Origin of the sequence: Serratia sp. NPDC078593, assembly GCF_050268245.1 — a bacterium.
Lineage (GTDB): Bacteria > Pseudomonadota > Gammaproteobacteria > Enterobacterales > Enterobacteriaceae > JBNNGK01.
In genome coordinates this window covers 1-57,671 of record NZ_JBNNGK010000002.1, presented here as the reverse complement: position 1 = coordinate 57,671, position 57,671 = coordinate 1, and the positions used below count along the sequence as shown (strand labels likewise).

The following is a 57,671-nucleotide window of genomic DNA, read 5'->3' as shown; positions in this document are numbered from 1 at the left end:
GCCTGCTTTCCCCTGAGAGTTACGCCTACCCGGCGCAAGACATCACGCTGCCCGGCGATCGTCATCTCCACTTAGTCGGTAGCATTCACATGGGCACGGTTGATATGGCCCCCTTACCCGCCAAACTGCTCAGCCGATTAAAACAGGCCGACGCGCTCATTGTGGAAGCCGATATCACCGATTCGGCATCACCGTTTGATCATGCCGACGAACAACCATTGCTGGCCGAGCGGCTAAGCGCTGAGGAACATCGCCAACTCCAGACGTTGTGCCAAGAACTGGGGGCAGATGCCGCGCTGTTTGATTCCCTGCCCGGTTGGCAGATTGCCCTGATGATGCAGGCGCGCCAAGCCCAACGGCTTGGCCTGCGCGCTGAATATGGCATTGATTACCAACTGTTGCAGGCGGCGAAACAGCAGCAAACAACGGTGATTGAGCTGGAAGGCGCGGCAGAACAGCTCAGCATGCTGAAAAAACTACCGGAAGGCGGCATGGCGCTCCTGCGCGATACGCTGGAACATTGGCATACCAACGCGCGCCTATTGCAAACCATGATCGGTTGGTGGCTGGATGCCAAGCCCACTCAGACGCTAGCAACGCTGCCGGCCACCTTTAGCGCCGATTTATATGATGTCTTGATGCAGCAACGTAACCGCAACTGGCGACAAACACTGCTGGCGTTACCCGCAGGAAAATACGTTGTTGCCGTGGGGGCGCTGCATTTGTATGGGGAAGATAACCTGCCCGACATGCTGAAAATAGCCTAAAAAAATGGCCAATATCACTATTGGCCAGTCAAAGAGGAATTTCTAATTTTCTAGTTATACGCATAGCAACCATGTTAGCGGTTACAACTGACAGAGTAGCAACCCGGCGAATATATTGGCAACCTGCTTTCTTTATTGGTGACGCAGGTTGCTGCATTTAGCGTATTTTTGTAATTTTAGTGATGTGTATTACATTCCCGCACGCGCTCAGCTTAGGACACAGATTATGACGCCGGCAGTGGTTTTGCTTGAAAAACAAAAGATCGCTTTTACCCTCCATCCTTACCAGCACGACAGCGACGAAACCCATTTTGGTGATGAAGCGGTGAAAAAACTGGGGCTAAACGCCGATCAGGTCTACAAAACACTGTTGGTGGCGCTGAATGGCGATGCGAAACACCTGGCAGTGGCCGTCACACCGGTCGCCAGTCAGTTAGATTTGAAAAAAATTGCCAAAGCGTTGGGGGCAAAAAAAGCCGAAATGGCCGATCCTGTGCTGGCACAGCGCGTAACCGGCTATTTAGTGGGCGGCATAAGCCCACTCGGACAGAAAAAACGCTTACCGACGGTGATCGATACGCTATCGCAACAGTTCGACACGATTTTCGTTTCCGGTGGCAAGCGTGGATTGGATATTGAACTGTCGGCAACCGATTTATGCCGTTTACTCTCCGGTACGTTTGCCGATATTGCCAAGCGAGACTGATTGGCACGCCCCCGGGTTCTTCGTTAGACAGGATAATGTGAAGATTGACCGGACTCGTCGGGCGAGCCTATTAAAACGGATGTTAGCGGGCGCAGCATGCTACGCCCCTACGCAGATTGCAGATTGCAGATTGCAGATTGCAGATTTTAACGATGCACAATCTCCCCCTTCGGCTCAAATGCAGCCGCATCTAACGGCGAGTGGGTTTCAATAAACTGCTTTAGTACTTCGGCGTCGATAAAACCGGTATTCACATAGCTTGGCAGGCCGTCGATCTTCGGATAGCCGTCACCGCCCAACGCATTGAAATTCAACGTCGCCATACGGTAAGTTTTATCTTGTTGTAGCGGTTCACCATTGATTTTTACCTCACTGACACCGTTGCCGTCAGCGACCAGACTGACATTGGCAAACTGCGCATAGGCACCGGAATCAGGCTTCATATTTGCCACGACCGCCAGATAGTTCTCCACTTCGCTGCCCTTCATGTCGGCATAAACCAATGTGTTACCAAACGGCTGCACTTTCAACACGCTTTTGTAGGTAATATCACCGGCCTCGATCGAATCCCGTACGCCACCGCCGCTCATCACAGCGAAATCTGCGTTAGCACGCTCCATTTGCGCCGCCAGCAGCACCCGCGCCAAATTCGTCTGCACGAAACGCACTTTACTGCGATCGCCTTCCAGTTTGCCGTTAACACTGCCAATTTTGATCCCCAGTTGCGCTTTTCCCTTCTCTTGGAACGGCGTCAGTAACTTCATCATGCCGGGATCTTCCTGAATCTGCTGAGTGTAGTAAACCCGTTCGCTGCTGCCGTCGGCCTTCTCCAGCTTTTTCTTCAGATTCACCGGGATCAGTTGGTAGTGTTTCAATGTCAGTTCGCCATTACGAAACTGAAAATCGGCACGCCCGACATATTTACCCCACTCATGTGCCTGTACGATCCACGTACCGTTCTGACGATCGGGGGAACATGGCGTGCCCGGCACATAATCCACTTGTTTATGATTCTCATTAGCCATGCACACCGGATCCTGCGAGTGGCCGCCAACAATCATGTCGAGATAGCCAGCGGGTAGGCTACGCGCCATTTCTACATCGCCCGGGGCGTTTGAACCATGATTACCGTCATCGTAGTGCCCCATATGGGTAGCCGCAATGATAACGTCTGGCTGCGCCTGTTCGCGCAACTGCTCTACCACCTGTTTGGCTTCTTGCGCCGGTACGCGAAATTCAATATCGGTGAAAAACTCCGGGTTACCGATCTTGGCGGTATCGTCCGTTGTCAGGCCAATAACCGCAATTTTGATGCCTTGCTTATCAAACAACGCATAAGGCTTGAACAACCGTTGCTGGGTACTTTTTTGATAGATATTGGCGGAGAGCAGTGGAAAGGTCGCCCACTTTTCCTGCTGGCGCAGCACGCTTAGCGGATTATCGAACTCATGGTTGCCGATAGCCATCGCGTCATAACCGATCAGATTCATTCCTCGAAAATCTGGCTCCGCATCCTGTAAGTCTGATTCCGGCACGCCGGTATTAATATCGCCCCCCGATAACAGCAGCACGCTACCGCCCTGCGCGGCCACTTCTTGACGGATACTGTCCACCAGCGTTTTTTGCGCCCCAAGACCATATTCACCGTGATCGTTCTGCCAGAAATGGCCGTGATGATCGTTGGTATGCAAAATGGTGATCTCATAGGTTTTATCCTTTTCCCAGCCGCTGGCTAACCCCGGCAACAGACTCAGGGAAACGGCCAACGCACTGGCGGTGGCTTTTAACAAAAAACGCATGGCGAATCTCCATATGATAAGCAGTGCTATCCCCAACGCCCTAGCCAAGTGAAGCCCGATCAGGTGACCGGAAGCGCAGCCGCTGCATCATCAATGACGGGCAGGTATAGTGACGAGTTCGAAATTGTAACGTAAATCAATCACATCTGATTTCAAATTTTTGCGATATGCGTCAGATTATGTCGCTTATGGCAAAAAAACCATAATCTGCCTAAGATGTGAGCTTGTCTCTCGATAACTTATCAGGCTAACCATCTTATGACGGACCGTAGCGATACCGCTATGCCAGCGGCTCAGGGCCGCGCGGTGAAAGGAACGACCTTTTCGATTCTGGGTGCCATCAGCGTTTCACATCTGCTTAATGACATGATCCAATCGCTCATTCTGGCGATTTACCCGATTCTGCAATCAGACTTTAACCTCAGCTTCGTGCAGATCGGCATGATCACCCTGACCTATCAACTGACCGCCTCGTTACTGCAACCGCTGATCGGCTATTACACCGATAAACATCCGCAGCCTTATTCGTTGCCTATCGGCATGGGGTTTACGCTGTGTGGTTTGCTGTTGCTCTCGGTGGCCAATACCTTCCCATTGGTGCTGATCGCGGCAGCGCTGGTGGGCACCGGCTCCTCAGTATTCCACCCGGAATCCTCTCGGGTCGCGCGCATGGCCTCCGGCGGACGACATGGATTAGCACAATCGTTATTCCAGGTTGGCGGTAACTTTGGCAGCTCGCTTGGCCCTTTGCTGGCTGCACTGATTATCGCCCCTTATGGTAAAGGCAACGTCGCGTGGTTTACCTTGGCGGCATTACTGGCGATAGTGGTGTTATTACAGGTCAGCAAGTGGTATCAGCAGCAACAGCGTGTGGCACAGGGCAAGCCCAAAGTCCATTCCACGCTGAAACCGCTGCCAACACGCACCGTGGCGTTGTCGTTAACCATTCTGTTGCTACTGATCTTCAGCAAATATTTTTATCTCGCCAGCATCAGCAGCTATTACACCTTTTATCTGATCCATAAGTTTGGCGTGTCGATACAAAATGCCCAGCTTCATCTGTTTGCGTTCTTGTTCGCCGTCGCCGCAGGCACCCTCATTGGCGGCCCACTCGGTGACAGATTTGGCCGTAAATATGTGATTTGGGCATCTATTCTGGGAGCCGCGCCCTTTACCTTGGCGTTACCCTACGTTTCACTGGCGTGGACCGGCATTCTCACGGTGATAATTGGCGTTATTCTGGCATCGGCGTTTTCGGCCATTCTGGTCTACGCTCAGGAGTTAATTCCCGGTAAAGTCGGGACGGTTTCAGGATTATTCTTCGGATTTGCGTTTGGGATGGGCGGATTAGGTGCGGCAGTATTGGGCTATGTCGCCGATGTCACCAGTATCGAGCTGGTTTATAAAATCTGTGCTTTCCTGCCGCTGCTCGGCATCATTACCGCCTTACTGCCCAATATGGACAGTAAGCAGCGGTAATAGTCATTTAACCCCGGCTGAAGCCGTCATGTCTGCCGGGGTTGGTTTGGCGAGCCGCTGCGCTGGCCGACGCCCGGCCATCAATGCACGCTTAACGCTCCCAGTAAGACTCTTCCAAGCTGTCTTCCCGCTCAGGTAAACCGCGCGTCAGGCGTGGAGAGTGCTGATTGAGCACTTGGTAGCTGACACGGTTAGCGTATTTACACACCTGAGCCAATGAAGAGTAGGTCAGATAGCTGCGTACATGCTTGCTGGAGTTCGGCACGTTATTGCGGTGATAACCATTGGCGGCAATATCATGCAACAACGCCGACAGCGCGCCATCACCCGCGCCATTGGTGTTCATGATTTTCTCTGGCCCACCCATGTAAGGCGCGATATGGGAAAAAATGCGGAATGGGTTATCGCACTCTTTACGTCGCATTGCGCGGCTGAATTCGTAAAGGTTGAACTCGGGAATATGGCCCGGTAGCAACGGATGCTGCGTCTGCCGCTTGTTAGCGTCTTCGGTGTATCCTGCCATATACAAGCCATTCGGCCCAGCGGTACACAGCACCAGATCCACCCACTCCAGCGCCATATCGGATGCGGTCAACGGATCGCTTAAGCCGGTCAGCTCTAACGCTTCATCTTCGTTCATCGCCAAGATCGTCACGTTATCGCGCAAGAAATCGCGCCACCACTGCGGGTTATCGGCAATCACATATTTAGTGCCGAGCGTTAGTACCACCGGCACATCATACTTTTTGGCAAACTCAATCGCCTGCATCGTGGCAGCCGGCATCGGTTCCCCCGGTTTACAACGTACCAGATACGATGTCAGCACCAGCGCAGAAGCGCCAGCAATCACCTCTTCCGGGATGCTTTCCGGTTGCAATTGATTCATCTGGCCGGGGCTGATGGCAAAGGTGCGTTCACCACTTTCACCGATCAGCGTGAAACAACGGCCAATCGCGCCGTCAACCGCCTGTAAATAGTTGAGATCGGTTCGGCTTGAGGTATTACACAGATAGCGGTAGGCGTAGCTACCAATTTTGATGTTGCTGCACATCACGCCCAGTAAGATGGAGCGATCGTCCGCCAGCACCGAGTAATTGTGTAACGTATTGCCGATGGTGCCACCAGCGAACTGGTGGGTAATCAGATTTTTATCGTTTAATTCCTGATACAGCGCCTCAGCGATGTCATCTTCAATCACCAGAGAGTGACCCAGGCTCAGGCCATAGCGTTCAACAAACGCATCATCCACTTTGGCTTCAATATCGACCAGCGTTTGATCGATACCGACGATATAAGAGGTGCTAATTTCATTTTCGGGTTGCGCCTGCTGTAACAGCGGGTCGCGCGCATTCACCGGAAAATAGTGTTTGGACTTACGTTTACCAGGAAATTTCATGTATTTTGGCGGTCGTGGCGGTTAACAGGCGAAGAATGTTAACACATTCCCGCCCGATAAATGACATTCCCCTGCGGCGCAATGTGCCCTCTATTCGGGCTGTGTCACCAGTTCCCGCATCATATCGATGTGCGCCGGATCGTCGTTGAGCGCTGAAATATATTCAAATTTCTCACCGCCAGCATGCAGGAATATCTCACGGTTTTGCTCTTTAATTTCCTCCAGCGTTTCCAGACAATCCGCCGAAAAACCGGGGCAAAGAACCTGAAGATGCTTAACGCCCTGTGCGGGTAATGCCTTGAGCGTTTCATCGGTATAAGGCATTAACCACGGCTCTCGGCCGAAGCGCGACTGATAGGTCATCATGATGCGCTCTGACGGCAGTGACAAACTGGCCGCGAGTGCACGAAACGTATCCTCACAACGTTGCGGATAATCATCGCCTAAACGCGCGTAACGCTGCGGGATGCCATGGAATGACAGCAAGAGACGGTCCGGCTGGCCGTGCTCGGCAAAAGCGCGTTCAACGCTGTGGCGTAGCGCCGCAATATACGCCGGATGCTCGGCATAATCGCGGATAAAGCGAACCGACGGCAAACGACGATGACCTTTTAGAATACGCGCGACACCATCCCACACGGCCGCACTGGTCGAGCACGAATATTGCGGGTAGAGCGGCAACACCACCAACTGCGTTACACCTTGCGACAGCAGTTTATCGATAGCCTCGGCCAGACTCGGCGAACCGTAGCTCATGCCCAATTCCACTGGCGTATCCGGCAACTGTGCCGCCAACGCTCGTTGCTGACGGCGGCTGTAAACCAGCAGCGGTGATCCCTCATCCATCCAAACCGATTGGTACAGTTTGGCTACGCGCGGCGAACGGATCGGCAAGATCACGCCATTCAGAATCGGCCACCAAATCAACGGTGAGGTGTCCACCACGCGGCCATCACTGAGGAACTCCTTCAAATAGCGTTTGACCGCCGTCGAAGTCGGGGCATCTGGCGTACCTAGGTTTACCAGTAACACCCCGTGTTTCTCTTGCTTCATCTCTATTCCCCTCGTTTCCGTGACGCCCAGCGCATTGCTCTGGGTATAACCATTAACTCACGCCATTGTAACGGAAAAGAAGTTTCACGGAACCGATATCAGCGACAGGGATTACCGTTGTGCTAACTGCCATAATGCGGCCACATTACGCGCCGTCACCTCTAAATTGTGTGCCGCGTCGGCCAGCGCTTCATCGAGGGTGACAATACGGTCAATCACCGAAAACGCCGCATCGATGCCATGCTGGTGCACCACCTGATAATCCGCAGCCAGGCTGCCAGCAATGCCTACAACCGGCAGTTGATAGCGCTTGGCGACGCGTGCCACGCCTATCGGCGTTTTACCGTAGATTGTCTGGCTATCGAGCCGCCCTTCGCCAGTGATCACCAAATCCGCATCTCTGATCGCCTCCTCCAGTTTTAAGGTTTCGATCACAATCTCGATGCCCGGCCGCAGCGTTGCGTTAAGCATAGCGATCAAAGACGCGCCCATGCCGCCGGCCGCACCGGCACCAGGCACATCGCACACCTGACGCCCCGTGACCTGCTCAAGCAAACGGCCGTAATGTTGCAACGCACGGTCCAACTGTTCGACCATAGCCGGCGTCGCCCCTTTTTGCGGGCCGAAGACCACGCTAGCACCGCGCTTACCGCACAATGGATTATCCACATCACACGCCACGGTGACGTTCACCTGTTGCAAACGGGCGTCCAAGGCAGAAAGATCGATTTCGGCCAGTTTGGCCAGCGCCGCGCCACCGGCCGCCAGCGGCTGCCGGTGATCATCTAGCAGTTTCGCCCCCAGCGCTTGCATCATCCCGGCACCACCGTCATTGGTCGCACTGCCGCCAATGCCCAAAATTATCGACGCGACACCACGATTAAGCGCCGCCATAATCAGTTCACCGGTACCGTAACTGGTGGCGATCAGGGGGTTGCGCTGGTCAGTCTGAGCCAAATGCAGGCCAGAGGCCGCAGCCATTTCAATCACTGCCGTTTCACCTTCGCCCAGCAGGCCATAAAACGCCTCAACCGGTTTACCAAGCGGCCCGGTCACCGTCACCGCGACCCTTTCACCGTTGCTGGCAGCGATCATCGACTCGACGGTGCCCTCACCGCCATCGGCCATCGGCAGTTTGACGTATTCTATATCGGGATAAACGTGACGAAATCCTCGCTCTATCGCTGCCGCAACCTCCAGCGCGCTCAGGCTTTCTTTAAATGAATCCGGAGCGATAACCACTTTTTTCAGCATTTTCATCCTACTTCCCTTAGCCTGCCAGATTGAATACGCCAAACATCAGCGCGGAGACTGCCGCAATAGTGAAACCCACCAGCGTTTCATAGGGTAATAATTTCAGCCGCTCATGCACCGCCATATTGACGCTACCGCCAGTGGCATGAAAGAAGCTGCCGTGCGGCAAGTGATCGAGCACCGTGGCACCGGCGTGTATCATCGCCGCCCCCGCCAGACCGCTGACGCCAAGCTCTAGCAATGTGCTACTAAAGACACCGGAAGCAACGGCAGTACCGGCGGTGGTTGAGGCAGTCGCCATTGACATCAAGGCCCCGGAAAGCGGCGCTAATAGCCAGGCAGGGAGCCCCGTGTGGGTCAAACCGTTAATCAAGGCATCTTTTAACTGCGAATTGGCGATAATCCCTGCCAGCGTGCCGGTGCCTAAAAGCATAATCGCTACCGGTGCCATACGGCTGAGGCCGGAGATCATAAATTGATTACATTGGCGAATACGCCCCATCAGCAATGCCCCGGCTAAACCGCCAACCGGCAATGCGATCAGCGGATCGATAGCAATACCGGCGATCGGCCGTAACGACAGCAACAAAATAGCAATCAATGGGGCGCTCATTGCCGCCAGAAAACCGGGGCGAGCCCCATCCGACTGCACCATCAACTCTTCGGCGCTGACCATACTGCCTTTATTGCTCAGGCGCTTAGCCAGCAGATACGCCACCACCAGCCCGCACAGCCCGGGCACAATGCCCGCCGCCATGACCGAGGTCAGAGGAACGTGAAAGTTATCCGCCGCCGCGATAGTATTCGGGTTCGGCGACATAACGTTACCGGCTTTGCCCCCACCGACCATCGCCAGCAGGATTGCCACCCGTGAGATCCCGGCTTTCTGGGCGATCGACAAAGCAATCGGTGCCACCGTGATCACCGCAACATCGACAAACACGCCGACGGCCGTCAGGATCAGTGTCGCCACGGCCAACGCCAGAAGTGCACGGGCTTCCCCAACCTTGCGCACGATCGTTTCAGCGATCGTATGCGCCGCGCCGGATTCGATCAGTACACCAGCCAACACACCGGCAGCCAAAATGCGCATCACTGCATTGGTGATGCCCTGTGCACCAGTGATCATCAGCGTGACGGTTTGTACCAAATCGGCACCGCCGCACAATCCCCCGGCTAACGCCCCGGCAATCATGCCGTATGCTGGCGGAACTTTTCGTAATATCAGAACAATGGCGACAATCAACGCCACCAATGCCCCCAGTGTGGATACCGTAGTCATTGTTGTTATTCTCTTGTTGTTGGTGTCCAGCCAACATATGCCTATCCGATGGCGTTAACTTGGGGCGAAACAACAAAAACCATCGCGCTTGTCGGCAATAAAATTGTGGTTTAACACAAATCATTCATTCATCAACATGCCGATGTACAGCTGTAACATCCCGCTTAATGTATTGATTTTAAATCCAGTAATGGCTTCAATCCGTTGCAGACGATAACGCAAGGTATTGACGTGAATATGAAGCTGAGCAGCGGTCTGCGTCTGATCACAATTTCGATAAAAATAGTGCCGTAGCGTTTGCCGCAGCACGCCCTTTTCATCGTGACGGCTCAATACCTGCCACGGGCGAGTTAACTCCTGCGCACGCCAGTCATCACGCATATCACACAGTAAAGAAGGCAGTGGATAGTCATGATAAAACAATGATTTGTGACGTAACTTAAGCCGCCTTGCCATAACTTGAGTCGCTCTCGCCGTTAGGTTTGAACGAAAAACACCGTCGTCGCCGCTGAAAAACCCGCCGACAATCAAACGGATATTGAAACGTTGCTGAAACTGCGTCTGGAACTGCTGCGCCTGGTTGCGCTCCTGCTTCAGATGCCAATTCCCCTGCGATAAACAGGCTGGGCGCAGCAATACCAGTTCATTAAAACCGGTCATGGCGATCAGCGCCTCACGCTGGGTCGCCTCCAATTCGCTCAGAAGTTCACGTAACAAATGCGGCTGCCGATCGTGGAGCTCGATAATCCAAACGATGCGTGGCTGCTGTAGATTAAGCCCGAGGTAAGCCGCCATCGATTCTACAGTGCCTGACTCACCCGTACCTTGTAGCAGTTGATTGGCCAGTTCTTCACGATAACGTTTTTCCCATTGGTGCTGGCCGAGCAAGGCCGCCTGTTCCACCATCAGTTCGGCCGCCATTTTCACCAGTTCGGCGTAATTGCGCACGTCGGCAGGATCGCCGGAAATGCCAATCACCCCGACACGTTGATTACGAAAGCAGAACGGCAGATTGATGCCCGGCTGAACCCCCTTTAAATGCGCGGCGGTCGCCATATCAATCTCTACCACTCGGTTTTCAGTCAGCGCAAGCACCGCACCTTCATGCCGTTGAAACAGGCGCTTCGGATCCCCAGAAGCAATAATGACGCCGTTGTGATCCATGACATTGACAGAATGTGTAATGATGCCCATGGCGCGCTGGACAATTTGGCGGGCGGTCGATTCTTCCAGAAAGGTGGTCTGTCTGAGCATACGCGGCTTCCTGATGGTTAAACGGGAGGCCTGTTATACGCTATTCCGTTCACCAAATTAAACAGCGGCGATGGAACAAGCTAAGGCTATCACACTTCAAGGAGAAAGGGGGATGGGTGCAGATGTTAGGGCGAGTCGTCTAAATGGTTTGCCAACATGGGCTCTTCCCACGACGCTTTAAGGCTCGAAACAATCGCTGTATTCGCGCCATGTTGCAACATATTGGAGGCTATAAACGAAAAACGCCGGGCAAATGCCCGACGTTATTGGAGAACAACAACGATCAGCCGAGGATCTTCGCCAGCTCAGCGCTGATTTCATCCACTTTACGGGTACCATCAATTTTGTGGTATTGCGTGTTGCCCGTTTCGGCTTCTTGACGGTAGTAAGACACCAGCGGTGCCGTCAGCTGATGATATTCCACCAGGCGCTTACGCACGGTTTCTTCCTGATCGTCTTTACGCGTAGTCAGCTCTTCGCCGGTCACGTCGTCTTTGCCTTCCGCTTTTGGCGGATTGTATTTAACGTGATACACGCGGCCCGATGGCGCATGCACACGGCGGCCAACGATACGATCCACGATCAGTTCGTCTGGCACGTCGAATTCCAGCACGTAATCCACTTTGATGCCCGCTTCTTTCATGGCATCAGCCTGCGGGATAGTGCGTGGGAAGCCGTCCAGCAAGAAACCGTTGCGGCAATCTTCCTGGGTAATGCGTTCTTTCACCAGTGCAATAACCAATTCATCGGTAACCAGCTTGCCGGCATCCATGATTTCTTTCGCCTGTTTGCCCAGTTCTGTGCCGGCCTTCACGGCTGCGCGCAACATATCACCGGTAGAGATCTGCGGAATACCGTATTTCTCCATGATGAATTGAGCCTGAGTACCTTTACCAGCGCCCGGAGCGCCCAGCAGAATGATACGCATTGCGTAAATCCTCTTATATTTTTATAAAAATTGCGAAAACGCTCAACCATACCATTTTAGCAGGGGGTGCCTCAAGGCACGCGAAAGGAAATCGATTGCGTATGGGCTCGGTAAAAATCGGCGAAAAAGCCGAATTATGGAGGAGTTGAGAGCAAGAACGCCCAAAACCAGACGGCTTTGGGCGTGATAAATCAGAATTAGGCGCTAAGTAAGCTATTCATACGACGAATAAACTGGTTTGGATCCTCCAGCGTGCCGCGTTCTGCCAGCAGCGCTTGATCCAACAGCAGATCGATCCACGCGGCGAATTGTTCGTTATCGCCCACATCGGATGCGCGTTTGACCAAAGCATGATCCGGGTTCAGTTCGAAAATGTATTTCACTTCCGGTGCTTGCTGGCCAGCAGCCGCGAACAATTTCGCCATCTGGGTGCTCATTTCATCCGCATCGGTAGTCACGATCGCCGGAGTATCGGTCAGACGATGCGTCAGACGCACATCCTTCACGCGATCGCCCAGCAAGGTTTTAACCCGATCGATGAACGGCTCCAGCTGCTTCTCTGCTTCTTTCTGCTCTTCGGTTTCATCCGCCAGTTTGTCCAGCGCTTCATCCGCTTTGCTAACCGATTGGAATGGCTTACCGTCAAATTCGGTCAGGTAGCTCATCATCCACTCATCGATACGGTCAGACAGCAGCAGGACTTCAATCCCTTTCTTGCGGAACAGCTCCAAGTGCGGGCTGCTGTTCGCTGCGGCAAAGCTGTCGGCGGTGATGTAATAAATCTTCTCCTGCCCTTCGCTCATGCGGCTGACATACTCTTCCAACGATACCGTTTGTGCCGAGCTGTCGCCGTGGGTAGAAGCAAAGCGCAACAGTTTGGCAATGCTGTCTTTGTTGGTCGCGTCTTCTGCCGGGCCCTCTTTCAGCACCAAGCCAAACTGCTGCCAGAATTTCTGATAGGCTTCCGCATCATCTTTCGCCAGTTTTTCCAGCATTTGCAGCACACGCTTGGTCAACGCACTACGCAGATTTTGAGTGACGCGGCTATCTTGCAGAATTTCACGCGAAACGTTGAGCGGCAGATCGTTGGAATCAATCAGACCACGAACAAAACGCAGGTAATTCGGCATAAACTGTTCGGCATCGTCCATGATAAACACACGTTGCACATACAGCTTCAAGCCATGTTTGTGATCGCGATTCCACATATCCCACGGCGCCTGTGCCGGAATGTACAGCAAGCTGGTGTATTCTTGCTTACCTTCCACACGGTTGTGGCTCCAGCTCAGCGGATCGGTAAAGTCGTGCGCGATATGTTTGTAGAATTCTTTATATTCGTCATCGCTCACCTCGGATTTGCTACGGGTCCACAAGGCCTGGGCTTTGTTGATTTTCTCCCAAGTGGTTGCGCCGTCTTCATCTTCTTCGTTTTTGCTTTCGATCTCTACCGGCAGCGCGATGTGATCGGAGTATTTGCTAATGACCGAACGCAAACGCCACGCATCGAGGTACTCATCTTCGCCTTCGCGCAAATGTAAGGTGATCTCACTACCACGGTCTTCTTTGGTGATGTCGGCAATCGTGTAGTCGCCTTCGCCGACCGACTCCCAAAATACGCCTTCATCGGCAGCAGCCCCGGCAGCACGGGTACGTACGGTGACTTTATCCGCCACGATGAAAGCGGAATAGAAGCCGACACCAAACTGGCCGATCAGTTGGCTGTCTTTCGCCTGATCGGAACCGATTGATTCAAGGAACGCTTTGGTACCGGATTTCGCGATGGTACCGAGGTTTTCGATCACTTCATCGCGGCTCATACCAATGCCGTTGTCGGCAATCGTCAGCGTGCGTTTTTCTTTATCGAAAGACAGACGTACGCGCAGATCGCCGTCGCCTTCATACAGCTCAGGGGCAGACAACGCGCGGAAACGCAGTTTATCTGCCGCATCGGAGGCGTTAGAGATCAATTCACGCAGGAAAATTTCTTTATTGGAGTACAGCGAATGAATCATCAAATGAAGCAGTTGTTTTACTTCAGACTGGAATCCACGGGTTTCTTGGCCTTTCATACTCATTGCTTACCTCAAAGATAATTATCTAGGATATACACCAAACTCGGGCAATGAGGATCAAGTGGGGATGTGTGTCTGGTTTTTCAAGCGAATGGCGAGGAATTTTAGCAGAAAATTAACGGGGCGAACTCTCGCCCCGTTAGTGAAAAGCATCAGAATTTGATGGCATGACGACCGGCCAAGGAGTGTGACAGCGTGGTGCCATCGACCATTTCCAGTTCCCCGCCAACCGGCACACCATGCGCGATACGGCTGGCAAGCACCCCGTACTGGCCGCACATTTCAGCGATGTAGTTCGCCGTTGCCTCACCTTCCACTGTGGGATTGGTGGCAAGAATCACTTCAGTGATGCTTTCCTTCTCCAGCCGTTGCTCCAGCCGATCGAGGCCAATATCACCAGGGCCAATACCATCGAGCGGCGACAGATGCCCCATCAGCACAAAGTAGCGCCCTGCGAACTGGCCTGTTTGTTCGACCGCGTGAATATCTGCCGGGCTTTCCACCACACAAATCTGGCCATTTTGTTGTCGACGCGGATTCGCGCAGATGGTGCAAATATCCTGTTCGGTAAAGGTGCGGCAATCGGCACAGTGGCCAATTTCCGACATCGCGCGCGTTAACGCTTGCGCCAGGCGCATCCCGCCACTGCGATCGCGCTGCAGCAGTTGAAACGCCATGCGCTGCGCTGATTTCGGGCCGACGCCCGGCAAACAGCGCAGTGCTTCCATCAATGTTTCAAGCAACGGGCTGGTTTGCATCAGAATGGCATCTTAAAGCCAGGTGGCAGTTGCATGCCATTGGACACTGAGGCCATTTTTTCTTTCTGCGTTTCTTCGATACGACGCGCGGCATCATTGAACGCCGCAGCGATCAGATCTTCCAGCATGTCTTTATCATCTTCCATCAGGCTTGGATCGATTTCCACACGGCGGCAGTTATGCGCACCGTTGATGGTCACTTTCACCAGGCCAGCGCCAGACTCGCCAGTCACTTCCAATTTGGCAACTTCTTCCTGCATTTGCTGCATTTTTTCTTGCATTTGCTGGGCTTGCTTCATCAGGTTGCCCAGACCGCCTTTACCAAACATAGTCGTCTCTCGTAGCAATGGCCGCGCACGGTGCGCAGCGGTTAAACAGGGCGAATACTGTCCTCATCCAACTCTGCGTCAAAAAACCGACACAGCGTTTGAATATGCGTATCCGCAACGATGGACTGACGCGCCTGCGCCAGCTTTTCTTCATAAATGGCTTGCCGCCACTCCAGCGGAGTCCGCTCCGCTGGGTTTTCATCTTCCACTACAGTTAGCTCAATCGGGCTGCCATGCAACTCGCTGAGCGCATCACACAACGTCTTCTGCGCCGAAGGCGAATTCAAATGACGCTGACTGGGCCGTAGGTGGAGACAAATTTTGCCCGGTGCCAACGGCTGTTTAAAGGCATTCAATGCCAGTTGCTGCACCAGTTTAGGAATATTCAGTTTATCGATTTCCGCCGCCCACGGATCGCGCACGATCGACTCTGTAATCAGTTTAGCCGACAGTTCGGGCGTTTTTTCGTGCTCCAACGCGGTACGTAACGCTTTAGGCGTCGCCAGTGGCTCAGGCGCCGCTTCTGGCGCGGTTTGCGCGCGCCAACGATACGCTTCCGGTTTGGCGGTTTTTTCTTTCACGATCTTTTCCGCCTGACGCTGCTGGCTGCGCTCAGTCACGGAAGCTAATCGCTCCAGCGCTGAGTTTGCCGGCCGCGCTCTTCCTGGCGCCGCCGGCTCACTCTTTTTTGGTGTCGTTCCCCCCTGCTGCCGTTGTAATTGGGTACGCGCTTTCAATAACTGCGCGGTGGCATCAGGTAAATTGACGGGGTGTTGCGGCGAGGGTGCGTCCTGCCCTAGCGGCGGGGGCACATTCTGAGACGAAGGTGACGGCGTTGGCTGCCCTTGCGCCTGGCTAGTCGCTGGCATATTCTGCACCGACGGTGCCAAGGCTGCCGGTTCAGGAATGATCGCCTTAGGGTGAAACGCCAGCGCACGCAGCAGCGTCATCTCGACGCCCATACGGCGATCCGGCGCATAGGCCAGCTCTTTACGCCCCACCAGCAACGTTTGGTAATACAGTTGTACATCAGTAGGCGGTAGCGTTCGTGCCAGCTCACGCAACCGCTGTTCAATCGCGGCATAGTGATTATCCAACGCGGATGGCAATAACTGCACCATCGCAATGCGATGCAGTAACCCGAGCGTCTCCACCAGCAGGTTTTCCCAATCGACGCCGCGCGATGCCGCCTGTGCGACCTGCGCCATCACTTTTTCGCCTTCCGCGCTCACTAACGCTTCAAGGATCGCCAGCGGTTGTTCATCGTCCAAGGTACCCAGCATCTGGCTGACGGTGGGCGTCGTGACCTGCCCCTGCCCCATCGCTATCGCTTGATCGGCTAAGCTCAGCGCATCACGCATGCTGCCGTCGGCGGCGCGCGCCAATAGCTGCAACGCACGGGCGTCACTGGTAATCTGCTCAGCCTGCAACACCGTTTCCAGTTGAAGGCGAATTTGCTCTACGTCTAACGCTTTCAGATGAAATTGCAGACAGCGAGACAGAATGGTGACGGGCAGTTTTTGCGGATCGGTGGTCGCTAACAAGAATTTTACGTGCGCAGGCGGCTCTTCCAACGTTTTCAACAGGGCGTTGAAACTATGGCGCGACAACATGTGCACTTCATCGATCAAATAGACCTTGAAACGACCACGCGCTGGCGCGTACTGCACGTTGTCGAGCAGTTCGCGGGTATCTTCTACTTTGGTTCGGGAAGCGGCATCGATCTCGATCAAATCGACAAAGCGGCCTTGTTCAATCTCACGGCAGTTATCGCATTGGCCACAAGGCGTGGCGGTGATGCCCGCCTCGCAATTCAGACCTTTGGCTAACAAACGGGCGATAGTTGTCTTCCCCACGCCGCGTGTACCAGAGAACAGATAGGCGTGATGAATCCGCCCCAATGAGAGGCCGTTAGCCAGTGCGGTCAGGACATGTTCTTGTCCGACAACATCTGCAAACATTTGAGGGCGCCACTTACGGGCAAGAACCTGATAGCTCATTAATACCGGAGAAGTCGAATAATCTAGGCGGTCATGCTAACACAGCACGGTGGCGATCCGCGATATCCCCTTTATCTTTCGAGTCACCGCGTGATGGATGCCCCAGGCACTGGCTGAGTGAGCACCTGGGATGATGGGGCTTCGCGCCAGCCTAGGCTGCACCACAAAACCGCTCGAGGAATAAATTTTAGATCAATGACCCGCGAAATCGACCAAGCTGTAGCATTCAATATTAAGCTGGTTCAGACGCGCCTCCCCGCCGAGATCCGGCAGGTTAATGATGAACGCGGCATCTTTCACCTGACCACCTAGACGGCGAATCAATTTGGCCGTGGCTTCAATCGTCCCGCCGGTCGCTAACAGATCGTCTACCACCAGCACGATGTCACCCTCAGAAATGGCATCGCGGTGAATTTCAAGCGTGTCGGTGCCATATTCCAGCTCGTAGCTTTCACTTAGCGTCGCTCGCGGCAGTTTGCCCGGCTTGCGTACTGGTACAAAACCAACGCCTAATGCCAACGCCACTGGCGCGCCAAACAGGAAACCACGCGCTTCGGTACCCACCACTTTAGTGACACCTGCATCGCGGTAACGCGCCACTAGCAATTCGATGCTGGAAGCATAAGCCAGTGGATTTTCCAACAGGCTGGTTACATCACGGAACAGTATGCCCGGCTTAGGATAATCCGGGATGGTTTTGATACTGTCTTTAATAAACTGAAGCTGCTGCGCAGTAGCGGTCATAATTATTGCCTGATAAAACTGCTTGAAACTGGAACGCGAACCACCTGAAATCCCGGCTTGCCCGATAAGGCGACGCCATCAATAAGCTCGTTCAGGAAGGGTGTCCGCGCACGAAAACGCTCAAATCTATGCAAACTGACGGATAATTGCAACTCTACCCTTCATCTTTCCTGCCGCGGCGATGTCGTCTATGGCACGATGAAGCCGCAAAAAAACCTACGGTAGAGTAAAACACCCTCAACGCGTTTTTTGTTGCGACAGGTCAATAACCGGTAAGCGAAGCATAAAAATCAGTAATATCGTCAGTATCACGAGCAGCAAAACACGCACCCACGCGATATTCACCAGCCACAGAGAGACAGAGAAGGTCAAAACGATCACTAAGATCGCTTTCCATTTTGCCCCAGGCGGTAATGCACGATGCTGCTGCCAATGGCGAAGATAAGAACCGAACCATGAGCGATACAATAACCAATGATGAAAGCGGGGAGACGATCGGGCAAAGCACCAAGCCGCCAGCAATAAAAATGGCGTAGTCGGTAACAGCGGCAGCACAACCCCCAGCGTCGCCAGCGCTACCGCCAGCCAACCAACGATAATCAATAACCAACGCACTTTATCCGCCTTTTCGTGGTAGTGACACCGCTACTGTAACACCGGCCAACGTTGCCCGGCTACCTGTGCAACTTCCCCATCTCAGCGTGGTTTCAGGTACACTGCTCTGTCGATAAATCTAAGCCGTCATCACCGAGGAATGTCACCTTGAGTACACACCGCCTGATCACCGTTCTCGAACAACAAATCGCCGCACTTGCCAGCGAAGTGACGCCGCGTGGTGATGTGCCGATCTCGCAAGCGCGCTTTGACAGCGCGCTGTTCGCCAACCACGGAACGCGGCTGCGGGATTATCTGGCGCAGGTACAAAAGAATTTTTCACAGCTACAGGCCGCAGTCCATGACAATCGCACCGCACACGTCGCATTTCTGGCGGAAAAACTGGTCGCCCAAATCGGTGCTCTACAGCGTGAGTTGGCAACCCAAACTCTGCGGCGTCAGAATCAACCCAAGGTGGCCACACAGGTCGATTTGTACCATAAGCTGGCCGAGCATCAGGATTATGAACGGCGGTTAATCGCCATGATTCAAGATCGTGAAAGTCTGTTGGGTAAGCAAACCACCTTAGCGGGGCAAAAGAAATTACAGCAAGAACTGGCAGCCATCGAAGGCCGGCTCATGCGTTGCCGCCAGGCATTAGTGCGTATCGAACGCAGCATTGAACGCAAAGAAAACGGTTTTTGAAGATTTATCACAATATTTGAAGGAATCTGCCCCACTAGGGCTCGCGTTCACTATACTCAGTCAGTAGCCATTCACTTATCAAAACCTAACGTTGGATTTATGTCCCTAGATAATGCTTCACCAGAATTACAACTGGCAGTCGACCTCATATACCTGCTGGAATGTAACGAGATCGATCCAGCCACCGCGCTGGCGGCGCTGGATATTGTGAAACGGGACTATCAGGAAAAACTGCAGCGTACCGGCGCAGCCGCCCCATATCTTGCCAGCAATCAGTAACGGGCCATTCAACCGACGGGGGGAGCAGAATCAGGATTTAACGGACGTTTCACTTCCTGCACCTCGTTCCCCTGTTGATTATGCAAATACACCTCTAATTGATTAAAGGCGATGTTAATGTCGTTTTCGCGGCACAAACGATCAATTGCGCGGTTTAGTTCATCGACGGTGTAACTGCGATCGCTCAGCTCACGCACATACAGACGTAATTCATGATCAAGCGTGCTGGCACCAAAATTAAGGAAGAATACCTGCGGTTCCGGGTCAGCCATCACCCGCGGGTTATCATGCGCCGCTTTCAGCAATACCGACTTCACTTTATCCAGATCGGAGCCGTAGGCTACCCCCACCTTAATTAATATTCGGGTGACCGTGTCAGACAGCGACCAGTTAATCAGCCGCTCGGTCACAAAGGCTTTATTCGGGATAATCACTTCTTTACGGTCAAAATCCGTAATCGTCGTGGCACGAATGCGAATCTTACTCACTGAACCGGAAAAATTACCGATAGTAATGGTATCGCCAATGCGTACAGGGCGTTCAAACAGAATGATCAGGCCAGAGACAAAGTTGGCGAAAATCTCCTGTAGACCAAAACCTAACCCAACGGAGAGCGCTGCCACCAACCATTGCAGTTTATCCCAAGACACGCCGAGCGATCCCAATGCGGTGACGGTCCCCACGGCGGTGATCAAATAGGTCAAAATCGTCGTGATGGCATAGGATGCCCCCTGTCGCAGCTGCAAGCGCGACAACACCGAGACTTCCAATAGCCCCGGTAGGTTTCTCGTCATCACGTAAGCAACGATCACGGCCAACACGGCCACCATCAGGTTACCAAGCGTGACCGCCTGAGACACGCTACTGCCCGCGACCACACTGGTGTAATGCCACAATGAGATGCTGTCCAGATAGCCAAACACCGTTATCAAATCTGACCAAATAGCATAGAATGCGCTGGCAAACACGAAGAACAACACCATGTTGGTCATACGCAGTGATTGCTGGTTAATTTGATCCAACGCCAGCGGAGGCTCTTCCACCGGCTCACCGCCCTCCGCCCCTTCTTTCATCTGACTTTGGCGTCGCGCGATCGCCCGGCGATAAGCCAAACGCCGAGCCGCAACGCTCAGCCCTCGAATGGCCGTCAGATAAACGATATTCCACAAAATGAAGAGGTACAGGCTATCAATCCAGCGCCCGGCTAAACGTAGCGTGGTATAGAAATAGCCGGCGAACATCAACCCGATCAGTATCAGCGGCGTAGCGGCAAGTGCAGTCACGATCATCAGCCGTATTGCATGTGATCCCTTGTTGCGCCAACTGTCGCGGCACAGTGGAAATACCAGCACCGCCAGTAATATTAACGTCAACAGCACTACCACTTGGCCGATCACGTCTTCTACCAGCCGTAACGGCGCTTTTTCACCTAATTTCGACCAAAAGATCAGTGGCAACAGCACCACGCCCAGACGAACGGTTTGCCGACGATAGTGCGCACACCGGTTTGCCGAGAGGGTAAAGTGGCGCTCGGCAATCCCCCCCGGTGCCATCAACCGGAAAGTAAAACCTAACACCAACCAAAACAGGGCTAATTGTTGCGATAACGCCCATAAAAACTCACTGATATCCAACTCGGCGCGGTAACACCAAAACCCTACGCCTAACATCAATGCTGACCCCGGCAACACCTTCAACAAGGTCAGTAATAATGCTTTCGGCGTATGCAGTTGGCTATCGCGCTTAAGCTGGCCCACATCATTGCTGAGTTTCTGTAGGTGATTATCGATCAACGTATAACGCCAGCGCAGTAAACCGATGACGATCAGCATCGGGATTAAAAACACCAGCGCGCTCAGACCGCCTTGCAAAACCTGCTCAATATTAAGCTTGAAATCCAACGACGCTAACTGGTTGTCAATCGCTTCCGGCAAGGTTTTCAGCCAGAGCCAATCGATCGGTTTATTACTGTTTACCCAAAAAATTTGTTGAGTCAGCGTCTCCTGTACCGACTGATAAACGCTGGTCAGTTGCTGCTGATTAATTTGCAGATTGATCGCTAATGACAGTTGATTGCTAAGTTGCCGATTCAACTGGTCCAGTAATTCGCGGCGCATATCGATAACTTCATGCAGCGCATCGATCACATCGTCACTGGCCTTTTCCTGACTATTCACCAGCAGGGTGTTGAGGTAATCATTTCCCTTAAATAACGCATCACGTTGCTGATTGACATCAAACTGCTCCAAACGCACATCGGCAATCTGGGTTTGGATATTCGTCACCAGCAAGCCCTGCGGCAGAGTTTGCTGTTGTTGATACAAAATACGCGATAGCACTAACGTGCCTTTGAGCATCTGGATTTGTTCTTTCAGGTTATGTTCTGACTGCAGACCACGATCAAGCCAACTTTTCACCTGAATGTTCTTTTGAAACAATGTATTGCTATCGCGTGTTGCCGCAATAAGCCGTTGGCTAAGCTTGCGATTGACGTCAAGTTCTTTGCTGACCAGCGCATTTTGTTGAATATCACTGCCATCATCAGGATTTTGCGCCGCTTTGGCGGTTTTTTCAGATAGCGTTAGCCGTTTGCTGTTAACCACATCTTGCAAAACTTGCACCTGATGATTCAATTGCTCAATGTCGCTATTGGTATAATCACGCTGTTTTTGCAGTAGATCTTGCAACAAAGTGTTGGCTTCAAGTTTTTCGCGCTGCAGTTCGATCTGCGCATTCAGTAACGCCTGCTCAGTAGTCAGCATCGCCAACTGGGTATTGCGCAATCTCTCTTGCCCCAGCGATTGGCCATTAAGCTGGCTGCGGATGTCTTGCAGGCGCTGTGATGCGCTGTACATGCTGCTTTGTGCCCTTTCAGGCTGCGTTTGCAGCGCCACCAATTGGCTGTTGTAGGTAGAAAGATTTTCTTGCGCGGTCTGTAGCGCATCGAGTGCTTTATAAAGACGGCTTTCCAACTGGCGTAATGCCAGCGGCTGAAGTTCAGCACGCAGAGCCACATCATCAGTGTGCTCTTTTAGCGCATCCAGTTGTGCACTCACCTGACGCAATTTCGCTGGCGCCTGCTGCACCCGCTGTTTTAACTGTGCATCCTCTTGTCGGATTCGCTCGATGGCATCCCACAGTTCAACGGTGCGGTTAAGATCCTGCTGAGAAAGTTTCTCAACCGGCGTCAGATTTTTTTGCTTGGTTAAACTTTCAAGCTGATTCTGGACATCGCTACGCGACGGCACATCACCATTGAGCGCAGCTAGCGCCGTTATGGGTTGCCATAAAGCGCAAAGAGTCAGCAGGAAAAAGCCCCCTATGCCACGGCGAAAAACCGAGCTCAGGAAACGGAGTAATATCGAAGAAGAGGAAATGGCGTACCTGCGACTCATAATTTGGCATCGTTTCAACAAACACGTGTCAAGATTAGCACGTTCGCAGGCAGGCAAAGAACTTTAAACACCCGTAAAAGATGGAAGGCGTGCGCATAAACACAGACTTAAAACGTCAACACTTTTTCCGCCGCTAACGTCCACTGCGCCAATTCAACCAAGGTACCGATTTCTACCCCATCGGCCAGCGTCAATTGGCTGACACCACGCGCATCAGCACAGGTTTTACACAGTTTGATCGGCACTTGCTGCGCGGTGAGAATTTCTAGCATTTGCTGCAGATGATAACCCTCGTGCGGCTTCTGCCCTGCAATAGCGGCGGTGACCGCATCAGACATTAGGAAGAGTCTCAAGTCCAGCGCCCTTTGTTGCTCTTTTAGCGCAATCGCCAAACGCAATGCGTTAAATAATGACTCCTGACCGTAAGCCGCGCCGCTGGCAATCAACACGATAGATGACATAGCACCTCCTGTTTGTAGTTTAAGGGCAGCAGCCGGCATCTTGCATCATCGCCGCTCGCTCCTCGGGTTTGATACGCAACGTTGGGCAATGTTGCGCCATTTCGATGAATGCATCAACCAGAGATGCCGCTTCCTGTTTCAAGTCGAAGCTTTCCGGCATAAACAGCCAGTTCTCCATCAAACCGGTAACATAAGCACGCAGAATGATAGCGGCGCGGCGCGTGTGCAAATCGGCCGGCAGCTGGCCATGACGTATGCTGTTAAGCAACACGGTTTCGATACGATCGTAGTTTTCAAGGTACAAAACTTTACGAATATCATGCAACGGCATCATTTCACCGACAAACTCGCATTTATGAAAGATAATCTCCATCAGCGCACGCCGACGGATGTCATCCACCGTTGCAGTTAATATGTAAATCAGAATTTCCCTTAAAATCCTCAGTGGATTATCGGGAAACTTTGCCTGATACTCTATCTCTAGGTCGCCTATTTTCGATTCTGATAACGCCCAAACTTCGTTAAATAGGTCTACCTTATTTTTAAAGTGCCAGTAAATTGCACCACGCGTAACCCCTGCTGCGGTGGCAATATCTGTCAGTGACGTTGCAGAAACGCCACGTTCAGAGAATTCTCTTACCGCAGCATCAAGAATATGACGTCGGGTTTCCTGCGCCTGCTGTTTGGTTTTTCGTGCCATGGCGTTGTTTTTTACGGGGAGTGTGATTTACATACATTCGCGAATGTATGTACCATAGCACGCACATATAATTAACGCAGCAATGGGTTTTAAAGCTTGTGATCCATTGATCATTTGAAATCGGACACTTGAGGTTTTTCTATGAACAAAAACAGAGGGTTAACGCCTCTGGCGGCAGTTCTGATGCTTTCCGGCAGCTTAGTGCTTACAGGATGTAATGATAAAGAAACCCAACAGCAAGGCGCTCAACAATCTGCCCCAGAAGTCGGTGTGGTAACGTTGAAAGCCGAACCGCTCAACATTACTACCGAACTCCCTGGTCGCACCGCTGCGTATCGCATCGCCGAAGTTCGCCCTCAGGTCGGTGGCATTATCCTGAAACGTAACTTTGTTGAAGGGAGTGATATCAAAGCAGGCGAATCACTTTACCAAATCGATCCGGCAACCTATCAAGCCGCTTACGACAGCGCCAAAGGCGATTTGGCTAAAGCGCAAGCCGCCGCTGAGATTGCCCGTCTAACGCTCAACCGATACAAACCCTTGCTGGGTACCAATTACATCAGTAAACAAGATTACGATACGGCAGCCTCCACGCTGCAGCAAAGCAACGCCGCGGTGATTGCAGCCAAAGCCGCAGTGGAAAGCGCTCGCATCAATCTGGCTTACACCAAAGTGACCTCTCCCATTTCTGGGCGTATTGGTAAATCTACCGTTACCGAAGGGGCGCTGGTCACCACCGGCCAAGCGAATGCGCTGGCCACGGTACAGCAGTTGGATCCGATGTATGTCGATGTAACCCAGTCGAGCAATGATTTCCTCCGTCTCAAGCAGGAGCTGGCGAACGGCACGCTGAAGCAAGAAAATGGCAAGGCTAAGGTCAAGCTGTTACTGCAGAACGGCCAAGAGTACGCGCAGGAAGGAACGCTGGAGTTCTCTGACGTTACCGTCGATGAAACTACCGGCTCCATCACCCTCCGTGCGGTATTCCCAAACCCAAGTGATGAGCTGTTGCCTGGTATGTTCGTGCGTGCCCGTCTTGACGAAGGTGTTCGCAATAACGCACTGCTGGTGCCACAACAAGGCATAACGCGTAACCCACGTGGTGACGCGACTGCACTGGTGGTCGGTGCTGACAATAAAGTTGAGATGCGCACCCTGAAAGCCGATCAGGCTATCGGCGATAAGTGGCTGGTTACTGATGGGTTGAAAGCCGGCGATCGTGTGATTGTCACTGGCCTGATGAAAGCCAGACCGGGCACGCCAGTAAAAGCACAAGAAGTTGACACTCAAGCGCAGAAACAGCCGCAAGCTGATGCGCAGAAGTCATAAAAAGGAGCCGGTAATACATGGCTAAGTTCTTTATAGATCGCCCTATTTTCGCTTGGGTATTGGCCATCATCGTGATGTTGGCGGGGGTGCTTGCGATAATGAAACTGCCAGTTGCGCAGTATCCCACTATCGCACCACCGGCGGTAACCATCTCCGCTAATTACCCGGGCGCTGACGCCACGACGGTGCAAGACACCGTAACCCAGATTATCGAACAGAATATGAACGGCATCGATAATCTGATGTACATGTCTTCGTCCAGTGATTCCTCTGGTAGCGTACAAATCACGCTGACGTTTGAGTCTGGAACCGATCCTGACATCGCGCAGGTGCAAGTACAGAACAAACTGTCATTGGCAACCCCGCTGTTACCTCAAGAAGTGCAGCAACAAGGTTTGAAAGTAGAAAAATCCAGCAGCAGCTTCCTGATGGTGGCCGGCTTCGTTTCTGACGATCCGAACATGACTCAGGATGATATTGCGGATTATGTTGCTTCAAACGTCAAAGATCCGGTCAGCCGTTCTTCTGGGGTAGGTGAGGTGCAACTGTTTGGTGCCCAGTACGCCATGCGTATCTGGTTGGATCCAAACAAACTGAACAACTTCCAGTTGACCACAGCCGATGTCACCAGTGCCATTAAAGAGCAGAACAACCAGATCGCCGCAGGGCAATTAGGTGGTATGCCACCGGTGCCAGGCCAACAGCTTAACGCATCAATTATCGCGCAAACGCGCCTCAAGTCGCCGGAAGAGTTCAGCAAAATTTTGCTGAAAGTGAACAGCGACGGTTCGCAGGTGCGTTTGAAAGATGTGGCTCGCGTCGAGTTGGGTGCTGAAAGCTATGCCGTAACGGCCCGCTTCAATGGTAAACCGGCAGCAGGGTTAGGGATCAAACTGGCAACCGGTGCCAACGCCCTGAACACGGCGGCGGCGGTAAAAGCTGAATTAGCTAAACTGTCGCCATTCTTCCCGCAAGGGATGAAAGTGGTTTACCCTTACGACACCACCCCCTTCGTTAAGATCTCAATTAATGAAGTGGTAAAAACCCTGTTCGAAGCCATCGTGCTGGTGTTCCTGGTCATGTATTTGTTCCTGCAGAACTTCCGCGCGACGTTGATTCCAACCATCGCGGTGCCGGTTGTCTTGCTGGGTACATTTGCCATTCTGGCGGCATTCGGCTTCTCGATAAACACCCTAACGATGTTCGGGATGGTGTTGGCGATAGGCCTGTTAGTGGATGATGCCATCGTGGTGGTGGAAAACGTCGAACGTGTTATGGCGGAAGAAGGGCTACCACCGAAAGAAGCCACCAAGAAATCGATGGAGCAAATCCAGGGCGCGCTGGTCGGTATCGCCTTGGTACTGTCCGCGGTATTCGTGCCTATGGCGTTCTTTGGCGGGTCAACCGGGGCAATTTATCGTCAGTTCTCGATCACCATCGTTTCTGCGATGGCGCTTTCGGTGCTGGTTGCGTTGATTCTGACGCCTGCTCTGTGTGCTACCTTGCTAAAACCCATACCGAAAGGCGACCACGGCATAAAAACTGGCTTCTTTGGCTGGTTTAACCGCATGTTTGAGAAGAGTACGCACCACTACACCGATAGTGTGGCTAACATCTTACGCAGCACGGGCCGTTACCTGTTGATCTATCTGTTGATTGTAGTCGGCATGGCGTTACTGTTCTTGCGTCTGCCGTCGTCATTCTTACCAGAAGAAGACCAAGGTATCTTGCTCACCATGGTGCAATTACCAGCAGGTGCGACTGAAACCCGTACGTCTAAAGTTCTGGAAGAGGTTACCGACTACTTCCTGACAAAAGAAAAAGACAACGTGGTCTCCGTCTTTACCGTAGCCGGTTTCGGCTTTAACGGTAATGGCCAGAACAACGGTCTGTCATTCGTCAGCTTAAAGAACTGGGATGAGCGTCCAGGAGCCGAAAACAAGGTTGAGGCTATCGCTGGCCGCGCCATGGCCACCTTCTCGCAAATCAAAGACGGTATGGTTATTCCGTTCAACTTACCTGCGATTATCGAGTTAGGTACCGCAACCGGTTTTGACTTCCAGTTGATCGACCAAGGCGGTTTGGGGCATGAGAAACTGACTGAAGCGCGTAACCAACTGCTTGGGATGGCTGCACAACATTCAGACATGTTGGTCGGGATGCGTCCAAATGGATTGGAAGATACACCTCAGTTCAAACTGACTGTCGATCAGGAAAAAGCCAAAGCGCTGGGCGTAAGCATCACTGCGATTAACAGTACGCTAAGCACCGCGCTGGGGGGATCGTACGTTAACGACTTTATCGACCGTGGCCGAGTGAAGAAAGTTTATGTACAGGCCGATGCGCCGTTCCGTATGTTGCCAAATGATATCAATAATTGGTATGTGCGCGGCGACAGCGGGCAGATGGTTCCGTTCTCCTCTTTCTCTACGGCTAAATGGGAATATGGTTCACCACGTCTGGAACGTTACAATGGCCTGCCATCAATGGAAATTCTAGGCCAGGCAGCACCGGGTAAAAGTACCGGTGAAGCGATGAACCTGATGGAAGAATTAGCCTCTAAATTGCCAAGCGGTGTAGGCTATGACTGGACGGGTATGTCCTATCAGGAACGTCTGTCCGGCAATCAGGCACCGTCGCTGTACGCCATTTCAATCTTGGTGGTGTTCCTGTGTCTGGCTGCCTTGTATGAAAGCTGGTCTATTCCATTCTCGGTGATGTTAGTGCTGCCTCTCGGGGTGATCGGTGCACTGCTGGCGGCGACGATGCGCGGTATGAATAACGACGTCTACTTCCAGGTGGGCCTGTTGACAACCATTGGCCTATCGGCGAAGAACGCAATATTGATTGTGGAATTCGCCAAAGATCTGATGGAGAAAGAAGGTAAAGGCCTCATAGAGTCAACGTTGGAAGCAGTGCGTATGCGTCTGCGTCCAATTCTCATGACGTCATTGGCGTTCATCTTGGGGGTTCTGCCGCTGGTTATCAGTACCGGCGCAGGCTCTGGAGCGCAGAATGCCGTAGGTACTGGCGTAATGGGCGGGATGATTACGGCGACCGTACTGGCTATATTCTTTGTTCCGGTGTTCTTCGTGGTGGTTCGCCGCCGCTTCTCTAAGAAGTCAGAAGATATCGAGCACAGCCATTCGGTTGAGCAACGCTGATACTTTCTCTGCTTAAATAAGGCCGTTGATGCGGCCTTTTAAGACTGCTGACAAAGTCTGTTATTAAGGAAAGTGTACCGAAGGGGGCGTAGCGGCTTGCCGCCGGAGCGCCCCTCAGTGCGCTAGGCCCGAGTATCTCGGGTTCAAAGGCAACTTTGTCATTAACTTCAGGCCGCTTATGCGGCCTTTTTCTTGCCTGTTTTTCCCCTTCTCATTGGTCTACCTGCGGCAACAATTTCTTCTTGATCGTCTACGTCAGTCGGTACATAATAATTGTTATATTATAACATCACACTGGAGTCACCATGAAACCGGGTATCCATCCTGAATATCGCACCGTGGTCTTTCACGACCTAAGCGCAAACGCCTACTTTAAGGTGGGATCGACCATCAAAACCGATCGCACCATCGATCATGAAGGTGAAACGTTGCCCTACGTCACTATCGACGTCTCTTCTGCTTCGCATCCGTACTACACCGGTAAACAGAAAGAGTTCTCTAAAGAAGGCAGTACCGCGCGCTTCCAACAACGTTTTGGCCGTTTTATTGGCAGTAAATAAGGGAATCAACATGCAAGTTTTGAGCTCATTGCGCTCGGCGAAAAATCGCCACCCAGATTGTCGAGTCGTGCGCCGTAAAGGCCGCATTTATGTCATCTGCAAATCCAACCCGCGTTTTAAAGCAGTGCAAGGACGCAAGAAAAAGCGCTAACACAGAAAACGTGAGTGGATGACCAAAGCCCTGTTGCCGTTCCGCAGGGCTTTTTTTGTTCTGGTTTCACTGAGTCAGAACGGAAAACCCCACCGTTAAAGTAGGGCTCACCGAGCATTACTTCATACTATCAACAAGCATATCCACGTTATGTTTAAATGCTGCAACGTAGGTGGCTGCTGGCCCCTGTGATTTTGATAACGCTTCAGGATACAGTACCCCACCGGCTTTCGCGCCGGTTGCCGTTGCGATCTGTTTCACTAAACGCGGATCGGTTTGGTTTTCAATAAAGTAGCTATGCACGTGCTCATTTTTGATTTGTTTAATCAGATTAGCGACGCCACTGGCGCTGGCCTCCGATTCAGTGGAAAAACCGACGGGGGCGAGAAAAGTAACCCCATACTCTTGCCCAAAATAGCCGAATGCATCATGGCTGGTCAGCACTTTACGCTTCGCTAGCGGTATTGCTGCAAACTGCGTTTTAGCCCAACCATCCAGCCTATGTAATTGTTGGATATATTCAGAGCCACGCTGACGGAAATAAGCCGCATCTTGTGGATCGGCAGCAATCAGTGCGTTCATCACATTGGTCGCATATTGTGCGCCATTTTTCATGCTGTTCCAGGCATGCGGATCGGTAACCTGTTTACCCTCCTCCTCCATTTTAAGCGTATCGATCCCTTGAGAGGTGGTGATCACTCTGCCCTGATAACCCGATGCACTGACTAACCGGTCGATCCACCCTTCCAGCCCTAGACCGCTGACAAACACCACATCAGCTTGGGATAACAGTTTACTGTCTTGCGGCGAAGGTTCGAAACTGTGCGGATCGCCATTTGCGCCAACCAGCGAGGTCACATTAACGTGCTCGCCCCCCACCTGTTTAACGATGTCGGCCAAAATGGAAAAACTGGCAACCGCATCCATGGTTTTCGCCATCGTCATCGGGCTGACCAGCCAAGCCGTTGCCACTAACGTCATTGATAAACCTTTCATTATCTCTCCTTACACATAACACGTTTCAACGGCGTGCGAAGGAATAGATTCCGCCGCACGTCCCAAATAAAATCGAGATGAAAAAAATCATGCTAGCGCTGAGCACAATCGCCGGGCCTGCAGGTAACGAGGCGTAATAGGACCACATCAACCCCACGATGCTGGCAATCATGCCGCTCCCCATCGCGACAACTAACATTTGCGGTAAATTACGGGTCCAAAAATGTGCACTCGCGGCTGGCAACATCATCAGCCCAACCGACATCAACGTGCCGAGGATCTGAAAACCAGCCACCAGATTGATCACCACCAACACCAAAAACACACCGTGCACCGGTGCCAACCAACGAGGGGCGCTAACTCGCAGAAAAGTGGCATCAAACGATTCGATCACCAATGCCCGATACAACAGAGCCAACACCAACAACGAGAGAGTGGCGATAATCCCCACCATCACGATGGCGTGAGTGTCTACCGCTAAAATCGAGCCAAACAGTACGTGCAGCAAATCGACACTGGACCCGCGTAGCGATACCAGCGTGACGCCAAGCGCTAATGAGCCAAGATAAAACCCGGCGAAGCTGGCATCTTCTTTCAATGGCGTATGGCGGCTGACCAAACCAGAAAGCATTGCCACCGCCAGGCCTGCAATAAAACCACCAGTGCCCATCGCCACCAACGACATGCCAGAAATCAGATACCCCATTGCCGCACCCGGTAATACCGCATGCGATAACGCGTCCCCAACCAGACTCATGCGACGTAACAGGAGAAATACGCCAAGGGGAGCACTACTGAGCGATAAAGCCAGGCAAGCCACCAGCGCTCGACGCATAAAACCAAAAGAAATGAACGGATCAACCAAGAGATGGAGCAGCATCATTGCTTTTCCTCTTCTTGGCTCATTGCCGTAACGGGAATAGGTATCGGCGGCAGATGCGTTAACACACTATCAGCACTTCCCCAAACATAACGCGCTGGCGTTAAAAGTAGCGCCTCAGGAAAATGTTCTGCCACCATCGCCATGTCGTGTAGCACTGCGATTATGGTGTTGCCCTGTCGATGCAATTGGGCGATGACCTGCAATAACAGTTGAGTGGTGGCACGATCAATACCGGTGAAGGGTTCATCCAACAAAATTAATGATGCTTGTTGGACTAAGAGCCGGGCAAACAAAACACGCTGCAACTGGCCGCCAGATAATTCGCCCACCGATACATGCGCCATCGTCTCCATACCGACCGTAGCCAATGCCGCCGCTATCTGCTGCCGTGCGAGCCGTGTTAAACCGCCAAACATGCCACATTGCCGCCGGCAGCCCATTGCCACTACATCGCTGACAACGATGGGAAACTGACGATCAAGCTCGGCCTGTTGCGGCAAATAACCTATAGCCTGTATATCGTTAGCACTGATACTCAGTGTTCCACCTTGTGCAGGCAACAACCCGGCTAATGTTTTCAGCAACGTAGACTTTCCTGCGCCGTTCCCCCCGATCACCGCAGTTAACGATCCTGTGGTAAAACGACCACTGAGCGGCGGGAACAAAGGCGTCTTGCCGTAACCTACTCGCACCTGCTGTAAATTGATCATGGCAATACCACCGACCAACTGATTGCCAGCCACAGAAAAATCACTATGGCTAACGCGACAGCACACCGTCGCCACACGGAGGAGGTAAAAAAGCTGAACTCCGGCAAAGAGCCCGAGTGACGCTGAGGGATGCGATGTTTCATACAATCTGATTGGGTTGTTTATTGTTACAATATAACATCACAGCATTTAACCCAACTCAACCCTACCGTGTGCCTTTATTGCAACCTAACGTAACAATCCGTATTGGTCTCCCCCGGTGCCATAATCAGCGGGTCGTTTAAGAAAGATTGTTATTGATGAAGGTATACTGAAAGAAACTAAGGTTATTTTTGTCATTAGATCGGTTTGAAAACTGTAAAAAAACTTTAGTAAGTAAAAATACTGCCGACAAACGGACTAAGAAGCGTTAAGATTAATGACAAGATTGTGAGGATATCAGCGAGTAATGCCAGTGAAGCTTGTATGATCACCTTTGATAAATTTGCTTTCCTTATTAAATTAAAAAGGTGATTAATCCTAATTTCTTGCACTCGTTGCTCGGTTGATTCGTAGGTTGATTTTTTATTCAAAAAATCTCACTACGCTGCAGGCTCATTAGAAATTCTTGAGATTCAAAAATTAACCAGCTTCGACTATTCAACGAGTTAGCTTTATTAATGGTTCTTTTTTATCCCTGCCTTGATAGGTTTCACCAAGAACCCATCAGTACAGGCATGAGATATACCTCACATGAATAACAATGAATATTAAGTATTATCGATAACTGGCTACCGACCATCATCGATGAATTGTAAGATTACGTAATAATTACAGGCTAACTACGATAAAATGATTTATATTTAGAATACGGAAAGTTTATATCGCCACACTTAAGCTGCCTCCGTCAACGATGTCACCGATCTACTCACAGAGTGTTATCACACCGAAATTAAGACTTACGGAGGGGATGATATGGATGAGTATTCGCCTAAGCGGCACGATATTGCTCAACTCAAATTCTTATGCGAAAATTTATACGATGAAGGTATTGCCACCTTGGGTGACAGCCATCACGGCTGGGTAAACGATCCAACATCGTCCGTCAACCTTCAGTTAAATGAGTTGATTGAACATATTGCTTCGTTTGTCATGAGTTATAAAATTAAATACATGGACGGAAGTGATTTGTCGGAGATTGTCGAAGAGTATCTCGACGATACCTATACGCTGTTTAGTAGTTACGGTATTAATGATGCCGATTTGCGTCGTTGGCAAAAAACCAAAGCGCGATTATTCAGACTGTTCTCAGGAGAGGACATCTGTACGGCAATGAAAACTTAGGGGATAATTACCCCAATTATCTTACGGTTAATAAAACTAAAGGTTATCATGACAAAAATTGACTATCTGATGCGTTTACGTAAATGCACCACGCTGGATACGCTTGAACGCGTTATTGAAAAAAACAAGTATGAACTTTCAGACGACGAGTTAGAACTGTTTTACTCAGCAGCCGATCATCGCCTTGCCGAGCTGACGATGAATAAGCTGTATGACAAAATTCCAACGGCCGTTTGGAAATATGTAAGATAATCATACGTTCGTCAGCGTTGAGCCGGTGTCACAATCGGCCTCAATGGAATTGAAATAGACGATCGGTTTATTTTAGACAGTTTAAATTCGGTTTTGAAAAGCCTGCATAATCAATTGAAAGCAACGCTCAATTAATGGCAGGTGACTTTTTTGCGCGCTTCGCATCAGTGCTACGGTGCGGCTAAGTAACGGTTGCTGTAAATGCACGACGGTCAATGCCTCATCGCGTAAATGGGTTGTGTATAATTGAGGTAGAATTGCCACAGCTAACTGTGAACGAACCAAACCATACATCGTTTCTATAAAATCCACTTGGTAGCGCGCCGTCAAATTCAAACGGTGGCTTTCCGCCAGCGCTAACACTAATCGGCTGCTATTCCCTTTCGAGAAAATGGCTATGTCGCGGCGTGCTAATTGCCGCCAAGGTATATGGTGGGATTCAGCTAAAGGATCATCACGGCGCATCACCACCACAAAGGGGTCCTCCTGTAGCGGATGGATCTCCAGTGACTCAGGCACCGAGCTATCAAGTGCACCAAATCCAAAATCGATTTGGCCGTTTTCCAACTGAACTAATAATGAGTCGTTAGTCTGATCGTGAAACTCAATACGTAATCGTGGGAAATGCGTGGCTAATAATTGAGGCAATGCTGGAAATAACAGACTGCTGACAGACGGTACCAAACCGATACGCAACCGTCCGTCACCGCCTACCTGCATAATTTGCTGCATATCATCAAATGATGTCTGTGCCACATTCAACAAACGCTCTGCGTGCGGTAAAATCGCCGCTCCCTGCTCGGTGAGTGTCACCGCAGATGCCGTCCGATTCACCAATTTACCGCCCAACACTGATTCTATCTGCCGCAATGCGCTGCTCAACGCCGGTTGACTGATCGCTAAGCGATTAGCCGTGTCGGTAAAATGCCGCAGTCTTGCCAACGTCACAAAATATTGGATTTGCTTTAAAGATAGCGCGGGTAACCGACGCCAAGGTTCAGACATAGCGAGTTTCTGCCTGTTAACTAAGTAATCGTTTGCTACAGCATAAACGTTTCTTATCGTGCAATAAAATAAATCATCTGTGCAAAAACGACGGTGCCGCCTAAAGTAGCACCCCTATTATTAGGCAGGGTAATTATTATGACCTCTTCTTCCGTCAGTGCCAGCGATCGTCGCCGCGCTGTTACCGCAGCGCTGGGACAAATACCATTCGATTTGCTACTGACTCAGGCCAATATTATTGATATGGCAACGGGTGAGATTCGTCTGGCCGACGTCGGTATTGTTGGGCCACTGATCGCCAGCGTGCACCCTTGCGGTACGCGGTCAGATGCGATAGACACACACTGTCTGGCTGGCGCTTATCTCAGCCCCGGATTGATCGATACCCACGTTCATGTCGAAAGTTCTCACCTGCCACCAGAGCGCTACGCAGAGATTGTGGTTGCGCAAGGCACCACCTCCATTTTCTGGGATCCCCACGAGTTAGCCAACGTATTAGGTGTTGATGGTGTGCGTTATGCGATTGATGCCAGTCGTAACCTGCCGTTGCGAGTGATCTGCGCTGCGCCCTCAAGCGTACCCTCCACACCCGGTTTAGAAATGTCTGGCGCTGATTTTGGTGGCGACGAAATGGCTACCATGTTGAGCTGGCCGGAAGTGGCCGGCGTCGCGGAAGTGATGGATATGCATGGCGTGCTAAACGGCAGCCAGCGTATGCTAGACATCCTCAACGCAGGGTTAAACAGCGGAAAACTGATCGAAGGCCATGCCCGCGGTTTGACGGGAGCGGCACTGCAGGCCTATCTTGCCGCCGGTGTCACCTCCGATCACGAATTGACTTCCGCCGACGATGCCTTGGAGAAACTGCGTGCGGGTCTTACACTGCAAATTCGCGGTTCCCATCCCTATCTGTTAGCAGAGATCGTCGCCGCGCTAAAAACTTTGCCACACCTTTCTTCGCAGATTACAGTCTGCACGGACGATGTTCCACCCGATATGCTGCTGGAAAAAGGCGGTATCATCGCTTTGCTTAATCTGTTGATTGAACATGGGCTCTCCCCCTGCGATGCGCTGCGCATGGCGACGCTCAACGCCGCAATCCGCCTGCAACGCAACGATCTGGGGTTGATTGCCGCTGGACGCGTCGCTGATTTAGTGGTGTTCAACGCGCTCGAACGGCTGAATGCACAACGCGTATATGTTGCAGGCCAATGTGTTGCGCAGCAGGGTGCCATGCTCAACCCAATCGCGGCGAATCCAAACGTACTGTCGCCACGCGATACCCTGCGTTTACCTCCGCTTACCGCCGAAGATTTCATTCTGCGCGTCCCCGGCATTAAACATGGACAAGCCACGCTGCGCAATATTAAGGGCGCTCGCTTTACCCAATGGAGTGAAGTCACGGTCGAGGTTCGTGAAGGCAACGTTCAGTTACCGGCCGAGTTTAGCCTGATTTGGGTACAGCACCGGCACGGCCGTCATCCGGCGAAACCCCAGTTAGCCCTATTAGAGGGCTGGGGTGAACTGCGTGGCGCTATCGCGACCAGCTATTCCCACGATTCACACAACTTAGTGGTACTCGGACGCGATGCCCATGATATGGCACTGGCCGCCAACGCCCTGATCGCCAGCGGCGGCGGTATGGCCTTGAGCCAAAACGGTGCCCTATTGGCACAGGTAGCGATGCCGATCGCGGGCATGCTTTCTGACTTGCCCGCGGCTGAGCTGGCAGAGCAATTTAAGAATTTACGTCATCTGAGTGCGCAAGTCGCCGATTGGGAACCGCCTTATCGCGTGTTCAAAGCCATCGAAGGTACCTGTCTGGCTTGCAATGCGGGGCCACACCTTACCGATCTCGGTCTGACAGACGGCTCAACCCGTCAAATCGTCGACCCATTGATCGCCTGCTGGGAAACGCCGGCGCAATAATAAAAACATCACAGGAAGATCTATTTTATGGCTGAAAATTCAGTAAATCCTTCAACCTCAGGGAATTGGTTACAGCAACGTTTTCAATTGTATAGCCGACACAGTAATGTCAGAACAGAGTGTTTAGCCGGGATCACTGGCTTCCTTGCGGCAGCATATCTATTAGTGGTCATCCCTGGTTTACTCGCCGTCGGCGGTATGGATAAGGGCGCGGCGACCACCGGCACTATTCTGGTGTTTGTCGCCGGTACACTGTTGATGGCATTTTATGGCAACCTGCCGTTTATCGTCGGGCCAGGTATTGGCGGTTCGGTGCTGGTGGGCGTCACGCTAGCCGGTAGTGAAGGGATTAGCTGGCAAATCGGTTTAGGGATCGCTTGCTGGTCGGGGATTTTATTCTTTTTACTGACCTGGCTAGGGCTACGCGAAGTAGTTACCCGCTCAGTACCACAATCGATCAAGCTGGGGTTGACCGCATCCATTGGGCTGTTTGTTGCCGTGTTGGGTTTCCGCAATGCCGGGTTGGTCTTGGCGAATGCCAAAACGAATGCCCTTATGCTGGGTGACTTTACCGCGCCGGGCGCACTGATCGCTTTGTGTGGGCTGTTCTTGGCAATCGCACTACAGGCAAGACGTATACCGGGGGCAATCCTGTGGGCAATACTGTTCGCGACGCTGGTTGGCATCCCCTTTGGCGTCACCCACCTACCAAGCCAGTTAATCGCCCTGCCACATTCGTTGACGCCAGTATGGGGGCAAATCGATCTAATTGGCGCACTGAATATCGCGTTCTTGCCATTCCTGTTTGTCTTCTTTGCCTCTGAGTTTTTTTCGACCATGGGCACTACGCTAGCCGTTGGCGGCGAGGCTGGCCTACTCGATGAACATGGCAACATGCCACACATCAACCGCCCCTTTATGGTGGACTCCATCGCAGCCGCATTAGGGCCATTAGTGGGTATTCCCGCAGCGACCGCACTTATCGAATCGTCTGCCGCAGCGGAAGCCGGCGGCAAAACGGGTCTGACGTCATTGGCAGCGGCCGTGATGTTCCTGCTGATGTTATTATTCACGCCAATCGCACTGATGATCCCGAAAGAAGCCACCGCCCCGGCACTGATCCTCATCGGATTAAATATGTTTAGCGGGTTACGCAAAGTCGATTTAGCAAACTTTACCGACGGTTTACCCGTCTTGATGATGGTAATGATGACACTCATTGCCAACAGTTTTGGTACAGGTATCGCCGGTGGGCTGCTGTTTTTCATCATTATCAAGGTGATTGCCGGTAAATGGCGTGAAGTACCGGTTGGACTGTATCTGCTGGCGATCCCGCTGGCGTATTACTTTGCCACGCTGGTCAAACACTGATTCATCAGGCATCGGCGTAAGCCGGTGCTGTTTGTCATTCGGAGGGATAAATTGGTGGAGGCCCTGCCATCAGCCGTTAGTACTAAATTGTGTTGGTTAATCAATTGGTTATAGTGGTAGTACTACAACAGTACTGTACCACTCTCGATAGTACCGTCCAGCACAAAATCTTGCAAGTTAACGTGTTTGTAAGATTGGGTACATAACGTCAACTTCTGGGGATTTGTAGTGTCGTTAGTGCTCACCAAGTGCACACAAAAAAGGGGCGACAAGCCCCTATCCGGTTACTTCTTGTCTTTTGGCGGACAAGGATCGTTACCATGCGAATCTTTTTTCGCAATCTTGCCATCCTTGTTATGGATGACAAGCTCACTCTTTTGGTTTGTAGCAATCCCTCTTGCAGCATCCACCGCAGATTGCTTTGTTGGATGCACAGAAGTCGCTTTACTGTTTCCAGCTCCCTTAACTGCCCAACCATCATCATGAGGAACAACATGCTGATCTTTACCCATTATCAAACCCTCTATTTCAATGGAAATATCAGCATATAGTTATTTTAACAATCACTCAATACTACATATTGTGTTTCTCTTTGACTTTTATCACAAAAACAAGGATGGATATCGAAAGGATTTGAACCGTTCCCCCTTACACAAACCCTTTCCTTTACCCCTTCTGCTATATCAGTCCTAAGTACGGGTAGTACTTGCAAGCATTTCCTTTTTGACACGGAACACCGTCGCCCTTCCGCAGTCGCACAACTTAGCGATCTCGTCCGGTGTGTTCTTACCTACCTGAAGCATTTCAATGATTTTGTTATGAAGCTCTTTATTCTTCTGCTTGCCCTTGTATCTTTTGGCCTCTTTAGCAAGGGCAATCCCTTCATTTCGTCGTGATGCAATCATTCCCCTTTCAAATTCAGCTACAGCTCCCATCATGGTTAAAATCAGACGGGATTGTGGGGAGTTATCGAAACTCATAGAGTTTGCAAGAAAGCGAACAATGATCCCCCGCTCTACAAGACCATCAATCATTTCAAGTAAATCACGGGTATTACGAGCAAGACGGTCGATTGAATGAGTAATCAAGGTATCACCGTCGCGGAGGTGTGCAAGCAGGTTCAACAGTTCAGGTCTGCCACTGGTAGACTTCCCTGATTCCTTCTCTGTAATGATTTTATCGCAGATAGGTTCCAGTACTGCTAACTGACGTTCCAGATTTTGATCCTTCGTAGACACTCTCGCGTAACCAAAAATCATTTTCCTACCCTCGAACTTTATTTTGTATCATTTAAGTTAACCTAACGATACAGTATCATTTAGATCCTTTCAACCTATAAATGAGACTAAACGAGACGATGAAGTAGAGTATCGTTGGGGAGTACTCAAATGAGATTCTTGGTCATTCTTTTTTAGCTGGTATTGGGTTAGTGAAATATCGATCATCAGATCGAGATACTTGACATTCTATCGTTGGAGCTTTACTCGGTCAGGCCAGCTAAATTTTAAATCCTTATGATGCATAAATGCATTTTTTGTAATAAAATGCTGTATTGATTATGAAAAATGCCGTTGTTAGGAATGAATATGAAACTTCCCAAACAGAGCATCATTAACAAATTTCCAGATCTATATATTCATCAAACTATCGATGAAATAAGAAATTTATTAATAAATGGATTTGATGATTCCCAAAAAACAATTTTTTTATGCGGGAAAGATAAGTCAGATAAAAAAAGCCTTAGGTATAAGTTTTCAACATTTCTCTCTCAAGAAAAAGGTATAACTCTTACATATCCAGAAGATTTGTTTGAAGATCTTCTCGAAGGGCAAGGGAAAAATAGCCTTTTATCCCTCGAAACTCAACTAGCTAACTCAGTTGACCTGATTGTTCTTATACCTGAAAGCCCTGGTTCTTTCGCTGAATTAGGTGCTTTTTCTATGGATAAAACCTTAGCCCAAAAAATGTTGGTAATGAGATTGGGTGAATTCAAATCAGGAAAAAGCTTTATAAATCATGGCCCTATAAGACTTGTTCGTTCCCATGGAGGTGAGATATATGATATTCCTAAAAGCTTTAATGAAAAAAACCCAAAACATGTAAAAGAAGTTCTTGGAAAAATAAAGCAAACGCTTCCGAGTGGTAGAAAAAAGAAAGAGCTGGATAATATTTTGTTATACTCTAAGCATGTTCTTCTTTTAATTTACCTCTTTGATGATTTAAATTTACTGTCAGTCTATAAAACCATGGAACTAATTATGGGGCGAAAATTTGAAAGTCGGGATAATATTGCCTGTAAAGCTGCAACTCACTCACTTATAAGAGCTGGAATGATTAACCAACAAGAAGGTTTGTTCGCAATAACTAAAGCTGGGTATGATTCCATAATGAATAGTTTTCACATGAAATCATCACTCACTGAATTAAGAACAAAAATCATGAATAAACAATATGCTAGACACTGATCAGTGTTCTCTCATATAATATCCATGTGTGCTAGTTTTTAAGCAGGTGGCTTGTTAGTTAACTAATAAGTACACAGTGGATGGAGAGTCTCTCCGTTCCCGCAGTTCATCACAGAGATAGCGTGATGATCGAGTAACCCAAATCCCTCCCGCCGTGATTTGGGTTACTCGTTCATCCGCCTTACGGAAGGATGCTTCGCATCCATACCTTAATCAGGTATGTCTGCTCATTATCCTTCCCCGCTGTAGTCGTTAAAAACTAGCACACAAATTTATAGTTAGAACAATACACCTCTACTATGATGAATTAAAAATGAATGTCCATCAAGGAAAGTACACCCAACAACTTTTATCTCTTCCTATTCTTGAGGATGTGGATGATTTATCTCAATCACTGAGGCTTCCAAAAGAAGTCATCTCGAAATTTAGCTTTAATAACGACAGGTACTATCATCGTATTGAAATGGAAAAAAAATCCGGTGGTATACGGCATATTGAAAGCCCGGTAAAAGAGCTAAAAGCAATACAACGGTGGGTGTTAAGATACATTTTAGATAAACTATCTCCTTCTGTTTATGCAAAAGGTTTTGTAAAAAATAAATCTATTTTTGATAATGCTAAGCCTCATGAAGGAAATCAATATGTATTAAATCTTGATTTACGGGATTTCTTTACAAATGTCCAAGCTTCGCATGTATATACACTATTTAAAAACATAGGATATAACAACAATATAGCATTTATCCTTACTTCTTTTTGCACTAAAGGAGGTTACTTGCCTCAAGGTGCACCAACTTCGCCAGCACTATCCAATCTTGTTTGTTTACGGCTTGATCATCGAGTATCTACATACTGCAAAAAGCGTGCTTTGACATATACACGGTACGCTGACGATCTTTGTATATCTGGAAATAAAATATTAATTTTACAAAAAGCCTCTTACCTAGTAAAAGATATTATTAATAATGAAGGATTTACTGTAAACTCTAAAAAAGAGAAGTTCTTAGGGCCAAAAGTAAGAAGAGAAGTTACGGGGTTGACCGTAACTCCAAAAATAACCATCAGTAAAAAGAATTACTGTGTATATCGAAAAAGAATTTATGATTTAGTTAGAAATGAAATACATAACAAACATGAAGTTATACAAGGAATTATATCTTTTGTTAGAAGTATTGATAAAGAAAAAGGGAAAAAACTTTTTGTATTCTACGAAAAACAAAAATCCATCATTATGGGTGATTGATAGCAACAGAGACCTGTTTGTCTGAGCGATGTTCTCTTACCCACAGATATTAATTTTTATGTAAACATTCAAGTTATGTCATAGTAAAGTACCCACATCTTGCAGCAGTACTGATTCGTACAGATCACCTTGTACACCCCATACACCCCAATCTCGCAAGTACTGCAATAATTCAGTATCAAATACACCTGATACGATAATCCTCGGACAATATTTCATTATATCCTTTAGTAGTACAGGAAAGCTGTTTCTGTAGAATTGAGTACTGAAATAGCTTTCATCGATCTTAACTGCCTCATAAAATTTACTTATATCAGATTTCAGATTATCAATACCAAGACAATGGAGAAAAAGAGTATTACTACCGTGGGAAAGCGATTTCAGTACTGAATTACTCAGCCCCTCAGAGATCAGTAGCTTTAGATATGGCATTGATTTTATAAGTATCTGAATGTATGCGTCATGCTTCAAAATCAATGCAGTACTTGCGTCAATACTTAGAGAACAAAACAGTTTGCTATCAATGAAAAATTCTTCATTGTTGGTAATAAAGTGTATTATATCAATAAGAAAAGCTCGTTTTTCTTGGATAGTCCAGCCCTGTATTATATCAATAGACAAAGAATTGAGTACGTTAAAACCGTTTTCTCGGAATGTAGTAAGTACTTCTACCCCTAACAACTTCTGATCTGTGCTCATTACAGGTTGTGCAAAGTATTGAGTAATCATCACCGAGTATCCTGACTTTTAATGTACTGATATTTTATTATACCAGGTACGTCAGCTACAAACTAATACGACTAAAAAATACCCTACTTTTACTTTGCGTAGGAATCCCACCAACTTTATTGTTCGGAGCTGACTGGTCTGGGCAGTGAACTTATGGCAACATTAAGAGTAGTAACTTAGCGTAGGTAGCAATAACAGAATAACAGGTTGCTATCCTCGACCTCGATGAATCCGATTTTATTGAACTCAGGCAGTGCCTATGTAAATTATTTGATTTAAAATCAATACATTTAGCAGATATTTTTATCAAAAGGATTTTTATGAGCAAGATTTCTGAGCGTTTGAAACATGCAAGAATTAGTGAAGGGTACTGTGTCATTTGTGGTTCTTTTGGACATTTGAGCAAAGATCACGTGCCGCCACGCTGTGCGACAACGATCCAACCTATGTTCCAAAAAACAGTCTCTGAACATTATTCTTCTGAGGAAATCAAGCCAATAAATGCTCACGCTGGAGCAACCTTTAAAACAATATGCAAACATTGTAATAATAACTTACTTGGAACATTAGATGCCGATATCAAAAAACCAATAGAAAAGTTTCTTTTAGAAATAAAAAAATATATAACCGGCACTCATTATTATGGGAATACTATCTCAGTACCTTTCAATGCAATTCCATTTCTAAGAGCAATGATCGGCCATCTCCTAGCAGCTACTTCGGTAGAAGTTTGTAAAAAAGGACCGATCGATAGTGATTTTTATACACCACTAAGAGAATTTGTATTAGGACGGAATATACAAATAGAAGACACTCACGATTTTTATTATTGGTTTTATCCAAACAAAACTCAAATAACAGCCCAGTTAATATCATTCTTTAACAATGGACATATATGCCATTGTAGTTGTATGCATTTTTTCCCTATGGCATTTTTAATTACTTTTAAGGGCGAAGGAACATATCCTGCACATTCAACAAAACTGAATGTTGATGATAGGAATTTATACTTTAATATGACTCAAGGAAATTTAGATTATGTCGCATTCCCATTTGTTCCCCTCCGAGGGAATCAAATGACTGTGATGACGTCTAGTTTCACTTCGGCCAGTTACCCACAAAAGTAGAAATGTCCACCAATCACATCCATCAAAATCTGTGAGAGGTGGAAAGACTTAAATTTTTTATTTCGTATGGCTTAGGCTTGAACGGATTTGTACTTCTCGATGAAAGCACTTCGTTCTAAACCCGAAGCCGACACCAGATCTTTCAGTTCTTGGTTCATGTTTCCAGTAACAGGTATCTTGTACTGTTTACCATTGACAGTTATATCAACACGTTCTCTTTTCGTTGTAACGTTAGGCTTAGCTTTTGCTTTACTGCCTTTGCTTGGCGAAATGCCCAAAGATTCAATTAAGCTATTTCTTGCATCTTCATTTAAACTATTGATTAGTGCAGCTAGATCAGCGACTTTAGCCCTATCAATTTCTTTCTTGTACTCATCAGCTACCATAACGAGATTCTGAGAGAGACGACGTAGCTGTTCAATGAAGCTATCAGCATCCTCTTTGAACAACTTATCAATATCCGATTTACTATCTGACAGTTTGAAATTTTTACCACTGGCACGCGAAATTAAAGTTTTGTATCCATTTACATCAAGATCGTGAATAATACCGTTATCATTCTGATTGCTGGTACTTGCCATGTGCGATTTCCTTTCTAAATTGGTAGATGTAATACGATACTTATAGAAATCTAGTACTATGTCAAGCACTTACATTATAGTGATAATATCATGGGTAAAACAATGGCCGCTTTCGCGACCTTGTTGAACACCGAATTCATTGGAAACGTTCAAGTACCATATACGCTGACGCACACATGCTATCCCGTTCCTGTAGCCAGTAGTAATCGAGATCAGCCACACGCACATTCAGCCCTGAATCCACGCGGTTAATCTGCATTCGAAGTCCTATAGTATCTTTGTACGATAAACCAGATTTAACTGTGTACTTGTACAGAACGCCGTTTTCCTCTTCAAAAACCTTGAGGAATGGAGTCATACGTTGCTGGATCTCCTTTAAACAAATCACCTCATTATCAATCACAAATGGCTTTTCTGTTTTCCCATCTGGTGAGGTAGCTGCAACTGTAGTTAATGATGTTACAGTTAACAGTACTACGTATAACACTCCTCTCATTTTCCTACATCCTAAAACAAAATCATCAAAGTAAACTAACTATTATTTTGAACATACTTGCGTGATTGTTCCGTTATGATTAAAGTCAATGATAATTACCTTTATAGTATTATCATTCAGCACTGATATGAAATAATTATTTGATGAATTACCATATTTTCGAGATCCATCATCTGCAATCTTATTGAATTTTGCAGTATCAGTACTGTCATCATATCCCGGTGTTGTCATCTTAGTAATTAATGTATTGTCAGTAATTTTGTACGTAATATTAGTCCTTTGATCTGAATAGAAACCAGAATTATGTTTCGTTCCCTGCCGTGTTTGAGTAATTGCCTCAAATTTATTACAGGTGTAAATGTCATTTCTGGCTGTATTAGTATCTCTGTTCGCTACTACTTTATCAGAGGTATTAGCTTTATTATCCGACGATACAATTACAGCACCAACGCCCATAGATATAAAGAAGACAAATAAACTTAATGACAAAGATGTAAACAACGCTCTTGGTTTCCCTAATCCTTTTGTTCTCGAACGGTTAGAAACTTTCTTAAAAGTAAGTACTGCAAGAATGATACAGATAATGAAAACAACAAGCCCTGCCATAAAATCCTCTCAAAGTATACGTATTGAAAGAGATCAGAATATCATGTGAAATCAAATTGATCGACAAAATCGATCGATTATCGAATTTTGATCGCTAAAAACTATCAATATCTATTAATCATCGACAAATCAATAGGTAAAAACGATCAGAGAATATGGGAAGTAATGAACATGCAGTTCAACTTAAAAAGTAGGTCATTTATCCCTGTTTAAACGCAACCTACGTGATTCTGCGGCGTTTTCTGGTTTCTTGAATGGCTTAGTTTGGTTTTGAGTTAAATCTCTTACAGGGGCTTCCTGTGCGTTTTGTCTGAAACATCATCATAGAAGGGGACTAATTGGATCGGTTTTCGCTCCGCTCTGTGCAGTACTGATAGTGGTTTTGCAGTAACTGGAATAGCAAATAAGTGGGCGGTACTTGTCTCAATCACCAGCTGACCCTATCGGGTAGTCTTACAGTAAGGGCTTGAACAGCCCGATAACCCCGACAAGGAGCCATGCGACGCGTAGTTACTCACGAAGACTTTAGGCCGCAGGCCGACCCAAATCACTTTGATAAAGTCGGTTTGTCAGTACTGTTATCTGTCTGAGAGAAAGCGAGTAAGTACTTTGGCGTTCTTTCGAGTACTGCGAGAAAAACGCAAAGTCACGATCTAATTTTTGGTTTTTATAGAGACTAACGAGCGAAGCGAAGCTAGTCTCTATAGAGACGAGATATCAGTAAGGCATTTATGGGAGCTAATTAATATTAATATAAGGGGTACTAATTCGGGATAGTACACAAATCGAGCAAAAACAGACCAAAAACCCTACTAGATGGTGTTTTTTTATATTATCCGCGACGAATTAACCTGATTTAAACCCTAATTAGCCCGAATTAGTACAATGGAGCCTGAATTAGTACCCCACTATCGTACTAACTTAGGACGGGTACATTTTTTTGATGAATTCCGAAAGCTCTTTCTTCGTGGGATTACTCTCAATTAGGCGAGTTATTTCATATAGTTCTTCACCAGTGAGATATTCACCACCTTTCGGGTCATCAGTGCGAATCGGTGTACCATTTTCAAACATTGCCCATAGTTCTTTTGATACACCTGTTAGTACTTTCTTGTAATCGTTCACCCTTGATTTACAATAATTATCACCTTCGAATAGTTCACTACTATCTAGTATTGCTTTAGTTTTGGCTATGCTAATATCGCCCATCATGGTTAATAGTATAAGTATGTTCTTTTTCACCATGCCTTTTTTGGAGCCTTTTGATTCAGTCATAGTACTGATATATTTCTTGATAACGTTCTGTGCAGCACTGGTTAACTGATTTAGATTTTTAACCCCTGCTAGATGACTACGTAGATCGTTATTCTGATGTACCGTTTCTTTCCTACCGCGTGGTTTTAATTTATGTGGTTCTTTCTTTTTTGTCATGATAACTACTCCTCTAAATTAAAAGTCATCTCATGGTTAACCTCCTATGGCTGCTGTTTTTGTTAGAATGACTATATGTTAACGAGCAAAATTGACTCAATCAAGGAATAGTTGCAACTTTTTCTTGACAATCTCATCACTATTCAGATTTGAAAATCATATATCATTTTTGCACTATCTCTGTACTTTCTAACTCATACATTCTTCGATTAATTCGTGAGTATCTTTGTACTTCTTAACTGATACATTCATTAATGTATTTCAAATGTACTCTTGTACATTCCAAGTGGTACAGAATTCCATGCAACCGTACGATCCAATGGGATACTGGACTATAAAAGATAAAAAATTAGCTGTAAATCAATACAAACACGTTAACTTGCAAGATTTTGTGCTGGACGGTACTATCGAGAGTGGTACAGTACTGTTGTAGTACTACCACTATAACCAATTGATTAACCAACACAATTTAGTACTAACGGCTGATGGCAGGGCCTCCACCAATTTGTATCTAAGTACTTAATAAGTAATGATTAAAGTACTGAAATCCCGCCTCCATAGCCTTAGTGGTACAAAAACTGTGTATCACCAGTAGGGCTTCACGATGTCTCTTATGCTCTCCCGTCAATAAGCAGGCTCTTAGTAAAGAGGCTGCTTAGAACGAGATCAAATATGCTCCAATAGATCATATAATCGCGACACAGCCACTGATTTGCCATATCTCCTGTATGTGATTGAGTTATCTGCATGTCCCAAGAATGCAGCAGCGTAATGCTCCACTACACCAGCATTTTTAAACTTAGTTGCAACGTAATGTCTCAGTGAATGAAACTCAGGAACGCCTAATCTTTTACGATAACCGCTAAACCAACGGGTGAAGTAGTGGCTATATGATCCCTTATAGAGAGTTAGCTGGGGAAATAATCTGCCTTTTTGCTTTTGTACATAGTGCAAAAAACCAATATCTATCAATTTGTTATGAATTGGTATGGTACGTTTACTGTTCTCTGTTTTAACCACTTGTCCTTCATAACGATCATCTATCCTGATGCACCACCTCCCATCATTTTTGAATATATCGTTATGATATAGTTGGCAAATTTCGTTTGCCCTCATCCCTGTAAAACGACCAAGTAAAACAATCCACCTCTTCCATTCAGGCAAAGTAGTGATCCCATTCTCAAGATGTTTAATCTGAAAATCTGTATATGCCTCTCGCTTTTGGGATACTGGCTCACGATCCTTCTGGAGCAATCCTTCAAAAGGGTTTTGGAAATCATAGTCAGTATGATGTTTCAGCCATCGGAAAAATCCGCTGATTTTCTTAACATATTTGTTCTTCGTAGGAATGGCGACATCTAGCCCGCTAATGAATTCAGAAGCCCTACTACGCTTAAATACCTGATCAGTAAAGTTAAAGTACTTGCCAATACAGCGTTTGATAGAAGCGACTTCCCTCTCGCAAACTTCAAGGCTTTTAAACTCAACATACTGTACAGCCTGTAGTTTTAGCTCTTGGAATGACAATTCTGATTGAGGGGTTTGGCTCATACCGATTGTAGGACTGACAGTTTCAGTAATCAGCCAAGGGCGATCTGCAAAGCGTAAAGATCGCTTTGTCGCTTCAGTCTTTGAACGAGTACCTAACGAACGACGAAACTCACGGCGTTTACCACAGGGTAAAACGTTAACTTTACGGTAATACCAGATCCCATGACGGGAGAGCATAAGAGACATCGTGAAGCCCTACTGGTGATACACAGTTTTTGTACCACTAAGGCTATGGAGGCGGGATTTCAGTACTTTAATCATTACTTATTAAGTACTTAGATACAAATTGGTGGAGGCCCTGCCAGCTACATCCCGGCACACACGTTACCTGCTGCGGCTGCTTCCTTCCGGACCTGACCGAGTTCACAAGTTAGTGTTGCGGGAGAACCAACAGGGCCCCCATTGACGGCTTCTGTACTTTGAAGCGGTGGGCATTATCAGTGATGGCTCGCCAAATAGCAAGCCAACCAATACTAACCGCTGTTTTCTTGCCCACCGGCGCTGTGGCACACTAGCATCCTGGGTTTAACACAGCAGGTAAACAGCAGATGGAGCCAACAGACGCCCCCTTCCGGCAGCGTGTATTTCACGTTATCGCAGCCATTCCGCTCGGTAAAGTCACCACCTATGGCGAAGTGGCACAACTGGCCGGTTCACCGCGTGCCGCGCGTCAGGTCGGCGGCGTATTGAAAAAATTACCGCAAGGCAGCAGTCTGCCATGGCATCGAGTCATCAATCGTCATGGCAAAATTTCGTTACGTGGTGAAGACTTCCAAAGGCAGCGTCAGGCATTGCTGGAAGAAGGTATTATGTTTGATGCGGAAGGGGCTGTGGATTTAAATCGCTTTGGCTGGCGAGTATAAGCATACAGCCTTTGCCCACGGGACAAAGGCTGTAAAAAAACGTTATTATCCGGTTACGGGTTTGCGGTTGGCGCAACCTGCATCGGCGTATTCGGTACAGCAACCAATAGCAGATCGGCATGCGTCCCGTTGCGGTTAATCACTTCATTAAAGGTATCGGTGATAAACATTAATCGTCCATTTACCGTGATCGCAGCACTCAGGATAATACGCGCATTCGGCTGTATATCCTTGGGATCAAACGGTACGACAAAGTTAAACGGTGCCTGCTGCCCTTCGGTACGAATCACGCGCTGGGCAAGAACCTTCGAAGGAGCATCAGCCAAAGAGGCATCTGAAAGCGTAACCGTTAATACCGCATCCGGTGGCAGCGCAATACGTTGACGAATGTTAATCGAACCTGTCACCGCAGGGCCGCGGATTTGCGTTGGCTCTGCCGTTGCTGAACTGCCCGCAGCCGGTGTTGGCACGTCCGCGCTTTTCTGAGCGCAACCCGCTAATGAGATGGTTACTGCCGCCGCCCCACCTACAATTTGCCAAATTTTCATGGACAGTCTCCTTTTATGATCAATATACAGGTGGCTTTAACCACCTTCCCAATAAAACTTAGCACAAAATCCTGATTAAATCCTATATCTCAACCAATTAATCACTTAGCGCTCTAATAACGGCCACTCTTCTGGCAATTTTAGCCGTTCCATAACGCAAGATGTTGACGGCTTACCGTGATATTCCGCACACTGCACAAAACAATTATTAATAGAGGTCAATTTTTTATGAGCCAGGCACTGCAAAATCTCCTCGATCTGCTCAATTTAGAAAAAATCGAAGAAGGTCTGTTCCGCGGCCAAAGTGAAGACCTCGGCTTACGCCAGGTATTCGGTGGCCAAGTCGTCGGTCAGGCACTCTATGCTGCCAAACAAACTGTTCCCGCTGAGCGAAGCGTGCATTCATTCCATAGCTATTTTCTCCGGCCTGGTGACAGTAGCAAACCCATCGTGTATGACGTTGAAACGCTGCGTGACGGCAACAGCTTTAGCGCACGCCGGGTCAGCGCTATTCAGCACGGTAAGCCTATCTTCTATATGACCGCGTCATTCCAAAGCACTGAAGCGGGGTTTGAACACCAAAACAGCATGCCAGACGTACCGCCGCCAGAAGGTTTGATGTCAGAGTCAGAAATCGCTCAAAAACTGGTGCATATGCTGCCGGAAAAAGTACGAGAAAAATTCATCAGCCAAAAACCGATCGAAATGCGCCCGGTAAAATTCCACAACCCGCTAAAAGGCAAAGTAGAAGAGCCGCACCGTCACGTCTGGTTCCGCGCCAACGGCGCCATGCCGGATGACCTGCATATTCACCAATATCTACTGGGTTACGCGTCGGATTTTAACTTCTTGCCGACCGCGCTACAGCCGCACGGTGTCGGTTTTCTTGAGCCGGGAATGCAGGTCGCGACCATTGATCATTCCATGTGGTTCCACCGGCCATTCCGCATGGATGATTGGTTACTTTACGTCGTGGAAAGCCCATCAGCCTCTGGCGCACGCGGTTTTGTTCGGGGCCAGTTCTATACGCGCGAGGGCGTACTGGTTGCAACGACCGTACAGGAAGGCGTTATTCGTCAACGCGAAGCCTAATCACTGCCCAAAGAAAAAGGGCGATGAATTCATCGCCCTTTTGCCATCATCATCATTTTTAATTTTTAGCGCAATGCGATTGTTTCTGACTTATTGGTTGTAGGCGCTCTCACCATGGCTATTCACATCCAGGCCTTCGCGTTCCTGCTCCTCCGGTACCCGCAGGCCGACAATCGCCCCTGCAATCTTGAAGGCAATAAACGCCACAACACCGGACCACACCAAGGTCATCACCACGCTGAGTAACTGAATCCAAACCTGATGCCCCATGGTGACGCCTTCCGCATAACCGGTTCCGCCCAATGAAGAAGAAGTGAACACTCCCGTTAACAAGCAACCGACGATACCGCAAACCCCATGGACGCCAAATACATCACAGGTGTCATCCACTTTCAGCCATTTCTTCAGTGTCACTACCCCCCAAAGACCGGCTACGCCACCAATCAAACCGATGATCAACGCCCCCCCGACACCGACGGTGCCAGCGGCCGGCGTCACCGCAACCAATCCTGCGATACAACCTGAGCACGCGCCTAACAGTGAAGGCTTACCACGCACCATCCACTCAGCAAACGTCCACGCGAGTATGGCACCTGCGGTGGCAATAACGGTATTGAGGAACGCTAACGCGGCAATACCATTAGCCTCGCCCGCTGAACCGGCATTAAACCCAAACCAACCGATGTAGAGAATAGCGGTTCCGAGAAAAACCATCGGCAAGTTATGTGGCTTGAACGCCTCTTTACCGAAGCCCGCTCGTTTGCCAAGCAGATATGCGCCCACCAAACCTGCGATTGCCGCATTAATATGCACAACCGTGCCACCCGCAAAGTCGAGTGCGCCATCTGCGGCCAGGAAACCGCCGCCCCAGACCATGTGTGCAACCGGCAGGTAGGAGAGCGTAAACCAAATCACCGCGAAAATGATCACCGCAGAGAAGCGGATCCGCTCCGCAAAGCCGCCCACCACCAGTGCTACCGTGATGCAGGCGAAAGAGCACTGAAACGCGACGTGAACCATTTGGCTAAAGCTGCCAGTCACGCTGTCAATTCCAATGCCTTTTAGCATCGCCGTTTCAAAGCTACCAAAAAAGGCATTTCCTTCACTAAAGGCTAGGCTATAGCCATACAGTACCCATAGCACGCAGACCAAGGCAAAGGTCACGGTGACCTGAGTCAGCATCGACAATACATTCTTAGAACGTAATAAACCACCATAGAACAGGGCAATGCCGGGCAGCGTCATGAACAGCACCAATGCGGTGCAAATCATCATAAACGCGTTGTCTGCCTTGTCTATTTCTGCTGGAGCCGCCAGTGCCAGAGAGGGAGCGAGGGTGACTAAACTCAGGCCTAACGTGGATAAAAATTTTTTCATTAGCAATCCATCCCATCAACTTAACTGAGTCTGCGATTACAGTGCGGATTCATCTGTTTCGCCGGTGCGTATACGAATAACACGTTGCAATTCGGCAACGAAAATCTTGCCATCACCAATTTTTCCGGTGTAGGCCGCTTTACTAATAACATCGACCACTTCATCTAATTGGTCATCAGCGATAGCGATGTCTATTTTGACTTTCGGTAAGAAATTAACGCTGTATTCAGCGCCGCGATAGAGCTCTGCATGCCCTTTCTGGCGACCAAACCCTTTCACTTCGGTTACGGTCAACCCTTGAATACCGATAGAGGATAGGGCTTCACGCACGTCCTCCAATTTGAACGGTTTGATCACCACGGTAACCAGCTTCATATTGCCCCTCCACGATTAAGCCCAAATTCACCCTGGGTACGTGATAAACAAAGCAAACGCTGTGCCATAAATGATTTCGTGCAGAAATTAATCGCAGCGTACAGACTGTAGGAAAGAGAAAGGACGACGGAGCCACGCAACGATATTTACCACGAAAAAGTGATTAATTATTGTGCACCAACCTAGTGCACTGCGCGTCACGGGAGTGCAAAATGAGGCGTTCAGACCGCGATGCTGCCTGATAGTGGTGCGCTGCCCTCAGCCACGCCCCCATACGCAGAAGCCATGGCTGAAAGGCGATTAAGCGGGTTGAATATCTTCGCGCGTGGCAGCGGCCAACTCTTCGCCTACCAATTGCAGTTGGTACATTTGATAGTAACGCCCTTTTTGCGCTAACAATTGTTGGTGGTTGCCCTGCTCCACAGCATGACCACGATGCAATACCAGTATTGAATCCGCATCCACAATGGTCGATAAACGGTGTGCTATCACCACCAGCGTAGTGTGCTCACGAATCACCCGCAAGGCACGCTGGATGGCCTGTTCAGTGCCGGAGTCAATATTTGCGGTTGCCTCATCCAAGATCAGGATCTGTGGTGCCTGCACCAACACGCGTGCCATCGCCAAAAGTTGCTTCTGACCAACCGACAGGTTATTGCCCTGCTCACCCAAACGGGTGTGAATGCCCTGCGGGAAGCCACGCACCAACGCCGCTAACTGTACCGTCTCTAACGCCTGCCACACGGCCTCTTCGCTAATATTACGGCCGAGCGTAACGTTAGACAGCACCGATTCTGCGATCACTACCGGGTCTTGTTGCACCATCGCAACGCCCTGTCGCAAGATACGGTGAGATAAGCTCGATAACGGGCGGCCATCCAACCGCACTTCGCCTTGATTGACCGGATAGTAGCCCATTAGCAAATTAGCGAGCGTACTTTTCCCGCTACCGGTATGGCCGACCAACGCCACAAACCCCCGCGATGGCACCTGCAGCGAAATATTTTGCAGTACCTTTTTATCTTCGCGATAGGCAAACGTAACGTTATCAATCTCTATCTGACCACTTTGCAACGGACGAACGTCCATACCGTAGTCCTGTTGACGACGATCCATCAGTTCGAAGATGCGCTCCCCGGCGACCACTGCCTGCTGAAGAATGGATTGCTGTGAGGTCAGTTCGATCAACGGCTCATTCAAACGGCCAAGATAATTGATAAAGGCATACAATACCCCAACGCCAATTGATCCTTCGCCACTGAAGCCAAACAGCATCAACAAACCGCACAGTACCAGCGCCGAGAACAAACTCAGCAGCGGCCGTAGCAAGAACCCGTCCAGCCTCAACGTTTGCATACGCGCGGTATAATGCGACCAGCTCACGTTGCTCATACGCTTACCAAAACGCACTTGCTGACGGAACTGCTGGATCACCCCCATTCCGTTAATGACTTCGTTAAAACCGTCATTGATATCTGCCAGATAGCTACGTACTCGTCGCACTATCGGCGTGCTGTAATATTGGTAAATCCCCATCACGATTAACACCGCAGGGAAAATACAGATAGCCACCAGCGCCATACGCCAGTCGAGGCTGAACATTGCCACCAACATCGCACCGATCAACGCCGAACTTTTCAGCACGGTGGAGACCACCATCACATACAGATCTTTGATGACTTCAGTATCGTTAGTAACGCGCGAAATCAGCTGCCCCACGGGTTGAGTATCAAAAGCACTCAATGGTTGACGCAGCGCTGCGTCCATCACGTCCGTGCGTAAGCGCTGCACCACACCTACCGCGGCTTGATTAAACAAAATCGCCTGAAAGTAATGCAGCGCCGCCGCCAGCAACTCTAACAAGATGTAGGCCGCTGCTAAGCCGCTGATTATCACTAGCGGCAACTGACCTTTGGCAACATAATTATCGATGAAATAACTGATCAAAATCGGCCCGGCCACTTCTGCCGCTGCCGCGACCCATAGCATCACGACCGCTATTGCCAACGGTTTACGATACGGCGAACCATAAGCCAGCAGCCGTTTCAACGTCGGCCACAGCTTTTGTACTTTAGTCATTGGTTAACGTCTCCACACCAATTTCTGGTGCCTCATCCAGCGCGGCTTCCAACTGCTGATAACGATACATATCGCGATACCAGCCAGGCTGTGCCGCCAGCTCCGCGTGCAAGCCACGCTGTGCCACGGTGCCATGTTGCATCACCAGAATTTCGCTGGCTTCGGTTAGCGCTGAAAGCCGATGCGCACTGATAATCACCGTGCGGTTTTGCCCCCAACTGCGTAGGTTATGCAGGATTTGGTGCTCGGTGCGGCCATCCACCGCCGATAGCGCATCATCCAAAATCAAAATTTCCGCATCCAGCAGCAACGCGCGCGCAATAGAAATACGCTGCTTCTGGCCGCCAGACAGCATCACACCACGCTCACCCACTTCGGTTTCATACCCTTGTGGCAAACGTAAAATATCTTCGTGGACACTGGCTAACTGCGCCGCCCGTTCGATTTCTTCCTGCGTTGCCCCTGGATTACCCAACGCGATATTATTCGCCACGCTGTCAGAAAACAGGAATGGCGTTTGGCTGACCACCGACAGGCGCGCGCGCCAAGCATCCTGCTTCAATTGAGTCAACGGCAGCCCGTGATAACTGATCTGCCCGTCATCAATATCAAATTGCCGTTGGATGAGCGCCAACAGGGTGGTTTTACCTGCACCAGTCGGCCCGCACAGCCCCAACATTTGCCCCGGTGCCAACCGTAGCGTTACGCCATGCAAAGCCGTCTGCGCGTTTTCTGGATACTGGAAGCGGCGAATATCGACCGCCAATTCACCGCGCCCAGAGGGCAACTCATCTTCTCCGTCACTCACCGCAGGCGCTTCTTCCAACAGGCTACGAATACGGCTGTAGGCCGCACTGCCACGCTCAACGATATTAAACATCCACGCCAATGCCAGCATCGGCCATATCATCAGGCCAAGGTACATGACAAAACTGGTTAATTGACCGAGCGTCAATGATTGGTTCACCACCATCCAACTTCCGCCCCCGATCGCCAACAGGTTAGCCGCCCCAATCGCGATATAAATCGTGGGATCGAAGCGCGCATCCACGCGCGCCACATGCATATTTTTTGCACCGGTTTGCGCCGCGACCTCAGCAAATTGATTAGATTGATGATCTTCTAACCCGAACGCTTTGATCATACGGATACTGGTCATGCTTTCCTGCGCCTGATCGTTGAGGCTGGAAAACGCCGCTTGCGCAGACTTAAAGCGGTGATGTAATTGCTCGCCGTAATACTTGATGACGATCGCCATGATCGGCATCGGGATCAGGGAGAGCAATGTTAACTGCCAGCTGATTTGAGTACTCATCACAATCAGCACCGCCAACCCCATCACCAATGAGTCCACCAGCGTTAGAACGCCTTCACCCGCAGCAAAAACGACGCGATCAACATCGTTGGTCGCGCGTGCCATCAAATCGCCGGTACGGTGACGCAGATAAAACGCGGGGTTTTGTCGGCTGAGTTGTCGATAGAAGTTTTCTCGCAGTTCGACCGCCAGTTGATAAGACGCGCCAAACAGCAGCACCCGCCACACGTAACGCAGCAGATAAACCACGATTGCGGTAGCCACCATCAGCCCCAGCCATGCCAATAGTACGCTGGTCGACATATGCTCCTGAGTGACACCATCAACAATCACGCCGACCAGCTTGGGTGGCAACAGTTGTAGAATGGCGATGATAATCAGCAACGCCACCGCACCGAGATAACGGCGCCATTCGCGGCGAAAATACCAGCCGAGTTGAGCAAATAATCTCACGTAATAGGATTCCGAATGTGTTGGTTTTTACTCTGAATTTGCTTCATATGCGTAGAATACCACCGTCGCCGTGCTAATCCGGTGAACTTTTCACTCGGGAACCGGCAGTGCCGTCGTATATTTAATCTTTTCCATGGCGAAGCTCGAAGTGACATCAATCAGCCCCGGTACGCCATTCACTAAACGTTTGTAGAAGCTATCGTAGCTTTTCATATCTGCGACCTGTACCTGCAGCAGATAATCGAACTCCCCAGCCATACGATAGAATGCTAAAACTTCCGGCATCTGCGCGATAAGATCGACAAATGTTTGATACCACTCGCTGCTGTGCTGCTGAGTTTTGATCAGCACAAATGCGGTCAGCCCCAACCCCAACTTTTCGTTATCCAGCAACGCCACCCGGCCACGAATATAGCCTTCATCTTCCAAACGCTTTAAGCGTTTCCAGCAAGGTGTAGAGGTCAAATTAACCGCATCGGCCATTGCTTGCAGCGACTGGGTACAGTCCTGTTGTAATAGCCTTAACAGCTTACGATCTGTTTTATCTAACATTTAATCACCTGGGAGAAAAATTTTCTCTAAAAGAACAAATTAACAATGACATTTGCAATATTTTTTCCTTAACTTGAGTGTATTGTATTTTATGTAATGATACTATCTGACAGGATGCTAAAAAGTGGATAACAAAGCTAAGAATATCGGAGTTACCCTAAGTCTTTTTATTCTGGTAGCCCTGACTTGGGGAACAACATGGATGGCGATGAAAGTTGCGGTCGCGACCATCCCCCCCATTTATGCTACCGGATTACGCTTTCTCGCAGCCTCACCGCTTTTACTCCTGTTTGCCTATTACACCCGTACGCCATTATTATTTCCCAAAGGTAGCCGCGGATTTCAATTACTGGTTTGTATTGCTTACTTCGCCATTCCCTTTACGTTGATGATTTATGGCGAACATTACGTCAGTTCAGCGCTTGCCTCTATAATCTTTGCCAATATGCCTGTTGCAGTATTGATAGTATCGATAGTGCTATTAGGCGAACGCGTGAGCATCTCGCAATTAACGGGGCTAATCATCGGTGTTGCCAGTCTTTCCGGTATTCTGTGGCAAGAATCAACCACCAGTGGCGAAACTCGCTGGCCCGGTGTAGTTGCGCTATTAGTGGCAGTACTGATTCATGCCGTGATGTATGTTTTATGTAAAAAACGTGGACAAAAGGTTTCTGTATTGACGTTTAACGCCTTGCCCTGCTTAGGTGCAGGTATTTTACTGCTCATATTGGGTTATTTCACAGAAAAACCCGATACCAGCATATTCGCAATCAGCTCATTATTATCCGTAGGTTATTTAGGTCTGGTTGCTGGCGTATTCGGCATTCTTGCCTATTTTGCATTACAACAAAGAGCAACGGCATTCCAGGCATCGTTGGTTTTCCTAGTGTTTCCATTGATTGCCATTCTCGTAGAGAAAACCGTCGATAAAAGCACGATTAGCACCACATCTATATACCTTATTGCTCCGCTATTGTTCAGCATACTGTTAACGCTTTATCGGCCAAAAACGTCGCCATCCCCCCGCCGAAACCTGTCCAACGAAGAAATTCCATCTCGATAAATAATAAATATCCTCCGGCATAGCCGGAGGTTTTTCATATGCGCCTATAAGGCTCTGTTACCAGCCGCGCCCTAACAGGCGCATAGCAATCTGACAT

At 49.1% G+C, this 57,671-nt stretch carries 53 protein-coding genes, 1 other RNA gene and 1 other annotated feature (1 of these 55 running past the window's edge); of the genes, 19 read left to right on the top strand and 35 right to left on the bottom strand.

From position 1 onward, the window contains the following. Both ACQKDS_RS02300 and ybaK read left to right on the top strand, forming a co-directional pair. Positions 1-767, top strand: partial view of a TraB/GumN family protein gene (locus tag ACQKDS_RS02300; RefSeq protein WP_399665283.1) — the 3' portion only. It extends 37 nt beyond the left edge of the window; only the last 767 of its 804 coding nucleotides appear in the window; its start codon lies off the left edge, out of view; the stop codon is at positions 765-767. A gap of 226 nt (positions 768-993) precedes the next feature. Continuing rightward, entirely contained in the window at positions 994-1,473 is a 480-nt protein-coding gene (gene ybaK / locus ACQKDS_RS02295; protein WP_399665280.1) for a Cys-tRNA(Pro)/Cys-tRNA(Cys) deacylase YbaK, read from the top strand. A 146-nt stretch (positions 1,474-1,619) separates the two neighbouring features. On the opposite strand, the gene ushA is transcribed toward ybaK, so the two are convergent. Continuing rightward, the gene (gene ushA, locus ACQKDS_RS02290) at positions 1,620-3,272 is read right to left on the bottom strand and encodes a bifunctional UDP-sugar hydrolase/5'-nucleotidase UshA (RefSeq protein WP_399665277.1); all 1,653 of its coding nucleotides are present in this window, start codon (positions 3,270-3,272) and stop codon (positions 1,620-1,622) included. 258 nt (positions 3,273-3,530) lie between these two features. Between ushA and ACQKDS_RS02285 the strand changes: the two genes are divergently transcribed. Further along, entirely contained in the window at positions 3,531-4,751 is a 1,221-nt protein-coding gene (locus ACQKDS_RS02285; protein WP_399665274.1) for an MFS transporter, read from the top strand. Between the two features lie 91 nt (positions 4,752-4,842). Here ACQKDS_RS02285 and ACQKDS_RS02280 read toward each other — a convergent pair whose 3' ends face one another. The 12 genes from ACQKDS_RS02280 to ACQKDS_RS02225 all read right to left on the bottom strand — a co-directional run bounded on the left by ACQKDS_RS02280 (position 4,843) and on the right by ACQKDS_RS02225 (position 18,436). After that, positions 4,843-6,147 carry an inosine/guanosine kinase gene (locus ACQKDS_RS02280; RefSeq protein ID WP_399665271.1) on the bottom strand — a complete coding sequence of 435 codons (1,305 nt, stop codon included), beginning with the start codon at positions 6,145-6,147 and terminating at the stop codon, positions 4,843-4,845. A 90-nt stretch (positions 6,148-6,237) separates the two neighbouring features. Continuing rightward, positions 6,238-7,200, bottom strand: coding sequence for a ferrochelatase (gene hemH / locus ACQKDS_RS02275; protein WP_399665268.1), 963 nt, complete (start codon positions 7,198-7,200; stop codon positions 6,238-6,240). A 111-nt stretch (positions 7,201-7,311) separates the two neighbouring features. Further along, the gene (locus ACQKDS_RS02270; RefSeq protein WP_399665265.1) at positions 7,312-8,460 is read right to left on the bottom strand and encodes a glycerate kinase; all 1,149 of its coding nucleotides are present in this window, start codon (positions 8,458-8,460) and stop codon (positions 7,312-7,314) included. 10 nt (positions 8,461-8,470) lie between these two features. Continuing rightward, complete coding sequence (locus ACQKDS_RS02265) at positions 8,471-9,736, bottom strand: GntP family permease (RefSeq protein WP_399665262.1); 1,266 nt, start codon at positions 9,734-9,736, stop codon at positions 8,471-8,473. A gap of 120 nt (positions 9,737-9,856) precedes the next feature. Beyond that, positions 9,857-10,990 (bottom strand): sugar diacid recognition domain-containing protein, encoded by a 1,134-nt coding sequence (locus ACQKDS_RS02260; RefSeq protein ID WP_399665259.1) that lies wholly within the window; start codon positions 10,988-10,990, stop codon positions 9,857-9,859. Positions 10,991-11,273: 283 nt separating this feature from the next. Further along, a complete protein-coding gene (gene adk, locus ACQKDS_RS02255) occupies positions 11,274-11,918 on the bottom strand; it encodes an adenylate kinase (RefSeq protein ID WP_399665256.1) in 645 nt (214 codons plus the stop codon). A 197-nt stretch (positions 11,919-12,115) separates the two neighbouring features. After that, positions 12,116-13,987, bottom strand: coding sequence for a molecular chaperone HtpG (htpG, locus tag ACQKDS_RS02250; RefSeq protein WP_399666190.1), 1,872 nt, complete (start codon positions 13,985-13,987; stop codon positions 12,116-12,118). 155 nt (positions 13,988-14,142) lie between these two features. Continuing rightward, a complete protein-coding gene (gene recR / locus ACQKDS_RS02245; RefSeq protein ID WP_399665252.1) occupies positions 14,143-14,748 on the bottom strand; it encodes a recombination mediator RecR in 606 nt (201 codons plus the stop codon). After that, complete coding sequence (locus ACQKDS_RS02240; RefSeq protein WP_399665249.1) at positions 14,748-15,077, bottom strand: YbaB/EbfC family nucleoid-associated protein; 330 nt, start codon at positions 15,075-15,077, stop codon at positions 14,748-14,750. Before ACQKDS_RS02240 ends, recR begins: the two co-directional genes overlap by 1 nt. Before the next feature lie 41 nt (positions 15,078-15,118). Further along, entirely contained in the window at positions 15,119-17,077 is a 1,959-nt protein-coding gene (dnaX, locus tag ACQKDS_RS02235) for a DNA polymerase III subunit gamma/tau (RefSeq protein WP_399665246.1), read from the bottom strand. Further along, positions 15,722-15,786 (bottom strand) — a sequence feature (DnaX frameshifting element). It overlaps the preceding gene by 65 nt. A 192-nt stretch (positions 17,078-17,269) precedes the next feature. Continuing rightward, a complete protein-coding gene (gene apt, locus ACQKDS_RS02230) occupies positions 17,270-17,821 on the bottom strand; it encodes an adenine phosphoribosyltransferase (RefSeq protein ID WP_399665243.1) in 552 nt (183 codons plus the stop codon). Between the two features lie 237 nt (positions 17,822-18,058). Beyond that, positions 18,059-18,436, bottom strand: coding sequence for a DUF454 family protein (locus tag ACQKDS_RS02225; RefSeq protein WP_399665240.1), 378 nt, complete (start codon positions 18,434-18,436; stop codon positions 18,059-18,061). Between the two features lie 147 nt (positions 18,437-18,583). On the opposite strand from ACQKDS_RS02225, the gene priC reads away from it, so the two are divergent. Both priC and rsmS read left to right on the top strand, forming a co-directional pair. After that, positions 18,584-19,120 carry a primosomal replication protein PriC gene (priC, locus tag ACQKDS_RS02220; RefSeq protein ID WP_399665237.1) on the top strand — a complete coding sequence of 179 codons (537 nt, stop codon included), beginning with the start codon at positions 18,584-18,586 and terminating at the stop codon, positions 19,118-19,120. Positions 19,121-19,219: 99 nt separating this feature from the next. Beyond that, the gene (gene rsmS / locus ACQKDS_RS02215; RefSeq protein ID WP_399665234.1) at positions 19,220-19,399 is read left to right on the top strand and encodes a pleiotropic regulatory protein RsmS; all 180 of its coding nucleotides are present in this window, start codon (positions 19,220-19,222) and stop codon (positions 19,397-19,399) included. 8 nt (positions 19,400-19,407) lie between these two features. On the opposite strand, the gene mscK is transcribed toward rsmS, so the two are convergent. The 3 genes from mscK to acrR form a co-directional block, all read right to left on the bottom strand. After that, positions 19,408-22,794, bottom strand: coding sequence for a mechanosensitive channel MscK (gene mscK, locus ACQKDS_RS02210; RefSeq protein WP_399665231.1), 3,387 nt, complete (start codon positions 22,792-22,794; stop codon positions 19,408-19,410). A 107-nt stretch (positions 22,795-22,901) separates the two neighbouring features. Continuing rightward, positions 22,902-23,255 carry a DsrE/DsrF/TusD sulfur relay family protein gene (locus ACQKDS_RS02205; protein ID WP_399665228.1) on the bottom strand — a complete coding sequence of 118 codons (354 nt, stop codon included), beginning with the start codon at positions 23,253-23,255 and terminating at the stop codon, positions 22,902-22,904. Between the two features lie 19 nt (positions 23,256-23,274). After that, positions 23,275-23,955 carry a multidrug efflux transporter transcriptional repressor AcrR gene (gene acrR, locus ACQKDS_RS02200; RefSeq protein WP_399665225.1) on the bottom strand — a complete coding sequence of 227 codons (681 nt, stop codon included), beginning with the start codon at positions 23,953-23,955 and terminating at the stop codon, positions 23,275-23,277. A 141-nt stretch (positions 23,956-24,096) separates the two neighbouring features. Here acrR and sdeX point away from each other — a divergent pair, with 141 nt between their 5' ends. From sdeX to ykgO, 4 genes are all read left to right on the top strand, one after another. Further along, complete coding sequence (gene sdeX, locus ACQKDS_RS02195) at positions 24,097-25,284, top strand: multidrug efflux RND transporter periplasmic adaptor subunit SdeX (RefSeq protein ID WP_399665223.1); 1,188 nt, start codon at positions 24,097-24,099, stop codon at positions 25,282-25,284. A gap of 17 nt (positions 25,285-25,301) precedes the next feature. After that, a complete protein-coding gene (sdeY, locus tag ACQKDS_RS02190) occupies positions 25,302-28,448 on the top strand; it encodes a multidrug efflux RND transporter permease subunit SdeY (protein ID WP_399665220.1) in 3,147 nt (1,048 codons plus the stop codon). A 305-nt stretch (positions 28,449-28,753) separates the two neighbouring features. Then, positions 28,754-29,008 (top strand): type B 50S ribosomal protein L31, encoded by a 255-nt coding sequence (locus tag ACQKDS_RS02185; protein WP_399665218.1) that lies wholly within the window; start codon positions 28,754-28,756, stop codon positions 29,006-29,008. A gap of 10 nt (positions 29,009-29,018) precedes the next feature. Next, positions 29,019-29,159: a type B 50S ribosomal protein L36 gene (gene ykgO / locus ACQKDS_RS02180; RefSeq protein ID WP_004954542.1), complete on the top strand. Its 141-nt coding sequence runs from the start codon at positions 29,019-29,021 to the stop codon at positions 29,157-29,159. 117 nt (positions 29,160-29,276) lie between these two features. Here ykgO and ACQKDS_RS02175 read toward each other — a convergent pair whose 3' ends face one another. The 3 genes from ACQKDS_RS02175 to ACQKDS_RS02165 are packed head-to-tail and all read right to left on the bottom strand — an operon-like array spanning position 29,277 to position 31,748. Next, positions 29,277-30,155, bottom strand: a complete 879-nt coding sequence (locus ACQKDS_RS02175) for a metal ABC transporter substrate-binding protein (protein WP_399665213.1) — start codon at positions 30,153-30,155, stop codon at positions 29,277-29,279. Positions 30,156-30,180: 25 nt separating this feature from the next. After that, positions 30,181-31,038 (bottom strand): metal ABC transporter permease, encoded by an 858-nt coding sequence (locus tag ACQKDS_RS02170; RefSeq protein WP_399665211.1) that lies wholly within the window; start codon positions 31,036-31,038, stop codon positions 30,181-30,183. Beyond that, positions 31,035-31,748 (bottom strand): metal ABC transporter ATP-binding protein, encoded by a 714-nt coding sequence (locus ACQKDS_RS02165; RefSeq protein ID WP_399666187.1) that lies wholly within the window; start codon positions 31,746-31,748, stop codon positions 31,035-31,037. The genes ACQKDS_RS02170 and ACQKDS_RS02165 overlap by 4 nt, the downstream gene beginning before the upstream one ends. Positions 31,749-32,702: 954 nt before the next feature. Here ACQKDS_RS02165 and tomB point away from each other — a divergent pair. Together tomB and ACQKDS_RS02155 are read left to right on the top strand one after the other, a co-directional pair. Continuing rightward, on the top strand, positions 32,703-33,071 hold the full coding sequence (gene tomB, locus ACQKDS_RS02160) for an Hha toxicity modulator TomB (protein WP_399665208.1): 369 nt from the start codon (positions 32,703-32,705) through the stop codon (positions 33,069-33,071). Positions 33,072-33,119: 48 nt separating this feature from the next. After that, on the top strand, positions 33,120-33,323 hold the full coding sequence (locus ACQKDS_RS02155; protein WP_399665206.1) for an HHA domain-containing protein: 204 nt from the start codon (positions 33,120-33,122) through the stop codon (positions 33,321-33,323). A gap of 81 nt (positions 33,324-33,404) precedes the next feature. Here the strand turns inward: ACQKDS_RS02155 and ACQKDS_RS02150 are convergent, their stop codons facing one another. After that, complete coding sequence (locus tag ACQKDS_RS02150) at positions 33,405-34,328, bottom strand: LysR family transcriptional regulator (protein WP_399665203.1); 924 nt, start codon at positions 34,326-34,328, stop codon at positions 33,405-33,407. 138 nt (positions 34,329-34,466) lie between these two features. Here ACQKDS_RS02150 and ACQKDS_RS02145 point away from each other — a divergent pair, with 138 nt between their 5' ends. Further along, a complete protein-coding gene (locus ACQKDS_RS02145; protein ID WP_399665200.1) occupies positions 34,467-36,257 on the top strand; it encodes an adenine deaminase in 1,791 nt (596 codons plus the stop codon). A 27-nt stretch (positions 36,258-36,284) separates the two neighbouring features. Continuing rightward, positions 36,285-37,628 (top strand): NCS2 family permease, encoded by a 1,344-nt coding sequence (locus tag ACQKDS_RS02140; protein WP_399665197.1) that lies wholly within the window; start codon positions 36,285-36,287, stop codon positions 37,626-37,628. A 284-nt stretch (positions 37,629-37,912) separates the two neighbouring features. Here ACQKDS_RS02140 and ACQKDS_RS02135 read toward each other — a convergent pair whose 3' ends face one another. Both ACQKDS_RS02135 and ACQKDS_RS02130 read right to left on the bottom strand, forming a co-directional pair. Then, complete coding sequence (locus tag ACQKDS_RS02135; RefSeq protein WP_187181531.1) at positions 37,913-38,140, bottom strand: DUF2188 domain-containing protein; 228 nt, start codon at positions 38,138-38,140, stop codon at positions 37,913-37,915. 177 nt (positions 38,141-38,317) lie between these two features. Continuing rightward, on the bottom strand, positions 38,318-38,887 hold the full coding sequence (locus tag ACQKDS_RS02130) for a recombinase family protein (protein WP_399673978.1): 570 nt from the start codon (positions 38,885-38,887) through the stop codon (positions 38,318-38,320). Positions 38,888-39,214: 327 nt separating this feature from the next. Here ACQKDS_RS02130 and ACQKDS_RS02125 point away from each other — a divergent pair, with 327 nt between their 5' ends. Then, positions 39,215-40,093: a retron St85 family effector protein gene (locus ACQKDS_RS02125; protein WP_399673980.1), complete on the top strand. Its 879-nt coding sequence runs from the start codon at positions 39,215-39,217 to the stop codon at positions 40,091-40,093. Positions 40,094-40,406: 313 nt separating this feature from the next. Then, a complete protein-coding gene (locus ACQKDS_RS02120; RefSeq protein ID WP_399673982.1) occupies positions 40,407-41,336 on the top strand; it encodes a retron St85 family RNA-directed DNA polymerase in 930 nt (309 codons plus the stop codon). A 78-nt stretch (positions 41,337-41,414) separates the two neighbouring features. On the opposite strand, the gene ACQKDS_RS02115 is transcribed toward ACQKDS_RS02120, so the two are convergent. Beyond that, complete coding sequence (locus ACQKDS_RS02115) at positions 41,415-42,065, bottom strand: hypothetical protein (RefSeq protein WP_399673984.1); 651 nt, start codon at positions 42,063-42,065, stop codon at positions 41,415-41,417. Between the two features lie 320 nt (positions 42,066-42,385). On the opposite strand from ACQKDS_RS02115, the gene ACQKDS_RS02110 reads away from it, so the two are divergent. Then, on the top strand, positions 42,386-43,192 hold the full coding sequence (locus tag ACQKDS_RS02110) for a chaperonin (RefSeq protein WP_399673986.1): 807 nt from the start codon (positions 42,386-42,388) through the stop codon (positions 43,190-43,192). 71 nt (positions 43,193-43,263) lie between these two features. On the opposite strand, the gene ACQKDS_RS02105 is transcribed toward ACQKDS_RS02110, so the two are convergent. The 6 genes from ACQKDS_RS02105 to ffs all read right to left on the bottom strand — a co-directional run bounded on the left by ACQKDS_RS02105 (position 43,264) and on the right by ffs (position 48,250). Further along, positions 43,264-43,773: a hypothetical protein gene (locus tag ACQKDS_RS02105; protein ID WP_399673988.1), complete on the bottom strand. Its 510-nt coding sequence runs from the start codon at positions 43,771-43,773 to the stop codon at positions 43,264-43,266. A 136-nt stretch (positions 43,774-43,909) separates the two neighbouring features. Continuing rightward, positions 43,910-44,269 (bottom strand): hypothetical protein, encoded by a 360-nt coding sequence (locus tag ACQKDS_RS02100; protein ID WP_399673989.1) that lies wholly within the window; start codon positions 44,267-44,269, stop codon positions 43,910-43,912. A gap of 42 nt (positions 44,270-44,311) precedes the next feature. Beyond that, complete coding sequence (locus ACQKDS_RS02095) at positions 44,312-44,875, bottom strand: hypothetical protein (RefSeq protein ID WP_399673991.1); 564 nt, start codon at positions 44,873-44,875, stop codon at positions 44,312-44,314. A 921-nt stretch (positions 44,876-45,796) separates the two neighbouring features. After that, positions 45,797-46,306: a hypothetical protein gene (locus ACQKDS_RS02090; protein ID WP_399673993.1), complete on the bottom strand. Its 510-nt coding sequence runs from the start codon at positions 46,304-46,306 to the stop codon at positions 45,797-45,799. 666 nt (positions 46,307-46,972) lie between these two features. Continuing rightward, positions 46,973-48,043 (bottom strand): tyrosine-type recombinase/integrase, encoded by a 1,071-nt coding sequence (locus ACQKDS_RS02085; RefSeq protein WP_427673871.1) that lies wholly within the window; start codon positions 48,041-48,043, stop codon positions 46,973-46,975. A gap of 110 nt (positions 48,044-48,153) precedes the next feature. Continuing rightward, positions 48,154-48,250, bottom strand: an RNA gene (gene ffs, locus ACQKDS_RS02080) — signal recognition particle sRNA small type. 155 nt (positions 48,251-48,405) lie between these two features. Here ffs and ACQKDS_RS02075 point away from each other — a divergent pair. After that, the gene (locus ACQKDS_RS02075; protein WP_399673956.1) at positions 48,406-48,720 is read left to right on the top strand and encodes an MGMT family protein; all 315 of its coding nucleotides are present in this window, start codon (positions 48,406-48,408) and stop codon (positions 48,718-48,720) included. A 53-nt stretch (positions 48,721-48,773) separates the two neighbouring features. Here the strand turns inward: ACQKDS_RS02075 and ACQKDS_RS02070 are convergent, their stop codons facing one another. Continuing rightward, complete coding sequence (locus ACQKDS_RS02070) at positions 48,774-49,268, bottom strand: YbaY family lipoprotein (RefSeq protein ID WP_399673954.1); 495 nt, start codon at positions 49,266-49,268, stop codon at positions 48,774-48,776. A 228-nt stretch (positions 49,269-49,496) separates the two neighbouring features. Here ACQKDS_RS02070 and tesB point away from each other — a divergent pair, with 228 nt between their 5' ends. Continuing rightward, complete coding sequence (gene tesB / locus ACQKDS_RS02065) at positions 49,497-50,360, top strand: acyl-CoA thioesterase II (protein ID WP_399673952.1); 864 nt, start codon at positions 49,497-49,499, stop codon at positions 50,358-50,360. A 90-nt stretch (positions 50,361-50,450) separates the two neighbouring features. Here the strand turns inward: tesB and amtB are convergent, their stop codons facing one another. The 5 genes from amtB to ACQKDS_RS02040 all read right to left on the bottom strand — a co-directional run bounded on the left by amtB (position 50,451) and on the right by ACQKDS_RS02040 (position 56,511). Continuing rightward, positions 50,451-51,737: an ammonium transporter AmtB gene (gene amtB, locus ACQKDS_RS02060; RefSeq protein ID WP_399673950.1), complete on the bottom strand. Its 1,287-nt coding sequence runs from the start codon at positions 51,735-51,737 to the stop codon at positions 50,451-50,453. A gap of 36 nt (positions 51,738-51,773) precedes the next feature. Beyond that, the gene (glnK, locus tag ACQKDS_RS02055; RefSeq protein WP_399673948.1) at positions 51,774-52,112 is read right to left on the bottom strand and encodes a P-II family nitrogen regulator; all 339 of its coding nucleotides are present in this window, start codon (positions 52,110-52,112) and stop codon (positions 51,774-51,776) included. Positions 52,113-52,412: 300 nt separating this feature from the next. Beyond that, positions 52,413-54,191, bottom strand: a complete 1,779-nt coding sequence (locus tag ACQKDS_RS02050; RefSeq protein ID WP_399673946.1) for a SmdB family multidrug efflux ABC transporter permease/ATP-binding protein — start codon at positions 54,189-54,191, stop codon at positions 52,413-52,415. After that, on the bottom strand, positions 54,184-55,959 hold the full coding sequence (locus ACQKDS_RS02045; protein WP_399673944.1) for a SmdA family multidrug ABC transporter permease/ATP-binding protein: 1,776 nt from the start codon (positions 55,957-55,959) through the stop codon (positions 54,184-54,186). The genes ACQKDS_RS02050 and ACQKDS_RS02045 overlap by 8 nt, the downstream gene beginning before the upstream one ends. 90 nt (positions 55,960-56,049) lie before the next feature. After that, positions 56,050-56,511, bottom strand: coding sequence for an Lrp/AsnC family transcriptional regulator (locus ACQKDS_RS02040; RefSeq protein WP_399673942.1), 462 nt, complete (start codon positions 56,509-56,511; stop codon positions 56,050-56,052). Between the two features lie 124 nt (positions 56,512-56,635). On the opposite strand from ACQKDS_RS02040, the gene ACQKDS_RS02035 reads away from it, so the two are divergent. Next, on the top strand, positions 56,636-57,574 hold the full coding sequence (locus ACQKDS_RS02035; RefSeq protein WP_399673940.1) for a DMT family transporter: 939 nt from the start codon (positions 56,636-56,638) through the stop codon (positions 57,572-57,574). The last annotated feature ends 97 nt before the right edge of the window (positions 57,575-57,671 follow it).

Excerpts from the sequence above, each read along its gene's own strand:
- ybaK (WP_399665280.1), top strand. The coding sequence starts at position 994 with ATGACGCCGGCAGTGGTTTTGCTTGAAAAACAAAAGATCGCTTTTACC.
- ushA (WP_399665277.1), bottom strand. The coding sequence starts at position 3,272 with ATGCGTTTTTTGTTAAAAGCCACCGCCAGTGCGTTGGCCGTTTCCCTG.
- ACQKDS_RS02285 (WP_399665274.1), top strand. The coding sequence starts at position 3,531 with ATGACGGACCGTAGCGATACCGCTATGCCAGCGGCTCAGGGCCGCGCG.
- ACQKDS_RS02280 (WP_399665271.1), bottom strand. The coding sequence starts at position 6,147 with ATGAAATTTCCTGGTAAACGTAAGTCCAAACACTATTTTCCGGTGAAT.
- hemH (WP_399665268.1), bottom strand. The coding sequence starts at position 7,200 with ATGAAGCAAGAGAAACACGGGGTGTTACTGGTAAACCTAGGTACGCCA.
- ACQKDS_RS02270 (WP_399665265.1), bottom strand. The coding sequence starts at position 8,460 with ATGAAAATGCTGAAAAAAGTGGTTATCGCTCCGGATTCATTTAAAGAA.
- ACQKDS_RS02265 (WP_399665262.1), bottom strand. The coding sequence starts at position 9,736 with ATGACTACGGTATCCACACTGGGGGCATTGGTGGCGTTGATTGTCGCC.
- ACQKDS_RS02260 (WP_399665259.1), bottom strand. The coding sequence starts at position 10,990 with ATGCTCAGACAGACCACCTTTCTGGAAGAATCGACCGCCCGCCAAATT.
- adk (WP_399665256.1), bottom strand. The coding sequence starts at position 11,918 with ATGCGTATCATTCTGCTGGGCGCTCCGGGCGCTGGTAAAGGTACTCAG.
- htpG (WP_399666190.1), bottom strand. The coding sequence starts at position 13,987 with ATGAAAGGCCAAGAAACCCGTGGATTCCAGTCTGAAGTAAAACAACTG.
- recR (WP_399665252.1), bottom strand. The coding sequence starts at position 14,748 with ATGCAAACCAGCCCGTTGCTTGAAACATTGATGGAAGCACTGCGCTGT.
- ACQKDS_RS02240 (WP_399665249.1), bottom strand. The coding sequence starts at position 15,077 with ATGTTTGGTAAAGGCGGTCTGGGCAACCTGATGAAGCAAGCCCAGCAA.
- dnaX (WP_399665246.1), bottom strand. The coding sequence starts at position 17,077 with ATGAGCTATCAGGTTCTTGCCCGTAAGTGGCGCCCTCAAATGTTTGCA.
- apt (WP_399665243.1), bottom strand. The coding sequence starts at position 17,821 with ATGACCGCTACTGCGCAGCAGCTTCAGTTTATTAAAGACAGTATCAAA.
- rsmS (WP_399665234.1), top strand. The coding sequence starts at position 19,220 with ATGTCCCTAGATAATGCTTCACCAGAATTACAACTGGCAGTCGACCTC.
- mscK (WP_399665231.1), bottom strand. The coding sequence starts at position 22,794 with ATGAGTCGCAGGTACGCCATTTCCTCTTCTTCGATATTACTCCGTTTC.
- ACQKDS_RS02205 (WP_399665228.1), bottom strand. The coding sequence starts at position 23,255 with ATGTCATCTATCGTGTTGATTGCCAGCGGCGCGGCTTACGGTCAGGAG.
- acrR (WP_399665225.1), bottom strand. The coding sequence starts at position 23,955 with ATGGCACGAAAAACCAAACAGCAGGCGCAGGAAACCCGACGTCATATT.
- sdeX (WP_399665223.1), top strand. The coding sequence starts at position 24,097 with ATGAACAAAAACAGAGGGTTAACGCCTCTGGCGGCAGTTCTGATGCTT.
- sdeY (WP_399665220.1), top strand. The coding sequence starts at position 25,302 with ATGGCTAAGTTCTTTATAGATCGCCCTATTTTCGCTTGGGTATTGGCC.
- ACQKDS_RS02185 (WP_399665218.1), top strand. The coding sequence starts at position 28,754 with ATGAAACCGGGTATCCATCCTGAATATCGCACCGTGGTCTTTCACGAC.
- ykgO (WP_004954542.1), top strand. The coding sequence starts at position 29,019 with ATGCAAGTTTTGAGCTCATTGCGCTCGGCGAAAAATCGCCACCCAGAT.
- ACQKDS_RS02175 (WP_399665213.1), bottom strand. The coding sequence starts at position 30,155 with ATGAAAGGTTTATCAATGACGTTAGTGGCAACGGCTTGGCTGGTCAGC.
- ACQKDS_RS02170 (WP_399665211.1), bottom strand. The coding sequence starts at position 31,038 with ATGATGCTGCTCCATCTCTTGGTTGATCCGTTCATTTCTTTTGGTTTT.
- ACQKDS_RS02165 (WP_399666187.1), bottom strand. The coding sequence starts at position 31,748 with ATGATCAATTTACAGCAGGTGCGAGTAGGTTACGGCAAGACGCCTTTG.
- tomB (WP_399665208.1), top strand. The coding sequence starts at position 32,703 with ATGGATGAGTATTCGCCTAAGCGGCACGATATTGCTCAACTCAAATTC.
- ACQKDS_RS02155 (WP_399665206.1), top strand. The coding sequence starts at position 33,120 with ATGACAAAAATTGACTATCTGATGCGTTTACGTAAATGCACCACGCTG.
- ACQKDS_RS02150 (WP_399665203.1), bottom strand. The coding sequence starts at position 34,328 with ATGTCTGAACCTTGGCGTCGGTTACCCGCGCTATCTTTAAAGCAAATC.
- ACQKDS_RS02145 (WP_399665200.1), top strand. The coding sequence starts at position 34,467 with ATGACCTCTTCTTCCGTCAGTGCCAGCGATCGTCGCCGCGCTGTTACC.
- ACQKDS_RS02140 (WP_399665197.1), top strand. The coding sequence starts at position 36,285 with ATGGCTGAAAATTCAGTAAATCCTTCAACCTCAGGGAATTGGTTACAG.
- ACQKDS_RS02135 (WP_187181531.1), bottom strand. The coding sequence starts at position 38,140 with ATGGGTAAAGATCAGCATGTTGTTCCTCATGATGATGGTTGGGCAGTT.
- ACQKDS_RS02130 (WP_399673978.1), bottom strand. The coding sequence starts at position 38,887 with ATGATTTTTGGTTACGCGAGAGTGTCTACGAAGGATCAAAATCTGGAA.
- ACQKDS_RS02125 (WP_399673980.1), top strand. The coding sequence starts at position 39,215 with ATGAAACTTCCCAAACAGAGCATCATTAACAAATTTCCAGATCTATAT.
- ACQKDS_RS02120 (WP_399673982.1), top strand. The coding sequence starts at position 40,407 with ATGAATGTCCATCAAGGAAAGTACACCCAACAACTTTTATCTCTTCCT.
- ACQKDS_RS02115 (WP_399673984.1), bottom strand. The coding sequence starts at position 42,065 with ATGATTACTCAATACTTTGCACAACCTGTAATGAGCACAGATCAGAAG.
- ACQKDS_RS02110 (WP_399673986.1), top strand. The coding sequence starts at position 42,386 with ATGAGCAAGATTTCTGAGCGTTTGAAACATGCAAGAATTAGTGAAGGG.
- ACQKDS_RS02105 (WP_399673988.1), bottom strand. The coding sequence starts at position 43,773 with ATGGCAAGTACCAGCAATCAGAATGATAACGGTATTATTCACGATCTT.
- ACQKDS_RS02100 (WP_399673989.1), bottom strand. The coding sequence starts at position 44,269 with ATGAGAGGAGTGTTATACGTAGTACTGTTAACTGTAACATCATTAACT.
- ACQKDS_RS02095 (WP_399673991.1), bottom strand. The coding sequence starts at position 44,875 with ATGGCAGGGCTTGTTGTTTTCATTATCTGTATCATTCTTGCAGTACTT.
- ACQKDS_RS02090 (WP_399673993.1), bottom strand. The coding sequence starts at position 46,306 with ATGACAAAAAAGAAAGAACCACATAAATTAAAACCACGCGGTAGGAAA.
- ACQKDS_RS02085 (WP_427673871.1), bottom strand. The coding sequence starts at position 48,043 with ATGTCTCTTATGCTCTCCCGTCATGGGATCTGGTATTACCGTAAAGTT.
- ACQKDS_RS02075 (WP_399673956.1), top strand. The coding sequence starts at position 48,406 with ATGGAGCCAACAGACGCCCCCTTCCGGCAGCGTGTATTTCACGTTATC.
- ACQKDS_RS02070 (WP_399673954.1), bottom strand. The coding sequence starts at position 49,268 with ATGAAAATTTGGCAAATTGTAGGTGGGGCGGCGGCAGTAACCATCTCA.
- tesB (WP_399673952.1), top strand. The coding sequence starts at position 49,497 with ATGAGCCAGGCACTGCAAAATCTCCTCGATCTGCTCAATTTAGAAAAA.
- amtB (WP_399673950.1), bottom strand. The coding sequence starts at position 51,737 with ATGAAAAAATTTTTATCCACGTTAGGCCTGAGTTTAGTCACCCTCGCT.
- glnK (WP_399673948.1), bottom strand. The coding sequence starts at position 52,112 with ATGAAGCTGGTTACCGTGGTGATCAAACCGTTCAAATTGGAGGACGTG.
- ACQKDS_RS02050 (WP_399673946.1), bottom strand. The coding sequence starts at position 54,191 with ATGACTAAAGTACAAAAGCTGTGGCCGACGTTGAAACGGCTGCTGGCT.
- ACQKDS_RS02040 (WP_399673942.1), bottom strand. The coding sequence starts at position 56,511 with ATGTTAGATAAAACAGATCGTAAGCTGTTAAGGCTATTACAACAGGAC.